General features: G+C 74.5%; 42 protein-coding genes. 25 read left to right on the top strand and 17 right to left on the bottom strand.

Annotation, left to right across the window (positions count from 1 at the left end):
• The coding region (locus F9B16_RS20650) for an SbcC/MukB-like Walker B domain-containing protein (protein WP_192808899.1) at positions 1-682 on the top strand (682 nt) is incomplete at its 5' end.
• 60 nt (positions 683-742) lie between these two features.
• On the opposite strand, the gene F9B16_RS20655 is transcribed toward F9B16_RS20650, so the two are convergent.
• Complete coding sequence (locus F9B16_RS20655; protein ID WP_192808900.1) at positions 743-1,534, bottom strand: SAM-dependent methyltransferase; 792 nt, start codon at positions 1,532-1,534, stop codon at positions 743-745.
• A gap of 166 nt (positions 1,535-1,700) precedes the next feature.
• Complete coding sequence (locus F9B16_RS20660; protein ID WP_151541748.1) at positions 1,701-2,069, bottom strand: PH domain-containing protein; 369 nt, start codon at positions 2,067-2,069, stop codon at positions 1,701-1,703.
• Between the two features lie 228 nt (positions 2,070-2,297).
• Between F9B16_RS20660 and F9B16_RS20665 the strand changes: the two genes are divergently transcribed.
• Both F9B16_RS20665 and F9B16_RS20670 read left to right on the top strand, forming a co-directional pair.
• Positions 2,298-2,495, top strand: a complete 198-nt coding sequence (locus F9B16_RS20665) for a hypothetical protein (RefSeq protein WP_225991807.1) — start codon at positions 2,298-2,300, stop codon at positions 2,493-2,495.
• 87 nt (positions 2,496-2,582) lie between these two features.
• On the top strand, positions 2,583-3,335 hold the full coding sequence (locus F9B16_RS20670) for a hypothetical protein (protein WP_151541750.1): 753 nt from the start codon (positions 2,583-2,585) through the stop codon (positions 3,333-3,335).
• A 5-nt stretch (positions 3,336-3,340) separates the two neighbouring features.
• Here F9B16_RS20670 and F9B16_RS20675 read toward each other — a convergent pair whose 3' ends face one another.
• The gene (locus tag F9B16_RS20675; protein ID WP_151541751.1) at positions 3,341-4,372 is read right to left on the bottom strand and encodes an Lrp/AsnC family transcriptional regulator; all 1,032 of its coding nucleotides are present in this window, start codon (positions 4,370-4,372) and stop codon (positions 3,341-3,343) included.
• Positions 4,373-4,498: 126 nt separating this feature from the next.
• Here F9B16_RS20675 and F9B16_RS20680 point away from each other — a divergent pair, with 126 nt between their 5' ends.
• The 10 genes from F9B16_RS20680 to F9B16_RS20725 all read left to right on the top strand — a co-directional run bounded on the left by F9B16_RS20680 (position 4,499) and on the right by F9B16_RS20725 (position 17,583).
• On the top strand, positions 4,499-6,058 hold the full coding sequence (locus F9B16_RS20680) for an ABC transporter substrate-binding protein (protein WP_151541752.1): 1,560 nt from the start codon (positions 4,499-4,501) through the stop codon (positions 6,056-6,058).
• Entirely contained in the window at positions 6,058-7,071 is a 1,014-nt protein-coding gene (locus F9B16_RS20685) for an ABC transporter permease (RefSeq protein WP_151541753.1), read from the top strand. The genes F9B16_RS20680 and F9B16_RS20685 overlap by 1 nt, the downstream gene beginning before the upstream one ends.
• Complete coding sequence (locus F9B16_RS20690) at positions 7,068-8,903, top strand: dipeptide/oligopeptide/nickel ABC transporter permease/ATP-binding protein (RefSeq protein ID WP_151541754.1); 1,836 nt, start codon at positions 7,068-7,070, stop codon at positions 8,901-8,903. The genes F9B16_RS20685 and F9B16_RS20690 overlap by 4 nt, the downstream gene beginning before the upstream one ends.
• Positions 8,900-9,709 carry an ABC transporter ATP-binding protein gene (locus F9B16_RS20695; protein WP_151541755.1) on the top strand — a complete coding sequence of 270 codons (810 nt, stop codon included), beginning with the start codon at positions 8,900-8,902 and terminating at the stop codon, positions 9,707-9,709. Before F9B16_RS20690 ends, F9B16_RS20695 begins: the two co-directional genes overlap by 4 nt.
• Positions 9,706-10,968, top strand: a complete 1,263-nt coding sequence (locus F9B16_RS20700) for an amidohydrolase (protein ID WP_225991808.1) — start codon at positions 9,706-9,708, stop codon at positions 10,966-10,968. The genes F9B16_RS20695 and F9B16_RS20700 overlap by 4 nt, the downstream gene beginning before the upstream one ends.
• Positions 10,965-12,566 carry an amidohydrolase gene (locus F9B16_RS20705; protein WP_225991809.1) on the top strand — a complete coding sequence of 534 codons (1,602 nt, stop codon included), beginning with the start codon at positions 10,965-10,967 and terminating at the stop codon, positions 12,564-12,566. The genes F9B16_RS20700 and F9B16_RS20705 overlap by 4 nt, the downstream gene beginning before the upstream one ends.
• Positions 12,567-12,591: 25 nt before the next feature.
• Positions 12,592-13,449 (top strand): alpha/beta fold hydrolase, encoded by an 858-nt coding sequence (locus F9B16_RS20710; protein WP_151541756.1) that lies wholly within the window; start codon positions 12,592-12,594, stop codon positions 13,447-13,449.
• A gap of 71 nt (positions 13,450-13,520) precedes the next feature.
• A complete protein-coding gene (locus tag F9B16_RS20715) occupies positions 13,521-14,936 on the top strand; it encodes an amidase (RefSeq protein WP_151541757.1) in 1,416 nt (471 codons plus the stop codon).
• Between the two features lie 122 nt (positions 14,937-15,058).
• Complete coding sequence (locus tag F9B16_RS20720; protein ID WP_151541758.1) at positions 15,059-15,832, top strand: hypothetical protein; 774 nt, start codon at positions 15,059-15,061, stop codon at positions 15,830-15,832.
• A complete protein-coding gene (locus F9B16_RS20725; protein WP_151541759.1) occupies positions 15,829-17,583 on the top strand; it encodes a GMC family oxidoreductase N-terminal domain-containing protein in 1,755 nt (584 codons plus the stop codon). The genes F9B16_RS20720 and F9B16_RS20725 overlap by 4 nt, the downstream gene beginning before the upstream one ends.
• A gap of 32 nt (positions 17,584-17,615) precedes the next feature.
• Here F9B16_RS20725 and F9B16_RS20730 read toward each other — a convergent pair whose 3' ends face one another.
• Entirely contained in the window at positions 17,616-18,803 is a 1,188-nt protein-coding gene (locus tag F9B16_RS20730) for an ROK family transcriptional regulator (protein ID WP_151541760.1), read from the bottom strand.
• 118 nt (positions 18,804-18,921) lie between these two features.
• On the opposite strand from F9B16_RS20730, the gene F9B16_RS20735 reads away from it, so the two are divergent.
• Positions 18,922-22,503 carry an alpha-N-acetylglucosaminidase TIM-barrel domain-containing protein gene (locus F9B16_RS20735; protein WP_151541761.1) on the top strand — a complete coding sequence of 1,194 codons (3,582 nt, stop codon included), beginning with the start codon at positions 18,922-18,924 and terminating at the stop codon, positions 22,501-22,503.
• Positions 22,504-22,551: 48 nt separating this feature from the next.
• Here the strand turns inward: F9B16_RS20735 and F9B16_RS20740 are convergent, their stop codons facing one another.
• The 6 genes from F9B16_RS20740 to F9B16_RS20765 all read right to left on the bottom strand — a co-directional run bounded on the left by F9B16_RS20740 (position 22,552) and on the right by F9B16_RS20765 (position 28,030).
• A complete protein-coding gene (locus F9B16_RS20740) occupies positions 22,552-22,872 on the bottom strand; it encodes a GroES family chaperonin (protein ID WP_151541762.1) in 321 nt (106 codons plus the stop codon).
• 10 nt (positions 22,873-22,882) lie between these two features.
• Positions 22,883-23,791, bottom strand: coding sequence for an NAD-dependent epimerase/dehydratase family protein (locus F9B16_RS20745; RefSeq protein ID WP_151541763.1), 909 nt, complete (start codon positions 23,789-23,791; stop codon positions 22,883-22,885).
• Between the two features lie 66 nt (positions 23,792-23,857).
• The gene (locus F9B16_RS20750) at positions 23,858-24,685 is read right to left on the bottom strand and encodes a serine protease (protein WP_151541764.1); all 828 of its coding nucleotides are present in this window, start codon (positions 24,683-24,685) and stop codon (positions 23,858-23,860) included.
• 17 nt (positions 24,686-24,702) lie between these two features.
• Positions 24,703-25,659 carry a DMT family transporter gene (locus F9B16_RS20755; protein WP_151541765.1) on the bottom strand — a complete coding sequence of 319 codons (957 nt, stop codon included), beginning with the start codon at positions 25,657-25,659 and terminating at the stop codon, positions 24,703-24,705.
• Positions 25,660-25,782: 123 nt separating this feature from the next.
• A complete protein-coding gene (locus F9B16_RS20760) occupies positions 25,783-26,550 on the bottom strand; it encodes an SDR family NAD(P)-dependent oxidoreductase (RefSeq protein ID WP_151541766.1) in 768 nt (255 codons plus the stop codon).
• A gap of 22 nt (positions 26,551-26,572) precedes the next feature.
• The gene (locus tag F9B16_RS20765; protein WP_151541767.1) at positions 26,573-28,030 is read right to left on the bottom strand and encodes a flavin-containing monooxygenase; all 1,458 of its coding nucleotides are present in this window, start codon (positions 28,028-28,030) and stop codon (positions 26,573-26,575) included.
• A 113-nt stretch (positions 28,031-28,143) separates the two neighbouring features.
• Here F9B16_RS20765 and F9B16_RS20770 point away from each other — a divergent pair, with 113 nt between their 5' ends.
• From F9B16_RS20770 to F9B16_RS20785, 4 genes are read left to right on the top strand one after another with little or no spacing between them, the layout of a single operon-like run.
• A complete protein-coding gene (locus tag F9B16_RS20770; protein WP_151541768.1) occupies positions 28,144-30,636 on the top strand; it encodes a DUF4132 domain-containing protein in 2,493 nt (830 codons plus the stop codon).
• Between the two features lie 50 nt (positions 30,637-30,686).
• A complete protein-coding gene (locus tag F9B16_RS20775; protein ID WP_192808901.1) occupies positions 30,687-32,165 on the top strand; it encodes a DUF4132 domain-containing protein in 1,479 nt (492 codons plus the stop codon).
• Positions 32,165-34,495: a DUF4132 domain-containing protein gene (locus tag F9B16_RS20780; protein ID WP_192808902.1), complete on the top strand. Its 2,331-nt coding sequence runs from the start codon at positions 32,165-32,167 to the stop codon at positions 34,493-34,495. The genes F9B16_RS20775 and F9B16_RS20780 overlap by 1 nt, the downstream gene beginning before the upstream one ends.
• Entirely contained in the window at positions 34,492-34,884 is a 393-nt protein-coding gene (locus tag F9B16_RS20785) for a hypothetical protein (RefSeq protein WP_151541771.1), read from the top strand. The genes F9B16_RS20780 and F9B16_RS20785 overlap by 4 nt, the downstream gene beginning before the upstream one ends.
• Before the next feature lie 11 nt (positions 34,885-34,895).
• On the opposite strand, the gene F9B16_RS20790 is transcribed toward F9B16_RS20785, so the two are convergent.
• The gene (locus F9B16_RS20790; RefSeq protein ID WP_151541772.1) at positions 34,896-35,561 is read right to left on the bottom strand and encodes a helix-turn-helix transcriptional regulator; all 666 of its coding nucleotides are present in this window, start codon (positions 35,559-35,561) and stop codon (positions 34,896-34,898) included.
• Positions 35,562-35,651: 90 nt separating this feature from the next.
• Between F9B16_RS20790 and F9B16_RS20795 the strand changes: the two genes are divergently transcribed.
• Complete coding sequence (locus tag F9B16_RS20795) at positions 35,652-36,524, top strand: aldo/keto reductase (RefSeq protein ID WP_151541773.1); 873 nt, start codon at positions 35,652-35,654, stop codon at positions 36,522-36,524.
• Between the two features lie 6 nt (positions 36,525-36,530).
• Here F9B16_RS20795 and F9B16_RS20800 read toward each other — a convergent pair whose 3' ends face one another.
• Complete coding sequence (locus F9B16_RS20800) at positions 36,531-36,962, bottom strand: hypothetical protein (RefSeq protein ID WP_151541774.1); 432 nt, start codon at positions 36,960-36,962, stop codon at positions 36,531-36,533.
• A gap of 140 nt (positions 36,963-37,102) precedes the next feature.
• Between F9B16_RS20800 and F9B16_RS20805 the strand changes: the two genes are divergently transcribed.
• Positions 37,103-37,660, top strand: a complete 558-nt coding sequence (locus tag F9B16_RS20805) for a PadR family transcriptional regulator (RefSeq protein WP_225991810.1) — start codon at positions 37,103-37,105, stop codon at positions 37,658-37,660.
• On the opposite strand, the gene F9B16_RS20810 is transcribed toward F9B16_RS20805, so the two are convergent.
• Positions 37,657-39,063 carry an APC family permease gene (locus F9B16_RS20810; RefSeq protein WP_151541775.1) on the bottom strand — a complete coding sequence of 469 codons (1,407 nt, stop codon included), beginning with the start codon at positions 39,061-39,063 and terminating at the stop codon, positions 37,657-37,659. The two genes, F9B16_RS20805 and F9B16_RS20810, sit on opposite strands and share 4 nt — an antisense overlap.
• Before the next feature lie 148 nt (positions 39,064-39,211).
• Here F9B16_RS20810 and F9B16_RS20815 point away from each other — a divergent pair, with 148 nt between their 5' ends.
• Both F9B16_RS20815 and F9B16_RS20820 read left to right on the top strand, forming a co-directional pair.
• The gene (locus F9B16_RS20815) at positions 39,212-39,853 is read left to right on the top strand and encodes a TetR/AcrR family transcriptional regulator (RefSeq protein ID WP_151541776.1); all 642 of its coding nucleotides are present in this window, start codon (positions 39,212-39,214) and stop codon (positions 39,851-39,853) included.
• Positions 39,850-40,959, top strand: coding sequence for a DmpA family aminopeptidase (locus F9B16_RS20820; RefSeq protein WP_151541777.1), 1,110 nt, complete (start codon positions 39,850-39,852; stop codon positions 40,957-40,959). Before F9B16_RS20815 ends, F9B16_RS20820 begins: the two co-directional genes overlap by 4 nt.
• A gap of 34 nt (positions 40,960-40,993) precedes the next feature.
• On the opposite strand, the gene F9B16_RS20825 is transcribed toward F9B16_RS20820, so the two are convergent.
• Positions 40,994-41,980: a diacylglycerol/lipid kinase family protein gene (locus tag F9B16_RS20825; RefSeq protein WP_151541778.1), complete on the bottom strand. Its 987-nt coding sequence runs from the start codon at positions 41,978-41,980 to the stop codon at positions 40,994-40,996.
• Positions 41,981-42,144: 164 nt separating this feature from the next.
• On the opposite strand from F9B16_RS20825, the gene F9B16_RS20830 reads away from it, so the two are divergent.
• Both F9B16_RS20830 and F9B16_RS20835 read left to right on the top strand, forming a co-directional pair.
• Positions 42,145-43,074, top strand: a complete 930-nt coding sequence (locus F9B16_RS20830; protein ID WP_192808903.1) for an alpha/beta hydrolase — start codon at positions 42,145-42,147, stop codon at positions 43,072-43,074.
• A gap of 40 nt (positions 43,075-43,114) precedes the next feature.
• Positions 43,115-44,002: an amidohydrolase family protein gene (locus tag F9B16_RS20835; RefSeq protein WP_151541780.1), complete on the top strand. Its 888-nt coding sequence runs from the start codon at positions 43,115-43,117 to the stop codon at positions 44,000-44,002.
• Positions 44,003-44,017: 15 nt separating this feature from the next.
• On the opposite strand, the gene F9B16_RS20840 is transcribed toward F9B16_RS20835, so the two are convergent.
• The 3 genes from F9B16_RS20840 to F9B16_RS20850 are packed head-to-tail and all read right to left on the bottom strand — an operon-like array spanning position 44,018 to position 46,616.
• A complete protein-coding gene (locus F9B16_RS20840; RefSeq protein ID WP_151541781.1) occupies positions 44,018-45,064 on the bottom strand; it encodes a cation diffusion facilitator family transporter in 1,047 nt (348 codons plus the stop codon).
• Positions 45,061-45,450, bottom strand: coding sequence for an ArsR/SmtB family transcription factor (locus F9B16_RS20845; RefSeq protein ID WP_151541782.1), 390 nt, complete (start codon positions 45,448-45,450; stop codon positions 45,061-45,063). Before F9B16_RS20845 ends, F9B16_RS20840 begins: the two co-directional genes overlap by 4 nt.
• A 23-nt stretch (positions 45,451-45,473) precedes the next feature.
• The gene (locus F9B16_RS20850) at positions 45,474-46,616 is read right to left on the bottom strand and encodes a DUF6777 domain-containing protein (RefSeq protein WP_151541783.1); all 1,143 of its coding nucleotides are present in this window, start codon (positions 46,614-46,616) and stop codon (positions 45,474-45,476) included.
• 133 nt (positions 46,617-46,749) lie between these two features.
• Between F9B16_RS20850 and F9B16_RS20855 the strand changes: the two genes are divergently transcribed.
• Positions 46,750-47,751: serine/threonine-protein kinase (locus F9B16_RS20855; RefSeq protein WP_151541784.1), on the top strand; the 1,002-nt coding region annotated here is incomplete at its 3' end.

A 47,751-nucleotide genomic window follows, 5' to 3' on the forward strand; every position in this document is an offset into this window, starting at 1 on the left:
GAGGCCGCCGCCGGACCGGCCCCCGACCTGGACGCGCTGGAGGCGGCGCTCGCGGAGGCGGCGGACGCGGCTGCGCGCGGACCTCGCCGCCGCCGTCCGCGCCTGGCGCCCGGCGGCGGAGCGGTACCGGGTCGCCGAGCGGCTCGCCGGGCTCACCTCGGGCAAGCACGCCGCGAACCGGCGCTCGATGTCGCTGTCGGCGTACGTGCTGGCCGCGCGGCTGGAGCAGGTCGTGGCCGCCGCGAACGAGCGGCTCGGCCGGATGTCGGGCGGCCGCTACGCGCTCGTCCACACCACCGACAAGGCGGCGGGCGACCGCAGTCACGGCGCGGGCGGGCTCGGGCTGCGCGTCGCCGACGCGTGGACGGGCCTGGAGCGCGACCCGGTGACGCTGTCGGGCGGCGAGTCGTTCATCAGCTCGCTGTCGCTGGCACTCGGCCTCGCCGACGTCGTCACGGCGGAGGCGGGTGGCGCGGAGATCGGCACGCTGTTCGTCGACGAGGGCTTCGGCACCCTCGACGAGGACACCCTCGACGAGGTGATGGACGTGCTGGACGGCCTGCGCGACGGCGGCCGCGCCGTCGGCATCGTCAGCCACGTCGCGGAGCTGCGGGCCCGGATCCCGGCGCAGCTCCGCGTCACCAAGGAGCGCACCGGGTCCACCGCGCGCATCGTCGTCTGAGCGGCCCCCCGGCGGTTCCGCCCGCCGCCGGGGCAGGGCTAGCGCCCAGAGGCGCCGGCGTCAGGGTTTGCGGCCGACGCCCGCGACTAGCCAGCCCGTCGCGGGCTCGTGCGGCCGGTCGGGACGCCATTCGGGCGCGGGCACGAGGCCGGGCTCGACCAGGTCGAGGCCGTCGAAGAACGCGGCGATCCGGGACCGGGAGCGGGAGGTGAACACCAGCCCGGCGTCGGTGATGATCCGGTCCTGCAGGGCGCGCTCGCAGGACGTCATCGCGTCGTCGGTGAAGTCGCAGATCGCCAGGTGGGAGCCGGGAGCCATCGCGTCGGTGAACGCGCGGACGATGCCCTCCGGGTCCTCCTCGTCGAGGATCGCGTCGAGCGTCGCGGTCATCAGCACGCCGACCGGGCGGCGCAGGTCGATGAGCGCGGTGACCTCCGGGTCGGCGAGGATCGCGTGCGGCTTGCGGGCGTCGCCGTGCACCGCCGCCGCGTTCGGCACGGCGTGCAGCAGTGCCTGGTAGTGGACGACGGCGACGCGGTCGATGTCGACGTACACGACCCGGCCGGCGGCGTCGCGGGCGTGCACGACCTCGTGCACGTTGCCTTTGCCGGGCAGGCCGCAGCCCACGTCGAGGAACTGCCGGACGCCCTCGTCGAGCATGTGGCGGACGGCGCGGCGCAGGAACTTGCGGTTCTCGCGGGGCAGCAGCCGGGCGGCCTGGAAGGAGCCGAACGCCTCGATGGCGACGGCGCGGTCGGCGCCGTAGTTGTCCTTGCCGCCGAGCGAGTAGTCGTAGATGCGGTTGAGGGCGGCGCCGGGGAGGCCGGGGCCGGGGGGCTGGCGGTCTGTCATTCGTGTCCCCTCGACTGGGAGCGGGGGTGGGTCGAGGAGCCTCCAGTCTAGTGGATCGCGATCACCGTGCGCAGGTCCGGCGTCGCGGAAAGCCACCATGCGTCGGGGCGCCGGGAGCCCGCGCCCGGCCTTCCGGGGGCCGGGCACGGATCCGGCGCGCGCGGGGTCAGCGGGAGATGAAGTCCAGGATCACGTTGTGGACGTGGTGGCTCTTGTCGGCGCCGCGGAACTCGACCTCGTAGGAGATGGTGCCGACGTTGATCGCGATGGAGCCGGAGGAGAAGTAGGGCCCCGCCCACGACTTGTTGCTGACCACGCTGACCGAGGTGATCTTGGAGTAGGGGATGCTGGTGATCGCGTACTTCTTGCCCGCGAAGCTCTTGTCCTGGATGATCACCCGCCGGTCGGTGAGGCCGACGAACCCGGTGCCGGTGCCGATCGCGTCGTAGACCGCGATGACCTGCTCGCCGGGCAGCAGCCCGCTCTCGATCTGCTTGAGCTGGCCCGACCTGTCGTGCTCGACGCCGTCGCCCATGTCCGTCCTCCGGTGCTCGTGGGTGGTGCAGTGCTCGTGGGTGGTCCGAGTGCTCGTGGGTGGTCCGACACGTTTCGACGAGCGTAGACCGCCTCCCGTTCCCGGAACCCGGGCTCATTCCGGCCGGGGGCGTTAGGTCCGGTCCATGGCGGGCACACCCACGACACCCCCAGGCCGCCGATCATGAAACGACCAGGCGACGGCGGCCACGTCCCCCCGGAGGCTGCCGTGCGCGTCGGAACGGCCATCGTCCTGATCTGGCTGGTCATCGGTGCCATCGCCGCCGGCCAGCGGCACTACTACGACGACCGGAAGGCCAGCTGCGCCAAGGTCGGCACGGTCGTCGTCACGATCGTGGCCGGCCCGCTCAACTACGTGGGCGCGAACCCGAAGGTCCACTGCAAGACGCCGCAGCCCAGCAAGTGACCCGGCGCGGCGGGCGGGGGCCCGCCGCGACCGCGCCTTCACCTGCGGCGTTCCCTGCCTTTGCGCGGGACGGGGAACGTGCCGGGCATGGGCGCGTGGTTCACCCGGGAGATCGCCGACACCGGACGGCTCCGGCTGTTCTGCTTCTTCGTGGCGTTCATCGCGGCGTTCCTGTTCATCCGCTTCAGCGTCCGGATGATCCGCAAGCGGGTGCGGTGGTGGCCGGGGAACGTCACGCCCGGCGGCCGGCACATCCACCATGTCGTGTTCGGCCTGGTGTTCATGTGCGTCGGCGGGATCGGCGGGCTGGCGGTGACCGACGACTCGTCCGGCTGGGCGGCGGCGTCCGCGGCCCTGTTCGGCGCGGGGATGGCGCTGGTCCTGGACGAGTTCGCGCTGGTCTTCCACCTGAAGGACGTCTACTGGACCGAGCAGGGGCGGCTGTCGGTCGAGGTCGTGTTCGTGACGGTGGCGCTGTGCGGGCTGCTGCTGCTCGGGCTGCGCCCGCTCGGCGCGGACGCCTTCGCCAGCTCCAAGGATGCGGGCGGCGGATGGGGGCTCGCGGTGGTGCTGCTCATCGATCTCGGCCTCGCCGTCGTCGCGCTGCTCAAGGGCAAGACGTGGACGGGGCTGATCGGCCTGTTCATCGGGCTCGTGGCGCTCGTCGGGGCGATCCGGCTGGCCCGTCCCGGGTCGCCGTGGGCGCGGCGCCGCTACAAGCCGGGCTCGCGCAAGGAGCGGCGCGCGGTGGCCCGTGAGCGCCGGTACCGGCGCCCCGTCCAGCGGCTCGCCACCGCGGTGGGCGACCTGATCGCGGGCCGCCCCTCCATCCGGGGCTGAGCCCGCTAGCTGTTCTGTCCCGTGAGGTCGGCGGGCGAGGTCTTGCGGGGGTCCAGCGGGACGCAGCCGACGCCGCGGCCCTGCTCGTCCAGCAGCCGGCCGACCCGCTTGATCCATTTCAGCGTGACGGACTGGTCGACGATCTGGATCTCCGGGTACAGCGAGACGAGCCGGGCCTGGTAGGCGGCCAGCTCGCCCATGCCGTGCACCCAGACGTTGACCATGAGGTTGGCGCGGCCGACGACCGAGCACACCATGCGGGCCTCGCGCATCGTCGCGATCCGGTCGGCGACGGCCCGCAGCCGCGGCGGCGGGACCTGCAGCCACAGCATCCCGGTCACCCGCCAGCCGGCCAGCCAGTGCGCGGCCTCGCAGCGCAGCACGGCCCGCCCGCTGGACAGCATGCCGGTGAGCGCGCGCCGCACCCGCGTCTCCGGCATGCCGAGCTCGGCGGCGAGCGCGGCGTGCGAGCGGCGGCCGTCCGGGGCGAGCGCCAGCAGCACGGCCACCTCGTCGTCGCGCAGCGGCCCGGGCTCCTGCCCGGTCCCGGAGCCGGCACCGCGCTCCAGGTCGCGGCGCTGGTCGTGGCTGAGCGAGTCCAGCCGCCACCGGCTCGCCTCGCGGTGCAGGCGGTGGCTGAGATGGGTGCGGGTGAAGGTGATCCCGTCGAGCGCGCCGAGCCGGTCGAGGACGTACCCGCTGACGGCGGCGACGCTCGTGGCGCTGACGGTCAGCAGCAGGTCGCGGCCGCCGGTGGTGTGCTCCACGCTGCCGGTACACGGGTCGGCGGCGATCGCGGCGGCGATGCGCTGGTTCGCGCCGGGCAGGCAGCCGACCTCCACCAGCGCGAACGCGCCGAAGTCGAGCTGCGAGGGACCCGGGTAGCAGGTCACCCACGCCTCGCCGGACGCGCCGAGCCGCGCCCAGCGGCGCGACAGCGTGGCGGCGTCGACGCCGAGCGGGCGGGCGAGCCGCGCCCAGGACGCGCGCGGGTCGTGCTGCAGCGCGTTCACCAGCGCCAGGTCGAGCTCATCCATGCGCCGGTTCCGTGCATGCGAGGGGGTGTTCACGCGGCATTCGTGCAATCTACTCGAGTTTTCACGCCGGACCCGATCCTGGTCTGCACCGCTCCCACCGTCCTTCTCGTCCCCCGGGAGAAGCCCATGGCCCGTTTCCGCTCCGCCGTCCCGGCCGCCGCGTTGGCGGCCGCCGCGGTCCTGATCTCCTCCGGCTGCACCACCTCCTCGGAACCGTCCGCGGGCGGCGGCGGCCCGTTCCGGTACGCGGTGACGTCCGACGCCAACACCTTCGACCCGGCACTCGGCACCGCGGCCACCGACTACTCCTTCGCCCGGATGCAGTTCGGCACCCTCGTCTACCGCGACGCCGACCAGTCGGTCGTCCCCGGCCTCGCGGAGAAGTGGACCGCCGCGCCCGACTCGGCCACCTTCACCCTCCGCGCGGGCCTGACCTGCTCGGACGGCAAGCCGCTGACCGCCGGCGACGTCGCCGCGTCGCTGCGCCGGTGGGCCGACCCGAAGACCGGCGCCGCCGGGACCGGGCTGGCGTTCGGGCCGGGCGCGAAGGTCACCGTGTCGTCCGACGACGCGGCCCGCACGGTCACCCTCAAGCTGGCCAGGCCGTGGTCGGACCTGGTGCCCGCCATGTCGATGACCAACGCGGGCATCGTCTGCCCGCCCGGGCTCAAGGACCCCAAGGCCCTCGGCCAGGGACCGGTCGCGGGCGCGGGCACCGGCCCCTACACGCTGACCGACGCGCAGCGCGGACGGCAGTACACCTTCAAGCTCCGCGACGGCTACAACGCGTTCCCCGCCTACACGAAGGCGAAGGTGCCCGCGGGCGAGCGCCCGTCCACGGTGCGGCTGTCGATCGTGTCGAACGAGAGCACCGCGGCCAACCAGCTGAGCACCGGTGAGCTGGACTACGCCGCGTTCACCGGCCCCGACGCGGCCCGGTTCGCCGGCGGCGGCTACCACGTCCACGTCCAGCCGCTGCTGCGGATGTTCGTCGTGTTCAACGAGCGCAAGGGGCACCCCGGCGCCGATCCGGGGTTCCGCAAGGCGGTGGCGCAGGCCCTCGACCCCGCCGCCTTCAACAAGGTCTACGGCGGCAAGGGCGAGGTGATGAAGAGCTGGAGCGACAGCACCGGCCAGTGCGCGAACACCGACGCCTCGATCGTCACCAAGACCGACCCGGCGGCGGCGAAGAAGGCGCTGGACGGCGTCTCGATCAAGCTCAGCGGGACGAACGGGGTCGCCGGCGGGTCCGGCAACACCTACGTGCAGGAGGCCCTGCGCGCCGCCGGCGCCAAGGTCGCGCTGCGCAACGTCGACAACGCCACCTGGGCGTCCGACGTCCTCGCCAACAAGGGCGACTGGGACGTCACCGTGATGGCGCACCTGAACTTCCAGGGGACGCTCACCGCCGGCGCGATCCTGCTCACCGGCCCGAACCCGCCCGAGGGCCGCAACTTCGGCGGGATCCGCAACGGCGGCTTCGACGCGGGGTTCGGCAAGGCGATGGCGACCACCGACGAGGCCGGCAAGTGCGCCGCGTGGGGCGCGGCGCAGAAGGCGCTGCTGCAGCGTGACGACGTGGTGCCGCTGTCGACCGTGCCGGTCGCGTTCGTGCTCGGCAAGAACGCGGACGCCGTCGTCACCGCCGGTGCCGTCGACCCGACCTCGTTCCGGGTGCAGGGCTGATGACGGCCGCCGTGCAGGAGGCCCCGGCGCCCGGGCCGGTGAAGGCGGGCGGGCGCGTCCGGAATCCGTGGATCGGGTTCCTGCTGCGCCGGCTCGCCGGGCTGGCGGGCGTGCTCGTCGCCCTCGTCGCGGTCACGTTCCTGATGGTGCAGCTGATCCCGGGCGACCCGGCGCGGGCCCTGGCCGGGACGGACGCGACCGGCGCGCAGGTGGCGCGGTTCCGGCACGAGCTGGGCCTCGACCGTCCGCTGCCCGCGCAGTTCGGGTCGTACGTCTCCGGGCTCCTGCACGGCGACCTCGGCACGTCGTTCCAGACCCGCGAGCCGGTCGCGGACGTGATCGCCGGGCGGCTGCCGTTCACCGCGGAGCTGGCGCTGCTGGCGATCCTGCTGGTCCTCGCCGTCGCGGTGCCGCTCGGGATGGCGGTGGCCGTCGCGACCCGCGGCGGGAGGCGGCGCCGGCTGGACGCGGCGTTCACCTTCGCGACCGGGCTGCTCGGCGCCACCCCCGAGTACGTGCTCGGGACGCTGCTCGTCCTCGTCTTCGCGATCACGCTGCGGCTGCTGCCCGCCGCCGGCGCGTCCAGCCTGTCGGCGCTGGTCCTGCCGGTGGTGGCGGTGGCGCTGCCGTCGACGTGCGTGCTGGCGAGGATCGTGCGGCGGGAGACCGCGGTGGTGCTGAACCAGGACTACATGCGGACGGCGCGGGGCCGCCGCCTGCCGCCGCTCGCCCTGTACGCGCGGCACGCGCTGCCGAACCTGCTGACCAGCACGCTCACCATGGGCGGGCTGATGCTCACCGCGATGCTCGGCGGCACGATCATCGTGGAGAGCGTGTTCGCCTGGCCCGGCCTCGGCGGCCGCGTCGTGCAGGCGATCACCAACCGCGACTACCCGGTCATCCAGGGCACGGTGCTGGTCCTCGGCATCCTCGCCGCCCTGCTCAACCTGCTCATCGACGTGCTGCTCGGGCTGCTCGACCCGCGCACGCTGACCGCGAGGAGCCGCTCATGATCCGCTCGTCCCGGGGCCTCGCCGCCGGGCTGGCCGGGCTCGGCCTGATCGCCGTCCTCGCCGTCGCGGCGCCGCTGGTCTGGGGCGGGGACGCGGCGCACCTGTCCGGCGCCGCCCGCGAGGGCGTGTCCGGCGAGCACTGGCTCGGCACCGACGCGCTCGGCCGCGACGTGCTGGCCCGCACCCTCGTCGCCACCCGCCTCACCCTCGTCATGACGGTGATCGCCACCGCGATCGCCGGGACGATCGGGGTCCTGCTCGGCACCGCCGTGTGGGTCGCCGGCCCGCGCGTTCGGGAGATCGGGCTGCGGCTCATCGACGTGATGGTGTCCTACCCGGCCATCATCCTCGCGCTGGCGGTCGCGGCGATCCTCGGCGCGGGGACCGTCGCGGCCGTCGTCGCGATCGGCGTCGCGTGGAGCCCGGCGTTCGCGCGGCTCACCGCCAACCTCGCCGCGTCCGTCGCCGGCCGCGACTTCGTCTCCGCCGCGCGGCTGCTCGGCGTCCCGCCGCACCGGATCCTCGTCCGGCACCTGCTGCCGAACATCGCCGAGCCGCTGCTGGTGCTGCTGTCGGTCGCGTTCGCCGGGACGCTGACGGCGCTGTCGGGCCTGTCGTTCATCGGCCTCGGCGTGCAGGCGCCGTCCTACGACTGGGGCGCGCTGCTGAACACGGGCCTGGACGCGCTCTACACCAACCCGGCGGAGGCGCTCGGCCCGGCGGTCGCGATCACGCTGACCGGCGTGCTGGCGGGCTTCGTCGGCGACGGCCTCGCGGCGGGCGCCGATCCGCACCGGGTCGGGATCCCGGGGCGGGTGAAGAAGGTGCCCCTCCCGGCGGCGCCACCGGAGGACGACGGGGCGCTGCTCACCGTGGACGGCCTGTGCGTGTCCGCCGGGGACGTCGATCTGGTGGACGGCGTGTCGTTCACGGTCCGTCCCGGCGAGATCGTCGGCGTGGTCGGGGAGTCGGGATCGGGCAAGAGCCTCACCGCGATGGCCGTCGCGCGGCTGCTGCCCGACACCGTCACCGCCGATGCCCGCGCCCTCCGGCTGGACGACCTGGACCTGCTCGCGGGGGCCGCGCCCGACCGCCTCGCCACCGAGATCGGCGTCGTCTACCAGGACCCGGCCGCGTCGTTCAACCCGGCGCTGCGGATCGGCGGGCAGCTCACCGAGGTGCTGCGCCGGCACCGCGGGCTCGGCCGCCGCGCCGCCCGCGAGCGCGCCGCCGAGGCGCTGGACGCCGTCCGGATCACCCGTCCGGAGGCGCGGCTGCGGCAGCACCCGCACGAGCTGTCCGGCGGGATGCGCCAGCGCGCGATGATCGCGTCGGCGTTGCTCACCGGCCCCCGGCTGCTGATCGCCGACGAGCCGACCACCGCGCTCGACGTCACCGTCCAGGCCGAGATCCTCGAGCTGCTCCGCGAGGCCAACCGCCGCGACGGCACCGCGATGCTGTTCATCTCGCACGACATCGGCGTCATCGCGTCGCTGTGCCACCGGGTCCTGGTCATGTACGCGGGACGGATCGTCGAGGAGCTGCCGGTCGCCGACCTCGCCGCCGGGCGCGCCCGGCACCCGTACACGCGCGCGCTGCTGGACGCCACGCCCCGCCTCGACACCGACGGCGACGGGGGCGCGGAGCTGACCACGATCCCCGGCCGTCCGCCCGCGCCCGCCGACCGCCCGGCCGGGTGCGCGTTCGCGTCCCGCTGCGCGCTCGTCATGCCGCGGTGCACCGAGGAGCGGCCCGCCGCGGTCGCCGTCGGGACGGACCACCGCGCCGCCTGCCACGCCGTCGCGCTCACCGTGGAGGAGACCGCATCATGACGCTGCCCGCCGAGAAGGCGCCCGCCGCCGGACCGGCCGCCGGGAAGCTCGTCGCCGAGCACGTCACCGTCGTGTTCGGGCACGGGCGCCGCGCCCACACCGTCCTGGACGACGTCGGCCTCACGGTCCCGGAGGGCACCACGGTCGGGCTCGTCGGCGAGTCAGGGTCGGGGAAGTCGACGCTGGCCAAGGCCATGGTCGGGCTCGTCCGGCCCCGGTCGGGCCGGATCCTGCTGGACGGCGCGGAGGTCTCCGGCCTGCGCGGCGCCCGCCTCACCGCCGCGCGCCGCCGCATCCAGCTGATCTCGCAGGACCCGAACTCCTCCCTCGACCCCCGGATGCGGATCGGCCGCGCGCTCGCCGAGGCGATCGACCCGCGCCGCGCCGACCCCCGCGCGCACGCCGACCAGATCGCCGCCGGGCTGGAGATGGTCGCGCTCGAACCCGACGCCGCCCGCCGCCACCCGCACGAGTTCTCCGGCGGGCAGCGGCAGCGGATCGCGATCGCCCGCGCCCTCGTCGCCCGCCCCGAGGTCGTCGTCGCCGACGAGATCACCTCCGCGCTGGACTGCTCCGTCCAGGCCGAGGTGCTGAACCTGCTCGCCCGGCTGCGCGCCGAGCTCCGGCTGACGATGCTGTTCATCTCCCACGACCTCGCCGTCGTCCGGCACGTCAGCGACTCCGTGGCGGTCATGCACCGCGGAGCGATCGTCGAGCGGGGCGACATCTACGCCGCCCCGTCCCACCCCTACACCCGACGGCTGCTCGCGAGCGCGCCGTCACTGCCGCCGAAGGAGACCAGGTGACCAGCCGCGCCGCGGAGCGGACCCGCGAGATCCTCAGCGACTTCGGCGAGCACGCCGCCGGCCTGGGGGAGCTGTACCGCGACCTGCACGCCCATCCCGAACCCTCCTGGCAGGAGCACCGCACCGCCGGGATCGCCGCCGCGCGGCTGCACGCCGCCGGATACAAGGTCACCGAGGGCGTCGGCGGCACCGGCCTCGCCGGCGTGCTGCGCAACGGGGACGGCCCGGTCGTGCTGGTCCGCGCCGACATGGACGCGCTGCCCGTCGCCGAGCGGACCGGCCTGCCCTACGCCAGCACCGTGCCCGGCGTCATGCACGCCTGCGGGCACGACGTCCACGTCACCTGCCTGATCGCCGCCGCCGAGGCGCTCGCCCGGCGGACCGCGCTCTGGTCGGGGACGCTGCTGGTCGTCGCGCAGCCCGCCGAGGAGCTCGGCGAGGGCGCGCTGGCGATGGTCCGGGACGCGGCGTGGCGGGGGCTGCCGCGTCCGGACGCGGTGCTCGGCCAGCACGTCGGCGCGTTCCCGGCGGGCGCGATCGTGCACCGCCCCGGCCTCATCATGTCCGCGGCGACCACGGTGGACGTGCGGATCTTCGGCCGCGGCGGGCACGGCTCGGCGCCCGAGACCTGCGTCGACCCGGTCGTCACCGCCGCGCACCTGGTGACGCGGCTGCAGACGATCGTGTCGCGGGAGGTGTCGCCGCGCGACTCCGTCGTCGTCACCGCCGGCATGATCCGCGCCGGCACGAAGGCCAACGTGATCCCGGACGAGGCGCACGTGGCGCTGAACTTCCGCAGCCAGTCCGCGCGGGTCCGCGACGAGGTGCTCGCCGCGATCCACCGGATCGCCGAGGCCGAGTGCGCCGCGTCCGGCTGCCCCCGGCCGCCGGAGCTGGCCGTGTCCGGCGACTTCCCGCTGACCGTGAACGACGCCGCCGCCGACGCCCGGGTGTCCGCCGTGCACGCCGAGCTGTTCGGCGCGGAGGCCGTCATCGAGCACGGCCCGCTCATGGGCAGCGAGGACTTCTCCGTCTTCGGGTTCGCCGAGCACAACGGCGGCACCGCCGTCCCGTCCGACTTCTGGTTCTTCGGCGGCACGCCGCTGCGGGCGTGGATGGACGCGCCGGGGGAGAGTCCCGAGGAGAAGCTGGCGACGATCCCGGGCAACCACAGCTCCCTGTTCGCGCCCGACCCCGAGGCGTCCGTCCAGGCGGGCACGACGGCCCTCACCGGCGCGGCGCTGGCGTACCTGTCATGACGGCCGACCCTGTCATGACGGCCGACGCTGTCAGGACGGCCGACCTCATCCTGCGCGGCCGGGTCGTCACCATGGACGACGCCCGTCCGTCCGCCGGGGCCCTGGCGGTGCGGGGCGACCGCGTCCTCGCGGTCGGCGACGACCTCGACGACCTCGACGGCCTGCGCGGTCGTCATACGCGCGTCGTGGACGTCGACGGCTGCGTCCTGCCCGGATTCGTCGAGGCCCACGGCCATTTCCTCGGCGACGCGACCGTGCAGAGCCCCGCGCTGGTCGACATCCGGCCGGTCGTCCTGGCCACAGCGGACGAGGTGCTCGCCGCCGTTCGCGAAGCCGTCGCCACGCGTCCGATGACGGTGTGCAACGGCTGGGAGCCGCTGCTGCAGAAAGGGCTGCCGGAGCCGGCCCTTTCCTGGCTGGACGAGCTGGCCCCCGCCACTCCGCTGATCATCATGCACAATTCCGGCCACGCGGTGTTCTTCAATTCCGTGGCCATGCGCCAGGCCGGCCTGACCCCCACCACACCGGACCCGCCCGGCGGGCGGTTCAGCCGCGACGCCGCAGGTGAACTGGCCGGCGCCGCCTACGAGCCCGCCGCGATATCCATGGTCACCGGGCATCTCCGCGACGGCATCACCGACGCCGCTCCGGCCCTGCTGGCGGAGAGCGCGCGGGTGAACGCGCGCGGCGTGACGATGATGAGCGAAATGGCGTTCGACCCCCGCGCCCGGCCGCTGCTGGAGAACGTCCCGCTCACCACCCGGCTCCGCCTCTACGAGGTGTCGACGCCCGCCTTGGAAAGCGACGTCGAGCCCGGCGCGGGCGACGACATGATCCGCCAGATCGGCATCAAGACCTGGGCGGACGGATCGCCGTGGACGGGCAATCTCGCCGCGTCGTTCCCGTATCTCTCCAGCGGCGAACGCCACGCTCCGAATTACAGCGCCGCCGAACTCCTGGAGATCTCGCGGGCCTATTACGCGCAGGGCTGGCAGCTCGCCTGCCACGCCAACGGCGACGAGGCCGTCCAGCAGGTCCTGGACGTCTGGGAGGAGATGCTCGGCGGCCGCCCCGACGACCGGCGCCTGCGCATCGAGCACGCCAGCTCGATGCGGCCCGAGCAGTTCCGGCGCGCGCACGCGCTCGGCGTCACGTGCAGCCTGTTCCCCGACCACATCTACTACTGGGGCGAGGTGCTGGACGAGCTGTTCGGCGCGGACGTCGCCGGACGATGGGCGCCGATCGGCACCGCCCTGAGCACCGGGATGCGGGTGTCCCTGCACAACGACTCGCCCGTCACCCCGGCGAACCCGCTGCACAACGTCGCGGTCGCCGCGACCCGCACGTCCCGCCTGGGCCGGTCGTTCGGGACCGGCGAGCGGATCGGCGTGCTGCAGGCGCTGCGCGCGCAGACGATCGACGCGGCCTGGCAGCTGCACGCCGACGACGTCACTGGGTCCCTCGCGCCCGGCAAGTACGCCGACATCGCCGTGGTCTCCGCCGACCCGACGCGCGTCCCGCCGGAGGAGATCGAGGACCTGACGGTGGACGCGACGTTCCTCGCGGGCCGGCAGGTCCACGGCGACCCTCTCGGGTGAGGGCGGCCGGAGTAGATTGCGCGGCATGAGCGGGTATCGCACGACGACCGTCGCCGTCCCCGGCGGGGACCTCACCGTAGGGCTCTGGGGAGAGGGGACGCCGTCGGTGCTCGCCGTCCACGGCATCACCGGGTCGCATCTGTCGTGGGGAGCGGTGGCCGCCCGGTTCGCCGCCACCGGCGGGAGCCTCGCCGCCGTCGACCTGCGCGGCCGCGGCCGCAGCGGCGAGCTGCCCGGGCCGTACGGCATGGCCGCGCACGCACGCGACTGCGCCGCCGTCCTCGACGCGCTCGGCATGGACCGGGCCGTCGTCGCCGGGCACTCGATGGGCGCGTTCGTCTCCCTCGTCCTCGGCGACCTGTACCCGGGCAAGGTGGAGCGGATCCTGCTGGTCGACGGCGGGCCGCCGCTGCCCGTCGCGCCGGGCCGGACGCCCGACGAGCAGGTCGCGGACGCGATCGGCCCGGCCGCCGCGCGGCTGCGCATGCGGTTCGCCGACCGGGAGGCCAACCGCGACTTCTGGCGCGCGCACCCCGCGTTCAAGGTCTGGACGCCCGCGATCGAGGCCTACGTCGACTACGACATGACCGGCGAGGAGCCGGAGCTTCGCAGCCGGGTCTCGCTGGACGCGGTGTCCGCGGACTCCGCCGACCTGCTCACCGGGGACGCGCTCGCGGGCGCGTGGCGGCGGCTGCGCGGGCCCACCGAGATGCTGCGGGCCGGGCGCGGCATGCTCGACGAGCCGGTGCCGCTGTACCCCGATCCCGCGCCGATCGCCGCGCGCATCCCGGTCCGCACCCTCCCGGACGCCAACCACTACACGATCCTGCTGGGCGACGCCCCGTCCGCCGAGGTCGCCGCCGCCCTCTCCCGGATGGCCTGATCCGGGCCGAGTCCGGTGCCCGCGGGAATCGCCTCCTGACATACCGACCGGTCGGTATTAGGGTGGGGCGAATGACGGAGCTGCACGAACTCACCGCGCTCGAACAGGCCGCGGCGGTGCGCGCGGGCGAGGTCGCCCCCGCCGACCTGGTCCGCCACTACCTGGCCCGCATCGAGCGCCTGAACGATCGCTACGGCGCCTTCGTCACCGTCACGGCGGACCAGGCGATCGCGCAGGCCGAGGCGATGACCGGCGCCACGGCGGCGGATGAAGCCCCCACGCCGCTGTCCGGAGTGCCGACCGCGATCAAGGATCTGACGCCGACCGCCGGCGTGCCCACCAGCTATGGTTCCCGGGCCTACGCGGGCCACGTCCCCGACCGCGACGCGCACGTCGTCACCCTGCTGCGCCGCGGCGGCATGATCAGCCTCGGCAAGACCAACACCCCCGAGTTCGGGCTCTGCTGCTACACCGACAACGACGTGGCCGGCCCGGCGCGCAACCCGTGGGACCGCGCCCGCGGGGCCGGCGGCTCCAGCGGCGGCGCGGCCGCCGCCGTGGCGCTCGGGCTCGCGCCCGTCGCGCACGGCAGCGACGGCGGCGGCTCCATCCGGATCCCCGCGAGCTCCTGCGGCCTCTTCGGGCTCAAGACGTCCCGGGGCCGGATCAGCCCCGGCCCGGACGCCGCCGACGTGAGCGGCCTCGCCGTCCAGGGCCCGCTCGCGCGCACCGTCCGGGACGCCGCCGCGATGCTCGACCTGATGGCCGTCCCGATGCCCGGCGACCCGCACTGGGCGCCGCCCCTCCCGGCCGGCGAGACCTTCCTCGGCCACGCCGGCCGCGAGCCGGGACGGCTGCGCATCGGCCGCTACGCCGTGCCCGCCGCACCCGGCATCGACGTCGACCCGGCGTGCGTCGAGGCGTGGGAGCACGCCTCCCGCGTGCTCGAAGGCCTCGGGCACGAGGTCGAGGACATCCCGACGCCCTTCGGTCCCGAGGTCTCCGACTTCTTCGTCACCGTGTGGGGCGTGCAGTCGCTCGGCCACGCCGTCGATGCGGAGGAGTCGCTGCGGCCCGTGACCCGCGCCTGGCGCGCGTACGGCCGCCGGATCGACGGCGCCTCCTTCGCCGCCGCGGTCGGCGGGATGCAGCGCGCCGCCCGCGCGTCCATCGAGGCGACGGCCCGCTACGACGCCGTCCTGACGCCGACGCTGGCGGCACTGCCGCAGCCGGTCGAGTACTTCGACGAGAAGCACGCCGACCCGCTCGACAACCTCCGGCGGCAGAGCGCGTTCAGCGCGTTCACCAGCGTCTACAACATGACCGGCCAGCCCGTCGCCAACCTCCCGCTGCACCGCGCCGAGGGCGGGCTGCCGGTCGGCGTGAGCCTGGTCGGGCGGCCCGCGGGGGAGGCCGGCCTCCTCGCGCTCTGCGCCCAGGTCGAGGCGGCCGACCCGTGGGACGGCCACCGCCCTCCCGAGTGGTGACGCCGCGCCGCTGATCCGCCGATGTGCGGCCGAGTGCCGAAAACGGTCCCCGAACCTGTCAACGAGGTGCGGAGAACGGCGCGGCGGGCCGGGTTAGCTTGGCCGTCCGGAGGAGGGATCACGTGCCGGACGAACCACGCCCCGAACGCCGGACGCTGCTGGGCGCCGCGGGACTCCTCGCGGCGGCGGCGTCCCTGCCCGACCTCACCGGGGCCCCGGACGCGCGCGCCGCGGGCGACCCGCTCGGCGACTGGACGCTCGACACGATGAAGGGCCTCGCCGTCTTCGTCATGCCGGGCCCGGACGCCTACTCGCGCGCCCAGGGCACGCCGCGCGGGGAACCCGGAGGGATCGAGGCGCGGCTGCCCGAGTTCCTCGTCCACCACCTGAACCGGTACCTGCCGTTCCCCGACCTGCCGGTCACGGCTCTGGCCGCCGCGCTGGGGCCGCCGGCCGGCGCGGTCCTGCCGCGCAGTGACGCGGTGATCCCGCTGGCGCCGGCGGCCGCCCTGATCCTCAACGCCGAGGCCGTCCGCGTCGATCCGCGCGCGCTCGGCGGGCCCTTCCTCGCGCCGTTCCCCCGCCTGTCCTACCGCGCGAAGGCGAAGGTGTTCGAGCTGCTGGAGGGCCCCGACCCGCGCCTGGTCGAGGCGCTGGACGCCCAGCTGCCGGAGCCGCTGAAGAGGTCGGCGTCGGGACTGCTGAAGTACGCCGCCGGAGCGCTGCTGGAACTGGCGGCGCTCGGCGGCTACTCCGAATGGGGCGTCCTCGACCCGGCGACGCGGCGGCTGCGTGACCGCCCGGTCGGCTGGCGGGTCAGCGGGTACACGCCCGCCTCCGAGGGGCGGCCCGAGTTCCGGGGCTACTACCAGGGACGCAGGAAGGCGGCCGGATGAGCCGGGACGTGATCGTGGTCGGCGCGGGGGCGGGCGGCCCCGTCGTGGCCAAGGAACTCGCCGCCCGCGGCCTGGACGTCCTGCTGCTGGAGGCCGGCGCCCGGCACGCCCACCCGCGCCGGGAATGGACGCACTACGAGAACGACGCCAACAACCCCATCACGGGCTTCCTGCGGGTGGGGCCGTCGGACCGCGCCGCGCCGGAATGGCTCCGGGAGGAGCCGCAGAACTCCTTCCTGCTCCAGGTGGCGGGCGTCGGCGGCACGACCCTGCACTACTACGGCAATTCGCCGCGCGCCTACCCGGGAATGTTCAAGGGATATGACGGGCCCGACCGCGCGAGCTACGACACCGCTCACGCCTTTCCCTTCACCTACCGGGAACTCGTCCCCTACTACGAGTGGGTGGAGGCGACCCTGCCCGTCCAGACCGCGGCGATGGGCGTCAAGGAGACGGTGTTCTTCCGCGGCGCCGAAAAGCTCGGCATTCCCGTCCAGACGGCGAAGGACACGGAGAGGTGGTCGTACCGGCCGCAGGAGAACGCGATCCTGCAGCCCGGCGGCACCGCCGGGTTGACCGGAGACCCCGCCCGGCTCCGCTATCCGCAGGCCACCGGTTGTACTTTCTGCGGCTACTGCCTCGAAGGGTGCATGGAACCGGCCGGGGCCCCGCGCAACCAGGCCGCGAAACGCTCCACGGACAACAGTTACGTCCCGATGGCGCTGACCGCGCACGCGTGGTCGCCGCACGGGCGCGCCGTCACGCTCCTGGCCGATTCGGCCGCCGTGAAGGTCCACACCGAACGCAGGAACGGTGAGCTCGTCGCGACGGGCGTGACCTGGCGGAACACCAGGACCGGCGACGTACACCGGGAGGACGCGGCGGTCGTCGTCCTGGCCGGCGGCACCACCGAGACGCCGCGGCTCTGGCTGAACAGCGGGCTGCCGAATCCCAACGGCTGGGTGGGGCGCGGTTACACCGACCATTTCCTCGACGGGGTCACCGGCCTGTTCGACGAGGACACCGGGTCATCGCGCGGCCCGAGTTCCGCGGCCCGCTGCGATTTCCCCGGTTACGGCGCGCTCGAGAACATCGGCCTGCCGCCGGCGATGCAGGCGTTCACGATGGCGCTGTCCGACAGCGGGATCCGCGGCCAGTACCGCAACGGCCGGGGTCTCACCGGCCCCTGGGACGGGCGCACCGGCCGCGTCATCGGCCCGGAACTCAAAGAGGCCCTCGGCAGCGGCGTCGACCGGCTGCTGAACATCCTGGTCCTCACCGGCGACAGCGTCGAAGCCCACAACCGGGTCACCCTTTCGGCGTTCCCGCCCGACGAGCAGGGGCCGATCCCGAAAGTGGAGTTCCGGTCCCGGCAGCGGACCCGGCACACGCTCGCCGCCCGCGAATTCCTCGCGCGCAAGGCCACCGAACTGCTCCGCAAGGCCGGCGCGAAACGCGTCTACCGGTTCGACTGGGCGCCGTTGCTGCTGCACGTCCATTCGTCGATGCGGATGGGGCTGTCGGCGGACGACTCGGTGCTGGACGCCGACGCCCGCAGCCGCTGGGTGGGGCGCCTCTACGTGGCCGACAACTCCGCGCTCGCCAACAGCCTCGGCGGCCCGAACCCGACCCTCACCACGCAGGCGCTCGCCACCCGCACCGCCGAGACGATCTTCGTCCGGCATTTCGGCGGGCACCGGTGGGTCGGCCGCGAGGACCCCGTCGTCTCCACCGATCCCCGCTGCGCCTGACCGCCGCGCGGCGGGAACCTCGAAGCGCCGCGTCAGACCGGCAGCCGTCCCCAGACCTCGTCGAGGGCCAGCCGCAGGGCGCCGGTGAGGACGGTGTCCTCGGCCAGGCCGGAGAACTCCACCACGGGCGGGGTGAGCGTCAGCCTGCCCAGATGCCGGGTGATGGCGGTCAGCAGGACGGATCCGGCGCGGGCGACGCCGCCGCCGATCACGACGGCGTCCGGGGCCAGCACCAGCACGGCCGGGGCGATGGCCTGCGCGAACGACGCGGCCACCTCGTCGACGACCCGGACGGCCGCCTCGTCGCCGGCGGCGGCAGCGGCGAAGACGGCCGCCGCGTCGAGCCCGCCGGCCTGTAGCGCGGTGCCGGGACGGTCCCGGGCGGCCCGGCGGGCCCGCTCGGTGATCGCCTCCGCGCCGATGGCCCGTTCGAGGGGGCCGCGGCCGTCGCCGGTGTCGGGGACGTCGCCGGGCGGCCGGATGAAGCCGATCTCGCCGGCGGACCCGGTGCCGCGGTGCAGCCGGCCGCCGATCACGACGCCGGCGCCGAGCCGCTCGCCCCACTGCACGGCGAGCAGGGTGCCCGCGCCGCTCCGCTCCCCGGCGACGGCCAGGGCCGCGAGGTTCGCGTCGTTCTCCACCTGGACCGGGCAGCCGAACCGGCCCCGGAGGTGCTCGGACAGGTTCACCGACGTCCAGCCCGGGACGCTCGGCGCGAGCAGGATCCGGCCGGACGCGGGGTCGACGATGCCCGGGGTCGCGACGACGACCGCGGCGATCTCGTCCGCGCCGAGCCCGGCCTCGGCGAGGGCGCGCCCGACCGCCTCGTCGACAACGCCGAGCAGCCGGCCGGCGCCGGTGCGGCCGACGGGGAGGCGGACCGCGGCGAGGCGGTGGGCGGCGAGGTCGTCGATCCCAGCGCTGACGGTGTGCGGGCCGACGTCCAGGCCGAGCACGGGCGCGGCGCGTCCGCGCAGCGAGACCCGGACCGCGGGACGGCCGCCCTGCGGGGACGCCGCGGCGGGGTCGTGCTGCTGCAGCCACCCGGCCTCGACCAGGCCGTCCACCGCCTGGCCCACGGTTGGGCGGGTGAGTCCCGTCAGCCTGACCAGCTCGGCGAGCCGCACGGGCTCGGGCGCGCAGTCGCGCACCGCGCGCAGCACGGCGGCGGTGTTGAGGCGGCGCAGCACCGGGGTGCCGACCGCGCGTTCCTCTGCCATCGCCCCTCCGAGAAAGATCGTCCGGCCCCCTTGACCGGACGGTCCCGCGCACTGATTATGAACTTCGTCCTGGTATTTCAAGGACTTTAACAAACCCTCGCGCGGTGGAGGTTCCGCCATGGTGTCGAGCCGGCGACCGGACAGAAGACGCACACGACCACGGGGAAGGCGGCGCGGCGCCGGGACGCGGTTCCGGGCGCTCGCCATCGCGACGGCGGCGGCACTGGTGGTGCCGTTCGCCGCGACGGCGCCACCGGCCGCCGCCCGGACCGCTCCCGCACCCACACCGGCCGCCACGAGCCAGGCCGGACCCGCGGCCCAGGCACTCGAACGGATCCTCGGCAAGCCGCGGGCGGCCCAGGTCACCCTCCAGACGATCGGCAAGGGCACCGGCGCCGACCGGTTCCGCATCTCCGCCGCCGGCGGCCGGCTGGTGATCGCCGGGACGTCCCCGGCCGTCCAGCTCACCGGCTTCGGCTGGTACCTGCGCAAGGTCGCGCACGCCGACTACGCGATCGGCGGCGCGCAGCTCGACCTGCCCGCGCGGCTGCCGCTGCCGTCCGCGCCGATCGAGGAGGACGCCTCCGTCGCGCACAGGTTCGCGCTCAACGACACCAACGAGGGGTACGCGGGCGCGTACCTGAGCTGGGACGAGTGGCAGCGCCGCATCGACGCGCTCGCCCTGCACGGCGTCAACGAGGTGCTGGTGTACGAGGGCCAGGAGGCCGTCTACCAGCGCGCCTTCCAGCAGTTCGGCTACAGCGCCGAGGACATGCGCAAGTGGATCCCGCAGCCCGCGCACCAGGCGTGGTGGCTGCTGCAGAACATGTGCTGCACCGGCTCGCCGATCTCCCAGCAGCTGATCGACCGGCGCGCGGCGCTCGCCCGGCGCATCGTCGACCGGCTCCGCGACCTCGGCATCACGCCGGTCCTGCCCGGCTACTACGGCACGGTTCCGACCGACTTCGAGACCCGCAACCCGGGCGCGAACACCGTCCCGCAGGGTACGTGGAACGGTCTGGAGCGCCCGGACTGGCTCGACCCGACCGGCCCCGAGTTCGGCAAGGTCGCGGCGGCGTTCTACCAGGCGCAGACCCAGCTGTACGGCCAGAGCACCATGTACAAGATGGACCTCCTGCACGAGGGCGGCCGGGCCGGATCGGTGCCGGTGGGCCCCGCGTCGAAGGCCGTCCAGGACGCGCTCGAAGCCGCCCACCCGGGCGCCCTCTGGGTGATCCTCGGCTGGCAGAGCAACCCCCGCAAGGAGACCCTCGAGGCCGTCGACCGGTCGCGGATGTTCATCGTCGACGGCATCACCGAGCAGCCGAGCGTCACCGACCGCGAGAAGGACTTCCTCGGCACCCAGTACGCGTTCGGCACGATCTGGAACTTCGGCGGCCACCAGAACCTCGGCGCCGGACTCACCGTCTGGAACGCCAAGTTCCATGCCATGCGCACCAAACCCGGCAGCGCCCTGAACGGCATCGCGCTGATGCCCGAGGCCATCGACAACAACCCCGCCGCCGTCGCGTTCTTCACCGACATGCCCTGGGAGGACGGGCCCGTCGACATGGACGCCTGGCTCTCCGAGTACGCCGCCGCCCGCTACGGCGCCGCCGACCCGCACGCCGTCGCGGCCTGGAAGATCATCGGCCGCACCGCCTACGCCTGGCCGGAGGGCAAGGACACCCGGCACGTGACCGCCCTGTTCGACGACCAGCCGAGCCTGACCGACACCGGGACGCCCCTCCAGTATGACCCGGCCGAGTTCGAGCAGGCCCTGCGCGAGCTGCTGCAGGTCGACCCGCGGCTGCGGCGCTCCGGCGCCTACCGCTACGACCTCGTCGACGTCGCCCGCCAGGTCCTCGCCAACCGCAGCCGGACGCTCCTGCCGAAGATCCGCGCCGCCTACGAGGACGGTGACAAGGCAGCGTTCGAGCAGCTCACCGACCGGTGGTCGGCCGAGATGAAGCTGATGGACGAGGTCCTCGGCACCGACCCGAACTTCCTGCTCGGCACCTGGCAGAGCGAGGCCGCCCGCCAGGCCGCCGACCGGACGGAGGCCGCGGCCCTCGACTACGACCTCAAGTCGCTCGTCACCCTCTGGCAGACCGAGAGCCCCGGCCTCCAGGACTACGCGCGCCGCGAGGTCAACGGCCTGGTCGGCGGCTACTACGCGAAGCGCTGGGCGATGTTCTTCGACGAGCTGAAGCGCGCGATGAGGACCGGCGCCGAACCGCGGCAGATCGACTGGCGCGCCGTCGCCGAGAGCTGGGCCCACGCGGGCACCCGCTACGCCGACGACCCGCACGGCGACGCCTACCGGCTGGCGGCCCGGGTCGCCGGGGAACCCGCCGGCGCGCTCGCCCTCGCCTCCGACCGGAAGGGGATCACCCCGGGCGGCACCGTCCGCGTCACCGCCACGTTCACGAACGAGTCGACGCTGACCGCCGCGGGCGGCGTCCGGTTCGCGCTGTCGGCGCCGCGCGGCTACACCGTCCGCGAGTCGGCCGGCTCCGCCGGGCGCGACGTCGGCCCCGGAGGCACCGCCACCTCGACGTGGACGGTGACCGCGCCCGCCGACGCGGAGGCGGGCGCCCTGCCCGCCCTGGACGGAACCGTCTCCTGGCGCAGCGGCAAGGGCGAGTCCGAGCAGGCGAGCGCGCACTCCCTGCTGATGGTCGGCGGGAGCACGATCGGCGCGCCCTACAAGACGGCCGCCTCGGCGCCCGCCGAGTACGCGCAGGACGGCGGCACGATCGGGATCGCCGCAGGTGGAGAGGACATCTGGGGCGCCACCAACGAGTTCGCCACCGTCTACAGCGGCGGCGGCCTCACCGCGGGGCACGCCGTCGCCACGAAGGTGACGAAGCTGGACGGCGGGTCGCCGTACTCCCGCGCCGGCCTGGTCGCCGCGAACGACCTCACCAAGTCCGGGTCGGGCGGGTACGCCGACATCGCCGTCACGCCCGAGCACGGCTGCGTCTTCTCCTACGACGCCGACGGCGACGGGCGCCTCGACCACGTCAGCGAGGTCGGCGGGTTCACCGCCGGCGACGTCCGCGTGCGGCTGGGCAGGGACGGCGACCGCATGACCGGCTCGTGCAGCACCGACGGCGAGAACTGGACGGTCGTCGGCTCCGGCCGGGTGGCGGGCGCGGGCGACGCCGAGGACGTCGGCATGTTCGTCAGCGCGGTGAACCGGCACACCGGGCAGGAGGCGATCGCCCGCTTCGACGGCGGCGTCACCGCCGCGCCCGCCACCGCGCGCGACGGGTCCGGCGACAAGATCCAGAGCCTGCGCAAGCCGGTGACGGCGCTGTCGTCGGAGCCGGGACGCCCGCCGGAGGCCGCGAACGACGGCAGCCGCGCCAACTCGCCGTACTGGGGCGGGCCGCTGACCTACGGCGAGACCTGGTGGCGCGTCGACCTCGGCGTCGTCAACGCGGTGTCCCGCGTCAACGTCCGCAACTACGTCGACGGCACCCGCTACTACACCTACCGGCTGGAGGGCAGCGTCGACGGCGAGCACTGGTTCACCCTCGGCGGCCGCAATGGCCCCGACCCCGCCACCGACGCGGGCGACACCATGAACACCGAGGCGAAGGCCCGCTACATCCGCGTCGTCGGCCTCGGCAACACCGCCAACTTCACCTTCCACCTCACCGAGGTCAGCGTCTACGGCACCCCGGTGGCCTAGCCCGGCCCGGCGGGGGCACGGGACGTCCCGTGCCCCCGCCGTCCGGGTTCACAGGTAGAGGCCGGTGCCGTGCTCGGGGCGCTCGTTGGCGACGGCGTGCAGGTCGCGTTCCCGCATCACCAGGTAGTTCTCGCCCTGGATCTCGACCTCGTACTGGTCACCGGGGTGGAACAGGACGCGGTCGCCGACCTTGACCGTGCGGACGTGGTGGCCGACCCCGCACACCTCGCCCCAGACGAGGCGGTTGGCCTGCTCGACGGTCGCCGGGATCACGATGCCGGAGGTGCTGCGGCGCTCGCCGGCGTCCTTCTCCACCTTGATCATGACACGGTCGTGGAGCATCTGGACTTCGAACTTCGGGTCGGACACGCTGGAGAGTTTATCCGTCCCCGCGCGTCAGGGCGGCCCACGAGTCCCGGATGATCTCCGGGAGCGCGGACCGCTGCGGCCGCCAGCCGAGCTCGGCGCGGATCGCGGCGGCGTCGCAGAGCAGCACGGGCGGCTCCGGCTGCGGCGGGCGGCGCAGCGTCGGGACGGGCCGCCCGGTCGCCTTCTCGACCGCCGACACGACCTCGTGGACGGCGGTCCCGGTGCCGCTGCCGACGTTGTAGACCCGGTCCTCGCCGAGTTCCACCGCCTCCAGCGCGGCGACGTAGGCGGCGGCGAGATCGTCGACGTGCAGGAACTCGCGGACCGCCAGCCCGTCGCCGTTGATCTCCAGCTGGGGCGCGCGGCCCGCGGCGACCGCGAGCGCCTTGGGGATCAGCCGGGTCTCGTCCGGGTCGACCCGGCCGTCCACCGACCCCGCGACGTTGAACGTCCGCAGCACGACCGCGCCGATCGCGCCGGTCCGGGCGTGGTACCGGACGGCCTGCTCGGCGGCCAGCTTCGACGCCCCGTACGGGTTGGACGGCGCGGTCGCCTCGGTCTCGGGGATCGGCTGCCGCTCGGGCGTCCCGTACACCGCGGCGGTCGACCCGAACACCACGCGCGCCCCCGCGGCGGCGTGCAGCACGTTGACCGTGCCCTGCACGTTGGCGGTGAAGAAGCGCAGCGGCTCCTGGAACGACTCGCGGACACGGGTGAGCGCCGCGAGATGGCACACGCCCTCGTACTGCCCGGACGGCAGCGAGGCCGGGTGCAGGACGTCGCCGCGGACGGGCCGCACCCCGTCCGGCAGCTCGGCGTCGCGCCGTATCAGCCCGTCGACGTCGTGCCCGGCCATCACCAGCCGCCGCGCCACCGCGTAGCCGATGTAACCCGCCGCCCCCGTCACCAATACGCGCATAGGTCACAGCATTGCCGGAGGCGGGGTCGCGGCGCCAATCGCTGCCCGCTTCCGGCCGGGCGGCGGCTAGGGGAGGTCGGTGACGCGCGTGTAGACGCCGGGATAGCCGGGCTTGGCGCAGCCGTACGCCCAGGAGGTGAGGGCGACGACGCGGCCGCCCGCCAGCAGCGGCCCGCCGCTGTCGAACTGGCAGGTGTCGGCCTTCGGCGACCCGGCGCACGCCATGTCGGACGCGTCGTAGGAGCCGCCGTAGGCCTTCTCGCAGGCGGCGTCGCCGGGCAGCGGCACCTGCGCGGCGCGCAGCCGCGTGTTGAACCAGTCGGACTCGGACGTGGTGCCCCAGCCGGCCACCACGCCGGTCGCGGCGGACCCGGGGGAGCCGAGCGGGACGGTCGGCCGGTCCACCCGCCGCGCCAGGGTGAGGACGGCGAGGTCGTGGTGGCTGACCGTCTCGCCCTTGAAGGACGTCTCGCTGTACTCCGGGTGCAGCTTCACGGACTTGACGGACACGCTCTCGCCGCCGCCGCCGGACAGGTCGTCGCGGCCGAAGGTGACCTGGAGCAGGCCGGGCACGCCGCGCAGCACCGACACGCAGTGCCCGGCGGTGAGCAGCTGGTCCGGCTCGATGAGGACGCCGCCGCAGAACTGGCCGGCCGGGCGGACGAAGAAGACCGGCGAGCCGACCGCGGCGAGCCACGGGTAGGAGGCGGCGGACGCGGGAGCGCCGCCGACCACGGCGGACGCGGGGGACGCGGCGAGGGGCACGAGGGCGGCGCCGAGCACGGCCGCGGCGAGCGCGGCCGTGCCGAGGGCCCGGCCTGGCGTCGCTCTGCGGGCGCGCGCCCGGCCGGACCGGGGCGCCGCCCCCCGAAGCGATCGGGAGAAGGGGGCCATTCCGGCAATGTATGGGATCAAGGGAGGGCGCGCACGCCCTTCCGGCGGGCGGCCCGCGCGGGCAGCGCCGCGGTGGCGCCCGGCTCCTCGTACCGCGGGAAGGTCACCAGCGCGACCAGCGCCAGCACGAAGCCGCCGGCGCGCAGCAGGAACGGCAGCGCGTCCCGGGGCCACTCCTCGCCGAACAGGACGGTGCTGCTGACGATGAGGTAGCTGCGGCCGATGACGGTCAGCACGACCGCGACGATCGCGACGCGGCAGCGCTGCAGGGCGATCTGCAACTGCCCGAGCGCGATCGCGGCCAGCCCGAGCGTCAGGTACGGGTAGGCGGACTCCAGGACGGCGCGCAGGCTGCCGGTGTCGGCGTAGACGAGCGAGATGCCGCGGATGCCGGCCTCGGCGAGCCCCGCGCAGGCGCCCGCGCCGATGCCGTAGGCGACCCCGGCGAGCTTGCGGGCGTGCCGGCCGCCGGCGCGCCGGTCGCCGACCAGCCACACCAGCCCGGCGATGATCACGGCGGGCGCGCAGATCGCGAGCATCGTCCAGGGGGACTCGAGCGTGCCGGCGAGCGTGGCATGCGCCGCCGGGGTGCCGTCACCGGTCGCCGACAGCCCGATCAGCACGGTGGCCAGCACGAACAGCGCGACGCTCGCCCACTCCCGGAGGCTCAGCCGCTCGCCGAGGAACCACACGGCGTACCCGACGAGGAACACCAGGCTGACGGCGAAGATCGGCTGCGCGACGGCGAGCGGCATCTGCTGGAACGCCACCACCTCGTAGCCGAGGCCGAGGAACAGCAGCAGCCCGCCGCCCAGCCACACCGGGTCGGTGAGCATGAGCCGGGCGACCCGGAACGGGCGGCTTCCCCTGAGCGGCTCCATCCGGCGCGCGGAGACACGGAAGACGAGGAAGGCGATGTAGTAGACGGTGGTCGCGATCAGAGCGAGGGCGGCGTAACCCAGGTCGTGACCCATCAGGGGACCTCTCGGCGGATCGGGGGCGGGCGGAACCGGGGTTCCGCGCGCCTGAGAACCGCCGGAAGTCCAACATGCCGTGTCGGACTCCGTGTGACAAGACCGTGACGCTTGACTGATTGATCAATCGTAGTGACGGCCCGTGTCGGACGACAGCCGCGCGACCAGCCCGCGCGGCACCAGGCGGGTGAGCGCCACGATCGCCTTGTACTGCGCGCCGGGCACGCTGATCTGCGCGCCGCGCCGCAGGTCGCGCAGGGCCGCGTCCACGACGTCGGCGTCCTTCAGCCACATGAACTCCGGCAGGCCGGACATGTCCATGCTCGCCCGCTGGTGGAACTCGGTGTGCGTGTAACCGGGGCACAGCGCCATCACCCGGACGCGCCCGCGCGAGCGGCGCCGAATGTCGGCGGCCACGCCCTGGCTGAAGTTGACCACCCACGCCTTCGACGCGCCGTAGGTGCCGCGCGTCGCGAACGCCGCGACCGACGCGACGTTGACGATCCCGCCCCGGCCGCGCTCCAGCATCCCGGGCAGCGCCGCGTGGGTGAGCCGCAGGACGGCCTCGCAGTGCACCTTCAGCATCGTGATCTCGTCCGCGACCGGCACGTCGAGGAACACGCCGTTGTGCCCGAACCCCGCGTTGTTGACCAGCAGGTCGACGTCCTTGCGGACGCGTTCCTCGGCGGCGGCGAGGCCCGCCTCGGTGGCGAGGTCGGCGGTCAGCGTCTCGGCGCGCACCCCGTACCGGTCGCGGAGCTCGCCGGCGGCCCGCTCCAGCCGTTCGGTGTCGCGGGCCAGCAGCACCAGGTCGAACCCGTCGGAGGCGAGGCGGCGGGCGAACGCGGCGCCGATGCCCGCGGTCGCGCCCGTGATGAAGGCGGTCGGCATGCCTCCGAGCCTAACCCGGCGGCTACCGGGCGGTAGCGCGCCGCACCGTGAAATGCCGCGGGTCGGGGCGGCGGGTCGCGTTGCGGTAGGCGAAGGTGAAGCCGGGCCAGTTGTTGACGACCTTGCCGTCCTCGGTCATGTACCAGCTCTGGCAGCCCGCCTCCCACACCGTCGCCCGCATCCGCTCCCGCATCTCGCGGGTGAACGCGTCCTGCACGTCGGGCTTCACGTCGATCCAGTCCAGGCCGTGCCGGCGCAGCGCCTCCACGCAGCCCAGCACGTACCGGAACTGCGACTCCAGCATGTAGATGATCGAGTTGTGGCCCAGGTTCGTGTACGGCCCGTACAGCAGGAACAGGTTCGGGAAGCCGCTGACGGTGATGCCGAGGTGCGCCTGCGCGCCGTCCCGCCACGCCTCGTTCAGCTCCCGCCCGTCCCGTCCGACGATCTTCATCGGGGACAGGAAGTCGGTGGACTGGAACCCGGTCGCGTAGACGATCACGTCCACGTCGTAGTGCTCGCGCGCGGTCGCGATGCCCGACGGCGTGACGCGCTCGATCGGATCGGTGATCAGGTCGACGTTCGGCCTGCCCAGCGCCGGATAGTAGGTGTCGGACAGCAGGATCCGCTTGCATCCCATCCGGTACCCGGGGACGAGCTGGCCGCGCAGCGCCGGGTCGGCGACCTGCTCCTCCAGGTGCTTGCGGAAGCCCTTCTCCATGAGCCCCATCAGCTTCGGGTACTTGACGAAGCCGAGGGCCCGCGACTCGAACATCGCGTAGATCCGGGCGCGGCTCAGCGCGTACGCGCCCGGCACCGTCCGCAGGACGGCCTTCTCCCACGCGCGGTACGGCCGGTCCGGCTTGTCGATCACGTACGGCGCGGACCGCTGGAACAGCCGCAGCTCCGCGGCCTCCTTCGCGATCTCCGGCACGATCTGGATCGCGCTCGCGCCCGTCCCGACCAGCGCGACCCGCTTGCCGCGCAGGTCGGTGCCGTGGTCCCAGCGGGAGGAGTGGAAGCTCGTCCCGGCGAACGACTCGCGGCCCTCGATCGGCGGGAGCGCGGGCCGGTTCAGCTGCCCGCAGGCCGACACCAGCACCCGCGCGTCCAGCTCGCCGGTCGTCGTGGACACCCGCCACAGCGCCGCGTCCTCGTCGAACCGCGCCTCGGTGACCTCGGTACCGAACCTGATCTTGTCGAGGACGCCGTACTTGCGGGCGCAGTGCCACAGGTAGTCGAGGATCTCCGGCTGCGGCGGGAACCGGCGCGTCCAGTCCGTCTTGCGCTCGAACGAGAACGAGTACAGATGGGAGGGGACGTCGCAGGCGGCGCCGGGGTAGGTGTTGTCGCGCCAGGTGCCGCCGAGGCCCCCGGCCTTCTCCAGGACCACCACGTCGTGGACGCCGGCCTCCCGCAGCCGGATCGCCATCCCGATGCCGCCGAACCCGCTTCCGATGATCACCACGCTGTGCGCCATGGGCCGTCCCGAATCTCGTTCTGTACGGTATCCCCGAGCGTAGGTGACCGGAAGGTCACTGACCAGACACCCGGATCGCCGGTTTTGTCGGTCGCCCCTGCCACCTCACGGCCATGCTCTACGACACCCTCGTGGCGGCGGCGCGCAAGGGCGACGCCCTCGACGACGTCCGCCTGGCCGCCCTCGACCGCGGTCGCGGGCTCGTCGCCCTGCTCGACCGGGCGCGGAGGAACACCTGGGACGCGGCGAAGGCCCCGGAGGACTACGCCGCGTTCGCCGCCGAGGACACGGCCGTCCGGGGGGACCTGAACCGGTGGCTGGAAGGCTGCGCGGGGGCCGACGCCAGGGCCGCGCTGCTGGTCCTCATGCTGGCCGGCTGCCACGACGACGCGCCGCTGTGGCGCCACCAGCGGGACATGTCCCACCTGGCGGCGCGGACGGGCGGCTGGACGCCCGCCGAGGCCGAGGTCCTGCTGGAGTGCGCCGCCGCCCACCGCGATGGTTCCTGGTTCGGGGACACCCTGCTGATCGCGCTCACCGCCGCCGGAGCGCTCGACGCCGACGGGCGCCGGGCCGTGGGGCCCGCGCTCCGCCTCGCCCATCAGGCGTTCATGGAGGGCCACATCGGCTCGTACGAGCGTCCGATGATCGCGAAGCGGCTGCGCGCGCTCCTGGCCGACGTCGGCGACTCCCTCCCGGCAGGGCTGGTCCCGGTCCACGACGCGTGGGCGGCGCCGCTGCGCGAGCGCGCGCGGGAGGCGCCGGAGGTGGACGTGGCGTCGTTCATCCGGCACCTGGACGGCCTGTCGTCGCCGCGCCCGTCGCAGAAGTGGCGGCGGACGTGCGTGTCGCTCGCGGACGCCGCGGACGCGCGCGGCGCGGTGGCCGAGTGCCTGCGGATCCTGGCCGAGGGCGAGCCCCTGTGCAGCCGGGAGCACGGCGGCCACGCCGGGTGGGTCGGCGAGCAGTACCACTACCATTACCTCGTCCACCAGAACCACGGGGACCTGGCACGCGGCGTCGTCTGGGCGGCGACGCTGACCGGCGGCGCGGAGACGGTGCCGCTGCTCGGGGCGCTGGCGTTGCGGGCGGGGGCGCCCGGCGGCGACGCCGCGCAGGACCTCAAGCTCGCGGGCGCGGCGATCAACGCGCTGGGCGCCGTCGAGGACGCCTCGGCGCTGGCGGAGCTCGGACGGCTCCAGATGAAGATCAAGGACCGGGCGCTGCGCAAGCAGATCGGCACCGCCCTGCAGGCCGCCGCGCAACGGCAGGGGATCACGCCCGAGCAGCTGGTGGAGCGCGGCGTCCCCGCCCACGGGCTCGGCCCGGACGGGACGCTGGAGCGCACGCTCGGCGCGCACGTCGCGCGGATCGCGGTCGAGGACGCGGCGACCGTCCGGCTCACGTTCGCCGGCGCGGACGGCCGCGCGTCCCGGACGGCCCCGGCGGCGGTGAAGGACGGGTTCGCGGACGAGCTGAAGGCGCTGAAGGCGCTCGCCAAGGAGATCCGCGGGACGCTGTCGGGGGAGCGGGCGCGCATCGAGGCGATCATGTCGGACGGCGCGCGGGCCTGGCCGTACGGCGAGTGGCGCGAGTACTACCGGGACCATCCGGTCACCGGTGCCGTCGCGCGCGGGCTGATCTGGGAGTTCCAGGGCGAGGACGGCGCCTGGCGCGCCGCGATGGACGCGCCGGACGGCGAGCCGGTGAACGTCCGGCTGTGGCATCCGGCCCGGGCCGCGCTGGACGAGGTCCGCGCCTGGCGGGAGCGCGTCATGGACGGCCGGGTCCGGCAGCCGTTCAAGCAGGCGTTCCGGGAGATCTACCTGCTCACCCCGGCGGAGGAGGAGACGGGGACGTACTCCAACCGGTTCGCGGCGCACATCGTGTACTACCGGCGCCTGTACGCGCTGTTCAAAGAGCGCGGCTGGCAGAGCAACTTCCTGGGCTCCTACGACGGCGGTTACAACGGCGAGGCGCGCGGCGAGTTCGGCGGCGGCGCGTGGCGGGCGTGCTTCTACCACGAGCCGGTGGAGGAGGGGTTCGACTACACGCCCGAGTACGCCGCGACCGACCAGGTGCGGTTCGAGCGCAGAGACGGCCGCCGCTGGCGGGAGGCACCGCTGGCGGACGTGCCGCCGCTGGTGTTCAGTGAGGCGATGCGGGACGTGGACCTGTTCGTCGGCGTCACGTCGATCGCGGCCGATCCGTCCTGGGCGGACCGGGGCGAGGACCGGTACACCGCGTACTGGCGGGCGGCGACGTTCGGCGAGCTGACCGCGAGCGCGGAGGTGCGGCGGGCGGCGCTGGAGCGGATCCTGCCCCGCACGAAGATCGCGGGCCGGTGCGCGCTGGACGGGCGGTACCTGGTCGTCCGCGGCGACCTGCGCACCTACAAGATCCATCTGGGCTCGGGGAACATCCTGATGGAGCCGGACGGCGCGTACCTGTGCATCGTGCGGGGCGGCCGCACGGGCGGCGGCACGGTGTTCCTGCCGTTCGAGGACGAGCGGCTCTCGCTGATCCTCAGCAAGGCGTTCCTGCTGGCCGCCGACGCGAGGATCACCGACGAGGCGATCCTGCGCCAGCTGTCACCGGCACGATGATCCTTACCGAACGGCCCGGCCGGGGCGGCGGGATCTGCCAAGATCGCGACATGTTCGACGACCTCCGGGCGCACCTCACCGCGCTCGACGGCCCGTGGCCCACGAAGAAGTGGCCCACCAGGAAGCGGCCCGCAGCGGCGTGGGCCGGACCCGCGGCGCCCCCGGCCCCGCCGCCGCCCTCCGACGACGGCGTGCCCGACGTGCCCGCGCACGGTCTCGGCGGGGACGGGTCCCTCGCCCGCGACGTCGGCGGCTACCAGGCCGTCCTCGCGATCGAGGACCCGCTGACCGTGCGGCTGACCTATGTCGGGTCGGACGGGTACCCGCTGCCGACCGTCCCCGGTGCGCTGAAGGTCCCGCACGCCGCCGAGATCAGGGAGCTGAAGGCGCTCGCGAAGGGCGTGCGCGGCACCCTCGCGGACGAGCGGGACCGCGCCGAGGCGCTGATGGCGGGGGACGGCCGGTCCTGGGGGCACGGCGCGTGGCGGCGCGAGTGGCTCGACCACCCGGTGAGCGGCGCCGTCGCCCGCGGCCTGATCTGGGAGTTCCAGGACCCGGACGGGATCTGGCACGCGGCGACGCCCGGCGAGGACGTGCTCGTGACGGTGGACGGCCGGGCGCTGCCCGTCCCGGCGGACGGCGCGCGGGTACGGCTGTGGCATCCGGCGCGGGCACGGCCCGCCGTGGTGCGGGCCTGGCGCGACTTCGTGATCGACAACCGGATGGTGCAGGCGTTCCGGCAGGCGTTCCGGGAGGTCTGCGTGCTTGGCCCCGACGAGGCGGGCGCGGCCCGCTCGGACCGGTTCGCGGGGCACATCGTCCGGTACGCGCGGCTGCGGGAGCTGTTCCGGGAGCGCGGCTGGCGGCCCGACCACCGCGGCAGGCTGCACGGCGGCGCCCCGGCGGCGGCGCGGCGCGTCCTCGACGGCGGGTGGCGCGTGGTCCTGCGCTACGACCCGGCGGAGGCGGCGGGGCAGGGGGACCACGTCGTCACCGGGCACGTGCGGTTCGAGCGGCGGGACCGCCGGCACTGGAGCCGGGCGGGGCTCGCCGACGCGCCGCCGCTGGTGTTCAGCGAGGCGATGCGCGACGTCGGCCTGTTCGTGGACGCCGCGTCGATCGCCGCGGACCCGGACTGGCCGGACGGCGAGGACCGCCACCACCTGCACTACCGGCGGGAGGCGGCGTTCGGCCGGCCGGGCGCGGCGGCGGAGGTGCGGCGGGCGGCGCTGGAGCGGATCCTGCCCCGCACGAAGATCGCCGACCGGTGCGCGCTGGACGACCGCTTCCTCGCCGTGCGGGGCGAGCTGCGCACCTACCGGATCCATCTCGGCACGGGGCACGTGCGGATGGAGCCGGAGGGGGCGCTGCTGCGGATCGTGCCGGCGCGCCGCAAGGGGCAGTCGGGGCTGTTCCTGCCGTTCGAGGACGAGCGGCTGTCGCTGATCCTCACCAAGGCGGTGCTGCTCGCCGCCGACCACAAGATCGCGGACGAGTCGCTGCTGCGGCGGATCAGGACGGGGGTCTGATGGACGGCCCCGCGGCGCGGATGCTGCGCGCCATGACCGGCCCGGCCCCGGAGGACGAGGAGTTCCTGAGCGCGTACCCCGACCTGTCCCTGGTCTCCGACGAGGACCTCGGCACGCTCCTGCCCGCCGCGTACGCGGCGCCGGCGGAGCCGTTCGTCTCGACGCGCGTCCGTTTCCCGGTCGAGGACGCGGCGAAGGAGCGGCAGCCGCGCTACACGCCGGAAGCGTGCCGCCGGATGTTCGACGCGCTGGTCCAGGGCCTGGAGAAGCGCAAGTGGGCGGACGTGCGGCTCGGCGCCGGGGCGCTGCTGCGCTGCACCGGGCCGTGGCCGGACGTCGCAGACCAGGGACGCACGCTCGTCCGTTTCCTGCTGGACGAAGGGCGGCTCGGCCAGCCGTACGCGCTGCTGGCGGTCGCCGGTATCGCGGACGCCGGTCTCCTGCGCGAGGTCGCGGAACGGCTCGCGGACGGCGGCGGCCCGATCGCGAGGGACGAGATCGACGTCATCGCCGCGCTCACCGCGCGGGAGCGCGTGGTCGTGGCCGAGTTCGCCGCCGACGACTCCTACACTTCCCCGCCGACCGCACCGGACGCCGGCGGGAAGGCCGCGGACATCCCGGCCTACGCCGCGTTCGCACGCCGTGCCCTGGAGACGGCGGCCGAGCGGGCCCGCGCGATCCAGGACGGGACCGTCCCCTACCGCGCAGACAAGGCGTTCGCGTCCACCGAGGTGACCGCGCTCGGGCACGCCGCGAGGATCGCGCTGCTGCGGGACGAGCCGTGGCTGCCCGCGCTGCTCGCCCGCCTGCTGCCGGACGTGTCCGTCGCGCCGGCGCAGGCGAAGACGCTGCCGTCGCAGGCGCTGCTGTACGAGATCGTCCGCGCGGCGCAGGACTTCCCGATCCCCGAGCTGGTCACCACGATCCGGACGGTCCGCGGCTCCGTCCGGCACGCCGGGGTCCCCAAGCAGCTCGACAAGATGCTGAAGAAGGTCGAGGCGGCGCTCGCGGAACGGGCGGAGGTCGCGCTTCGCCTCCCGGACCTCGGCTTCGGCCCGGACGGCGCACACCGCCGCGTCCTCGGCGCGTACACGGCCGCCGTCACCGCCGGTGAGAAGGCCGAGCTGGCCTTCGAGAAGGACGGCACGGCGCTGAAGGGCGTGCCCGCGGCCGTCCGCCGCGACCACAAGGCCGAGGTCAAGGAGCTGCGGGAACTCGTCAAGCGGGTCGACGCCCACCTGACGACCCTCGTCCGGGCGCTGGAGGGCGGGTACACGGCCGGGGCCGTCCACCGGTTCGGCCCGTGGCGGGACGGCCTGGCCCGGCACCCGGTCGCGGGCCCGACCGTCCGGCGGCTGATCTGGGAGGTCGAGGAGGCGCCGGGGGAGTGGCGGGCGGTGCTCCCCGAGACCGGCGGCGTCCCCGAGGCGCCGGACGCGGCGGGCGTCCGGCTGTGGCATCCGATCCGCTCGTCCCCGGACGAGGTGCGCGCCTGGCGCGACCTGCTCATCGAGCGGCGGATCCGGCAGCCGTTCAAGCAGGCCTTCCGCGAGGTGTACCTGCTGACGCCCGCCGAGGAGCGGACCGGGACGTACTCGAACCGGTTCGCGGCGCATCTCGTCCACTACCGGAAGATGTTCGCGCTGTTCCGGGCGCGCGGCTGGACGAGCCGGCTGCTCGGCCCGTGGGACGGCGGCGGCGAGGACGAGGCGTCGCGGGTGCTGGCCGCGGGGGAGTGGCGGGTGCGGTTCGCGCACGTCCTCGCCGACTGGCAGGACGAGCTGACGCTCGCCGGGACCGACCGGGTCGCGTTCGCGCGCCGCGACGGCGGCGCGTGGCGGGACGCGCCGCTCGCCGACGTCCCGCCGCTGGTGTTCAGCGAGGCGATGCGGGACGTGGACCTGTTCGTCGGCGTCACCTCGATCGCCGCCGACCCGGAGTGGCGCGGCGACGGCGAGCCGCGCCGGTACTGGGAGCGGTCCGGGTTCGCGGAGCTGACCGAGAGCGCCGCGTCCCGCCGCGACGCGCTCGAGCGGATCCTGCCGCGCACGAAGATCGCCGGGCGCTGCTCGCTGGACGGCCGGTTCCTGGTCGTCCGCGGCGACCTGCGCACCTACAAGATCCATCTGGGGTCGGCGAACATCCTCATGGAGCCGGACGACGCCTACCTGTGCGTCGTCCCGGCCGGTCGCGCCCCCGGCGGAACGGTGTTCCTGCCGTTCGAGGACGGCCGGCTGTCGCTGATCCTCAGCAAGGCGTTCCTGCTCGCCGCCGACGGCCGGATCACCGACGAGTCCATCCTCGCCCAGCTCAAGGGAGGCGCCCGATGACCGCCGTGACGTTCCGCGACGAGACCGCGACCGGCACGCCCGTCGCCGCGTTCGAGGTCGGCGGGCTGCCCTCGCGGATGACCGTCCGCGCGCTGATCCGGCTGCGGGTCCGCGAGGAGGTCGCCCGCTACAACGCCCGCCCGTCCACCCGGTTCAACGGCCTGGTCCGCCCGGACGACGCCGAGACCGAGCTGAACGGCTACCGGATGCGCGACCGCCGCCCCATCGACTGGGAGCGGCAGGCGGAGATCGCCGAGCGGGCGTTCCTCGGCAACGGCTTCTTCGTGCTGGCCGGGGACCGCCAGGTCGAGGACCTGGACGAGGAGATCGACCTCACCGGCGACCCGGACCTGGTGTTCGTCAAGCTGGTCCCGCTGGTCGGCGGCTGACCTCCCGGCGGTCAGCCGAGCAGGCCGAACTCCTGGGCGCGCAGCCCCGCCTGGAACCGGGACCCGGCGTCCAGCAGGGTGAGGATCTCGGCGACGCGGCGCCGGTAGGTGCGCAGCGACAGGCCGAGCTGCCGGGCGGCGGCCTCGTCCTTCAGCCCGCCGGCGAGCAGCCGCAGGATGCGCCGGCTCTCCTCGCTCAGCGCGGGCGGCCGCTCGCGCCGGTAGTCGGCGAGGTCGGTGGAGGTCTCCCAGGTCGCCCAGAACAGCGACACCACGCCCTTCACCACGCTCGGCGAGCGGACGACGGTGTACTCGCGCACCCCGTTCTCGGGCGGCCCGGCGAGGATCGCGGTCCGCCGGTCCACGATGATCGTCTCGTGCGGCAGCGGCGTCGTGCAGATCCGCACGCGCGCGCCGCCCTTGGCGATCTCCACGAGCCGCCGCTCGGACTCCTCGTCGGCGAGCGCCGCCGGGTTGTGCAGCTTGTACGCGGCGGGCCGCGGCACGAGCCTGCGCCGGTGGGCGGCGATCCGCTCGCGGATCTCCGGCATGGCCCAGGTGTTCATGTCCGTCGCGGCGCACGCGAACTCCTCGCGTGCGAGGAACAGCCGCCATGCGCGCTCGATCAGTTCCCGCTCGCCGCGCAGGATCACGTTCTGGTCCACGTCCACTGTCATCACCGGCCAGTCTGCCACGCGGGCGGGACGGGGTGGCAGCAAGATGCCAGCGGCTCGTCCGGGCGGGACCGGCGCAGCACAGTGGGACGCATGACGACACCGACCACGCGCAACGACCATTTCGACCTCGGCGGCGACCTGCGGGTCTCCCGGATGGGCTTCGGCGCGATGCGGCTGCCCGCGAGCACCCGCGGCGGCGCCCCCAACGACCGGGACACCTCCCTCCGGGTGCTGCGCCGCGCCGTCGAGCTGGGCGCCGACCACATCGACACCGCCGCGTTCTACTTCCACCCGTCCGGCCCCGCCGCGAACGAGATGATCCGCAGCGCCCTCGCGCCCTACCCGGACGGCCTGGTCATCGCCACGAAGGTCGGCCCGTACCGGGCGCCGGGCGACCCGTACCCGAGCGGCCAGCTCCCCGCGTCCGGGCTGCGCGCCGAGGTCGAGCGCAACCTGCGCGAGCTGGGCCGCGACAGCCTCGACCTCGTCTACCTGCGTCCCGGCGGGTTGGAGACGCCGCTGGACGAGCCGATCGGCGAGCGGTTCGAGATCCTCGCCGGGCTCCGCGAGGAGGGGCTCATCCGGCATCTCGGGCTCAGCCACGTCAGCGCGGCCCAGCTCGCCGAGGCCCGGACGATCGCGCCCGTGGCCGCCGTCCAGAACCGGTTCGACATCACCCAGCCCGCGGACACCGAGATGCTGGCGATCTGCGAGCGCGACGGCATCGGCTACGCGCCGTACTTCCCGCTCGGCGGCTTCGGCATCCCCGACGACGACCGCGTGAAGGCCGTCGCCGCCCGGCACGGCGCCACCGTCCCGCAGGTGCTGCTCGCGGGCCTGCTCGCGCTGTCCCCGGTGATGCTGGCGATCCCCGGCACCGGCTCCCCGGCGCACCTGGAGGAGAACATGGCCGCCGCGGATCTGGCGCTCACCGCCGCGGACCTCGCCGAGCTGCGCGCCTAGACGCGCCTAGCCGGGGCTCGGGAGGACCGATCCCCGCGGGCCGCGGCTCGCCGGCTCGGCGGCGGCGAGGTCGATGATCGGCTCGGGCTCGGGCGGCTCGGCCTCGAGCGCCGCCGCGCCCGGCGCGGGCACCGGCCGCCGGGGGACCGGGGCCCCGGACGACCCGCCGCGGCCCCGGTACACCACCAGGCCGTTCACCGGGTCGGGCACGGCGTCCAGGGCCGCGCGCACGACGGGCAGGGCCCGCCACGCCTCCCACTGCTCCTCGTCCTCGAAGAACACCTCGAAGACGACGCCCCAGCTGTGCGCGTGCCACTCCCACTGAACCGCGCCGTAGGTCAGCGCGGTCTCCGCGAGCGTCTCCTGCCACGACCGTTGCCAGGCGGACGCGGGCAGGGACGCGTCGAACACCTCGATGGACCACCATTCCGCAGCCATGGCACGACGCTAGGCCGGGACCCGTCCCGGGACCAGTGCCCGCCCGGGAAGGACCCCCTGGCGGGCGGCCGCCGAGGGGGCGTGCCACCGGCGCCCGCCGCAGGCTCTACCCTGAACGTCGGCTCGATCAGGGAAGGGTGATGATGTCGGCGACGCGGCTGCTGGTCCTCGGCGGGGTGCGGCGGTTCGGCTGCGCCCACGGGTACGAGGTCCGCCGGGAGCTGATCTCCTGGGGCTCGGACGAGTGGGCCCACGTGAACCCGGGTTCGATCTACCACGCGCTGCGGCAGCTGGCCAAGGAGGGCCTGCTCCTCGCGCACGACGTGGAGGAGAGCGACGCCGGGCCGCCGCACACCGACTACGAGATCACCGACGCCGGCCGGGAGGAGTTCTTCCGGCTGCTGCGCTGCGCGATCTCGACGGTGGACATCCGGCACCCGGAGATGCTGACGGCCGGGCTCGCCTTCCTGGCCGAGCTGACCCGCCCGGAGGCGATCGAGCTGCTCCGGCAGCGGCTGGACGGCCTGGCCGCCCGGCGCGCCAACGTGATGCCGCTGTACGAGGCGCCGGCGGACCCCGCGCACCTGCACGAGCTGCTCGGCTGGTGGGTCCACTCCGCCGACTCGGCGATGCGGTGGGCGCGCGGCCTCATCGAGCGCCTGGAGGCCGGCGACTACGTGATGGCCGACGAGCGCTAGTCCTCCTGGTCACCCGTCAGCTCCCAGCCGCCGCGGCGGCGCAGGACGAGCGCGAAGTACCCCGCGGACACCGCCATCACCACGACCGTGACGATCAGGCTGGGCCGCCCGACCTCGGGGTCCTTGGCGTTCTGGTAGATCACGTAGCCGAGGGCGGCGAGCGCGGCGACCGGCGCGACCGGGAACAGCGGCATCCGGTACTTCGCGTGCGCGGTCGTCCCGTTGCGGCGCCCGGCGATCACCGCCAGGCAGAGCGCCGCGTACACCGCCACCAGGGACGTGCCGGTGACGACGAGCAGGAACTTCTCGTCCAGGAAGCAGGCGGCGGCGCTGAGCACGCCGGTGACGACCGTGGCGATCCACGGGGTGCCGAACCGGGGGTGGATCGCGGTGAGCGCCCCGTCGATCCGCGGCGTCCAGGTGCCGTCCCGGCCGGAGCTGAAGATCAGCCGGGCGGTCAGCAGCATGATCGCGATCACCGCGTTCAGGATGGCGAGCGCGATCGCCAGGCTGATCACCGTGTTGAGGGCGTGGCCGCCGCGAGCGGTGACAAAGTACTCCATCATCGCGTCCGAGCCCAGCAGCTCCTTCAGGTCGGGCGCGCCGAGCAGGACGGCGGTGACCGGGACCAGCTCGGCCGCGACGGTGATGCCGAGCGCCCACAGGATCGTGCGGGCCACGGCGCGCTGGGCGTCGTGGGTCTCCTCGCCGAAGTACACCGCGGAGCCGTAGCCGTTGTAGGCGAAGATCGCGACGGCGGTCGCGGCGGCGATCAGCCCGGCGGACGTGGCGGCGAGGCCCCCGCCGTCCGCCGCCGCGACAGGGTGCGCGAGCAGGTCGGTGAACGGCCGCTCGACGTGCAGGAACCCGAGGCCGGACAGCACCAGCAGCGCGCCCATCTCGATCGCCAGGAAGACCCCGGTGACCAGGGCGTTGACCTTGATGTCGAAGATCGCGACGACGGTGGCGACGGCGACCGCGAGCGCGGCGACGACCGGGCCGTCCAGGCCGTGGACGAGCACGCCGAGGTAGGTGCCGACGCCGAGCGCGATCACCGCGAGGATCAGCAGCTGGGTGATGAGGATCAGCCCGAGCACGACGAAGCCGGGCAGCCGGCCGAGGGTGCGGCCGACGATGGCGTACTCGCCGCCGGTCAGCGGGTACGCCGACGACAGCTCGGCGTACACGAAGGCCATGAGCACCCCGACGGCGCCCGCCGCCGCGAAGCTCCAGAACGCGCCGGTGCCGGCCTGCGCGATCACCCCCGGGGCGATGATGAAGACCGACGACGCGGGCGTGACGGCGGACAGCACGATGAGGAGCGCGCCGAGGGTGCGCAGCCCCCGGTGCAGGGCCGGGGGCCGGCCGGCGGCGGCCGGCGGGCGGACTTCGGATGCGGCCATGGGGCACCTCCCGACGGAGTTCTTTGAACGAGTATCAAAGAACCCCCGGGCATCGGGTCAAGCGAGATGCCTGTAACATCTCGGTCTCGGATGCGTGCGCGCCCGTCCTGACTTGAATTGTCTGAATGATCTTCGGAGAATGTCGACCATGGCACGACCCAGCAGGGCCGCCGAGAAGCGCACCGAGCTCGTCGCCGCCGCGCGCCGCGCGGTCGCCGAGCGCGGCATGCTCGGCCTGCGGCTGCGCGACGTGGCGGACCAGGCGGAGATGTCGCCCGGCTCCGTCCTGTACTACTTCCCCACGCTCGCCGACCTGCTCCGCGAGGTGCAGCGCGAGGCCGTCGACCGGTTCTGCGCCGCCCGCGAGGACGCCGTCCGCGCCGAGCCCGACCCGCGCCGCCGGCTGGCCGCGATGATCGCCAGCGGGCTGCCGTCCGGGCCCGGCGACGAGCTGTGCGTGCTGCTGTACGAGCTCGGCACCGTCTCCCGCCGCGACCCGGCGTACGCCGCCGAGCACATCCGGCTGTTCGAGCGGCAGGCCGGCGTCTACGCGGGGATCCTGGAGTCCGGCGCCGCCACCGGCGCGTTCCGGCTGACCCGCGACGCCGCCGACATCGCGCGCACCCTCGTCGCGCTGGAGGACGGGTACGGCCTGCACATCGTCAACGCCGTGCCCGCCGTGGACGCGGCGCACGCCGCGCGGCTGCTGCGCGCCTACGCCGCCGACGCCACCGGCCGCGACCCCGGCGACTTCGACCTCGACCGCCGCGACCTGGAAGGTGACACATGACCCGCGCCCGCGCCCTCGGCCTGCCGCTGCCCGGCGACACCGGCCCGCTCAACGCGATCACCGACGTGCCGGGCGTCGAGGTCGGCACCGTCACGCTGGTGTCCGGGGACGGCCCGCTGCGCCCCGGCGAGGGTCCCGTCCGCACCGGCGTCACCGCGCTGCTCCCGCGCGGCCGCACGGGTCTCGCCGACGCGTGCGCGGCCGGGGCGTACTCGCTGAACGGCAACGGCGAGATGACCGGCACGCACTGGATCGCGGAGACCGGCGCCCTCAACACCCCGGTGCTGATCACCAACACGCACGCCGTCGGGCCCTGCCACCGCGGCGCCATCGACTGGATGCTCCGCGAGAGCCCCGGCTCGGAGGACTGGATGCTGCCCGTCGTCGCCGAGACCTGGGACGGCTACCTCAACGACATCGGCGGCGCCCACGTGCGGCCCGAGCACGCCGTCCAGGCGCTGGACGCGGCGCGCGGCGGCCCCGTCGAGGAGGGCAACGCCGGCGGCGGCACCGGCATGAACTGCTACGGCTTCAAGGGCGGCAACGGGACGTCGTCGCGGGTCGTGCGGTACGGCGGCGACGCGTACACGGTCGGCGCGTTCGTCCAGGCGAACTTCGGCTCCCGCAAGGACCTCACCGTCTGCGGCGTCCCGGCCGGCGCGGCCCTCGCCGACGACAACCCGATGGAGGACACCGACTGGCTCGGCCTCGCCGGCGCCGGCTCCGTCATCGCGGTCGTCGCGACGGACGCGCCGCTGATCCCCGGGCAGTGCACCGCCCTCGCCCGCCGCGTCCCGCTCGGCCTGGCCCGCACCGGCACCTACGGGCAGCACTCGTCCGGCGACATCTTCCTCGCCTTCTCCACCGCCAACGCGGGCGCGCTCACGGGCGGCTTCCCGGTGGGGGAGGAGGGCTACGAGACGCTGCGGTTCGTCCCGTGGAACCGGATCGACCCGTTCTACGAGGCCGTCGTCCAGGCCGTCGAGGAGGCCGTGCTGAACGCGCTGCTCGCGGCCCGCACCATGATCGGCCGGGACGGGCACCGGTCGCCGGCCCTCCCGCACGACCGGCTGCGGGACCTGCTCGCGGCGCGCGGCGTGCTCTGACCGGCGGCGTGCTCCGACCGGCGGCTCCGCGGGATCAGGTGTCGTCGAACGTCTGCGGGACGATCACGCGCAGCGCGTTGCCGCGCAGCCGGATCGTCACCGGCGTCCGGCCGCGGACCTCGCCGTCCACGTCCACCCGCATCGGCGGATCCGTCTCGATCTCCACGTGCCCGGTGGTGAGGAACGCGTCCTCGTCCAGCGTCCGCCACGGGCCGGTCAGCACGTGCCGGGCCGTCGCGGACGCCAGCCGCAGCCGCCGCTCGTCGCCCAGCCGGTAGACGGCCAGCAGCCGGTCGTCGGGGCTCGCGTCCCGCGCGATCCGCTGCCCGCTGTGGTGCGCGCCGTTCGCGACGTTCAGCTGGTGCGTCTGGAGGGTGGTCGTCTCGCCGTCGATCGTGATGCGGGCGGTGAACGCCGCGTGCCGGGGCAGCAGCCCCGCCGCCGTCAGCGCGTACGCGGGACGGCCCAGGTACCGCTTGAGCAGGTGCGGGACCTTCCCCGCGACCTGCACCGACAGGCCGAGGCTGACCATGTTCGCGAAGATGTGCTCGCGGTCGGCGCCCGGCCCCTCGCCCTGCGGGTCGCCGGTGCTCTCGAACCAGCCGACGTCCACGTCGGCGACCTTCCCGCCGCCCGGACCGCCCACCGCGACGGTCCGGACCGCGCCCGGCAGGTCCAGCGGCAGCTCCAGGCTGCGCGCGAAGTTGTTGGTGGTGCCGAGCGGCAGCACGCCGAGCGCGATGTCGCGGTGCGCGAGGTGCCCGACGGCCTCGGCGACCGTCCCGTCCCCGCCGCCGACCACGACCAGGTCGGGCTCCAGCGCCAGCACGTCGCCGAACAGCTCGCGCAGCCGGGTCGGATCGGTCACCGGGAAGACCTGGTCGAAGGCGATCCCCGCCTCGTCCAGCAGGCGGCGCGCCCGGCCGTACAGCCGGCGGCCCCGCCGCGACCGCGAGTTGATCACCAGCACCGCGCGGCCGCCCTTGCCGATCGCCGACTCCAGCTCCGCTTTGCTCCGCATCTCGACTCGGTCGCCCTCCACTCGTTCGCGCCACCCTACCCGGCCGCCGTCCGGGAACCCCGGTCCGCTGCTTTATAAACCCATTACTTCGCGTTGAAACATGGCGGGAAGTGGGGACATTACCGGTGAACCACAGCTGAATGACCGGGACGGAAAATATGTCCATGGCCACCGGGGGCGCCGCCCCGTCCGCAGCACCCGCCGACGACGGCGCGACCGTCGTCGGCGAGCACCGGCCCCGCGGCCGCGTCCTGGACCTCGCGGTCCGCTCGCCCGTCCTCCCCGGCGTCGCGCACGCCCGGCTCCTGCTGCCTCCCGGCTGGTCACGGGACGCGCACCGGACCTGGCCCGTGCTGTGGCTGCTGCACGGATCCGGCGCGGAGCACACCGCCTGGACCGACCACGGCGGCGTCGAGGAACTGATCGGGGACCGCGATGTGATCGTCGCCATGCCGGACGGCGGCCGCTGCGGGAATTACACCGACTGGTGGAATCGCGGCGACGGCGGGGCGCCGAAGTGGGAGACGTTCCATCTGGCGGAGCTGCGGCAGATACTCGAACGCGGATACCGCGCCGGAACGCGGCGCGCGGTCGCCGGGAATGGGACCGGCGGGATGGGCGCGCTCGCCTACGCGGCCCGGCACCGCGGCCTGTTCCGCGCCGCCGCGTCGTTCAGCGGGCCCGTGCACACCCTGCACCGCGACCCGCACGGCCTCGACGTCGCCGACCTGGTCGAGCTGACCGTCGCGATCGCCGAGCCCGCCCGCGACTGGACCGACGTGTGGGGCGACCCCGACGAGCAGCGCGTCGTGTGGCGGCAGCACAACCCGTTCGACCTCGCCGACCGCCTCGCCGGCGTGCACCTGCACGTCAGCGCGGGGGACGGGCGGCCCGGCCCCTACGACCCGGAGCCCGGCACCGGCCACGACGTGGTCGAGGCGCTCGCCGGCGCCGTCAGCCGCGAGTTCGCGGGCAAGCTGAAGAAGCTCGGCATCCCGATCTCCACGCACTTCTACCGGGGCACCCACTCCTGGCCCTACTGGCGGCGCGAGCTGCGCGCCGCGCTGCCCGCGCTGCTGGCCGCGATCGGCTAGCGGCTGCGGCGGGCCGGGGGCGTCCGGCTAGGGTCGGGGCGTGACTGAACCTCGTTCGGATTCCGCCGTCCCCGCGTTCTGGCAGGCGCTCGGGCTGCCCGGCATCGTCGACGCGCACGTCCACTTCATGCCGCCGCGGCTGATGAGCGCGGTCTGGGCGTACTTCGACGACGCCGGCCCGCTGATCGGCACCGAATGGCCGATCCGCTACCGGGACTCGGAGGAGGAGCGGCTGGCGTTCCTGCGGGGCCTCGGCGTCCGCGCGTTCACCGCGCTCGTGTACCCGCACCGGCCCGGCATGGCCGAGCCGCTGAACGAGTGGGGCGCCGAGTTCGCCGCCCGCGTCCCCGAATGCCTGCAGACCGCGACGTTCTACCCCGAGCCGGGCGCCGCCGCCTACGTGCGGCGCGCCCTGGAGTCCGGGGCCCGCGTGTTCAAGGTCCACCTGCAGGTCGGCGGGTTCGACCCCCGGGACAAGGAGCTGGACGAGGCGTGGGGGATCCTCGCCGACGCCGGAGTGCCCGCCCTGGTCCACGCCGGATCCGGCCCGGTCGCCAACGGGTTCACCGGCCCCGGGCCGTTCGCCGGCGTCCTCGCCCGCCACCCCCGCCTCACCGCGATCATCGCGCACCTCGGCGCGCCCGAGTTCGACGGCTTCTTCGCCCTCGCCGAGCGGTACGGCGGCGTCCACCTGGACACCACGATGACCTTCACCCGGTTCGCCGGCGGGCTCGGCACCTTCCCCGAGGCGCTCCTGCCGCGGCTCCGCGACCTCGGCCTGGACGGCCGGATCCTGCTCGGCACCGACTTCCCCAACATCCCCTACGAGTACGCCCACCAGCTGGAGGCGCTGGCCGCCCTCGGCCTCGGCGACGACTGGCTCCGCGCCGTCTGCTGGAACGCCGCCGCCGGGCTCTTCGACCTCTGACGCCGTCGCGGGCCGTCAGTGGTCGCAGGGGGCCGAGCCCGCGTGCTCGTGCGGCTGGTCGGCCTCGCCGACGTGGCGGGGGCCGTGCGAGTCCTCGCAGTGCCCGTGCCGGGACGGGCCGTCCACGTGATCGACCTCCAGCGTCGTGTGGGTGATCCCGTACGAGTCGCGCAGCACGTCCTGCATGTCGCGGCGGACGGCGTGGCAGTCGCCCTCCACGTCCACCAGCACGTGCGCCGACAGCGCCGGATAGCCGGACCCGACCTCCCACACGTGCAGGTCGTGCACCTCCTCGACGCACGGCCGCTCCGCCAGCCGGGCGCCCAGCTCGGACGGGTCGATGCCCGCCGGGGCCGCCTCCATCAGCACCCGCCCCGCGTCCCGCAGCAGCCCGTACCCGGCCTTCAGCATCAGCGCCGCCACCACCAGCGACGCGATCGCGTCCGCCCGGGCGAACCCGGTCGTCCAGACCACCAGGCCCGCGATGGCGGTGCAGACGAACGCGAACAGGTCGTTCAGGATGTGCTGGAACGCGCCTTCCACGTTCAGGCTCGTCCGGTTCGCGCGGCTCAGCAGCCAGGTCGCGGCGAGGTTGACCACGATGCCGGCCAGGGCGGTCCAGAACACGAACTGCCCGTGCACGTCCGGCGGGCTGATCAGCCGGTGGACGCCCTCGTAGACGAAGAACGCCGCCAGCAGGATCAGCGTCAGCCCGTTCAGCTGCGCCGAGAGGATCTCCGCGCGGCGCATCCCGAACGTGAAGCCGCCCTGCGGCGGGCGCGCCGCGATCCGCATCGCGACCAGCGCCAGCGCGATCGCGAACGCGTCGGTCAGCATGTGCGCGGCGTCGGAGAGCAGGGCCAGCGACCCGGCGATCAGGCCGATCGCGACCTCGCCCGCCATGTAGGCGACGATCAGCGCGAGGGCGCCGCCGAGCAGCCTCCGGTCGGCGCCGGCGGAGATGCCGTGCCCGTGCCCGTGTCCATGCCCGGGGCCGTGGCCGTGGCCATGCCCGTGCCCGGGGCCGTGCCGTTCCGGCTCGTTCTCCGGCTTCGCGGTCATGCGCCTTCCTCCCCGTGGCCGACGTGGGCGAGGGCGAGATCGAGCAGCATCCGGACGTGCGAGTCGTCGAGCCGGTAGTAGGCCATCCGGCCGGCCCGGCGGACCCGGACGACGCGGTTGGCGCGCAGCAGGCGCAGCGCGTGCGACACCGACGACTCCGACTGCCCGCAGGACGCCGCGATGTCGCACACGCACATCTCTCCCCCCTCGAGCAGCGCGGTGATCACCCGGAGCCGGCCCGGGTCGGACAGCAGCCCGAACACCTGCGCGAGCTCCCCGACCGTCTCCGCGCCCGGCATCGAGGCGGAGACGAGGGCGACCTTCTCGGCGTCGACCACGCGGACGGCGCACGCCTCCGCGGGGACGACGTCTGAAGCACTGCTCATATGTGCAAATGTAGCACCACAGGTCAGAACGCCGCGGGCGACCCCGCCGGGGACCCCTCCGACGGGCCGGGCGGCGCCATCGAGATCACCGGGCTCTGCGGCTCGTCACCGGGCGTCCCGGCCCCGCCGGTGGCACCGCCCGTGCCGCCGTCGCCGGTGCCGTCGCCCGTCCCGGTCCCGGTGCCGGTCGTGGTGCCCGTGCCCGGTTCGCCGCCGGGCGACACCCCCGGCTGCGAGATTTCCGGCCCGGGCGACCCGGCGCCGGGCGACCCCGGCCCGGAGGTCCCCGGCTCCGGCGACCCGGGCTCCGGCGACCCGGGATCCGGCGACCCGTCGCCCGGGACGGGGGAGCCGGAGGACCCGTCGCCCGAGTCGACCGGCGCGGGGGAGTCGCTCGGCGGCGCCGTCTCGGTCGGCGGCAGCGGCTGCGGCGGCCCGTCGTCGCCGCCCGCCGTCGCGCGCGGCCGCTCGAAGCCCATCGTGGCGCCCGGGTCGACGAGCACGAAGACCGTGATCGTGCCCTTCCGGGAATCCCGCGGCCGGATCCGGGTCACATTCCGCTTCTCGAATCCCGGCCACTTTCGGCCACTGTACCGCGCGTTCGACGTTTTGATCTTGCCTTCCGGCGCGGTCAGCGGATTACCGCAATTGCACTTCACCGCCGGCATGCCGTAGCCATTGACCAGGACCCCCATTCCGGCCTGGAGGACGGCGGCGGCGCTCGTCGCCCTCCCGTCCCGGTAACCGTGGTTGGTCACCAGGGTGTCGGTGCGCAGCAGCACCGGCGTCAGCCGCGACACGTACCGCGCGATGTCGCTCACCGGGATGCCCTGCACCCTCGCCCACGCGCGCGCCTTGTCCGGGTTGGCCTGCAGGAACGTGACGAGCCTGCGCTGGTCGCAGCTCGAGATCCGGCGCGTCCCGCCGTACAGGCCGGGCGCGTCGCCGTCCTTCGTCCCGCCCCGCGCCGGGCGCGTCGTGACCTTCGCCTGGTCGGTGTTCGCCGCCAGCGTGTACGGGTCGGGGCCCGGCGAGCCCACGGTCAGCCGGGTGATCGCGGCCCCCGCGTCCCCGCAGCCCGCCAGCGTCCCGGCCGCGAGCACCAGCGCGCCGGCCGCCGTGATCACGAGCCGGCCCCGCGCCATTCGTGAATTGATCTCGAGCATGCGTCGTCTCCCGCTCCGGGTGGTGCGAACCTATACTCTTGGATGCCGGGCGGCGCCGATTTGTGCCCGGGAAATCACGGAATTCTCGGGGCCGGCCGGCGGCCGGTATTACGGGAACCTGACGGGGGTCACAATGGCGAGCCCGCTTCCCCTCACCGCCGCGGATCCCACCCGCCTCGGCGGCTACGAGATCCTCGGGCGCCTCGGCACCGGCGGCCAGGGCGTGGTCTACCTCGGCCGCCCCGCGGGCCCCGCCGCCGGTGGCGCGCCGCCGCGGGTCGCCGTCAAGCTGCTGCACGCGCAGCTGCTCGGCAACGCCGCCGCGCGCGGCCGGTTCGTCCGCGAGCTGGCGCTGCTGGAGCGGGTCGCCGGGTTCTGCACCGCGCAGGTGCTCGCCGCCGACATGGACGGCGACCGCCCCTACATCGTCAGCGAGTACGTGCCGGGCCGGTCGCTGCGCGAGCTCGTGCACGAGCGCGGCCCGCGGGCCGGCGCCGACCTGGACCGGCTGGCGATCAGCACGGTCACCGCGCTCACCGCGATCCACCGCGCGGGCGTCGTGCACCGCGACTTCAAGCCGCAGAACGTGCTCATGGGCCTGGACGGCCCGCGCGTGATCGACTTCGGCATCGCCCGCGCGTTCGACGCCGGCGCGACGATGACCAGCCAGGTCGTCGGAACCCCCGCGTACATGGCGCCCGAGCAGTTCGCGGGCCGGGTGTCGCCCGCCACCGACCTGTTCGCGTGGGCGGCCACGCTGCTGTTCGCCGCCACCGGCCGCGACCCGTTCGCGGGCGGCGCGCTGCCCGCCGTGATGTACCGGATCATGCACGAGGCGCCCGACCTCGGCGCGCTGCCGGGGCCGATCGCCGAGGTCGCCGCCGCCTGCCTCGCCAAGGACCCGAAGGCCCGCCCGACCTCCGAGGACGTCCTGCTCCGGCTCCTCGGCGACCGTCCGGGGCCGCCCCATCCGCGCCTCGAACCGTCCGCCGCCCGGGGCACGGAGCCCCTGCCCGAGCCGACGGCCGCGACCTGGACCGGCGCCGCCCAGCCCGGCGTCGCGCAGCCCGGCGTCGCGCAGCCCGGCGTCGCGCAGCCCGGCGTCGCGCAGCCCGGCGTCGCGCAGCCCGGCGTC

The sequence above is a fragment of the Actinomadura montaniterrae genome (assembly GCF_008923365.1).
GTDB classification, from domain to species: Bacteria; Actinomycetota; Actinomycetes; order Streptosporangiales; family Streptosporangiaceae; genus Spirillospora; species Spirillospora montaniterrae.

What these genes read in the sequence shown, in the direction of transcription:
- F9B16_RS20655 (WP_192808900.1), bottom strand. Translation starts at nt 1,534, where the DNA reads ATGACAGACCGCCAGCCCCCCGGCCCCGGCCTCCCCGGCGCCGCCCTC.
- F9B16_RS20660 (WP_151541748.1), bottom strand. Translation starts at nt 2,069, where the DNA reads ATGGGCGACGGCGTCGAGCACGACAGGTCGGGCCAGCTCAAGCAGATC.
- F9B16_RS20670 (WP_151541750.1), top strand. Translation starts at nt 2,583, where the DNA reads ATGGGCGCGTGGTTCACCCGGGAGATCGCCGACACCGGACGGCTCCGG.
- F9B16_RS20675 (WP_151541751.1), bottom strand. Translation starts at nt 4,372, where the DNA reads ATGGATGAGCTCGACCTGGCGCTGGTGAACGCGCTGCAGCACGACCCG.
- F9B16_RS20680 (WP_151541752.1), top strand. Translation starts at nt 4,499, where the DNA reads ATGGCCCGTTTCCGCTCCGCCGTCCCGGCCGCCGCGTTGGCGGCCGCC.
- F9B16_RS20685 (WP_151541753.1), top strand. Translation starts at nt 6,058, where the DNA reads ATGACGGCCGCCGTGCAGGAGGCCCCGGCGCCCGGGCCGGTGAAGGCG.
- F9B16_RS20690 (WP_151541754.1), top strand. Translation starts at nt 7,068, where the DNA reads ATGATCCGCTCGTCCCGGGGCCTCGCCGCCGGGCTGGCCGGGCTCGGC.
- F9B16_RS20695 (WP_151541755.1), top strand. Translation starts at nt 8,900, where the DNA reads ATGACGCTGCCCGCCGAGAAGGCGCCCGCCGCCGGACCGGCCGCCGGG.
- F9B16_RS20705 (WP_225991809.1), top strand. Translation starts at nt 10,965, where the DNA reads ATGACGGCCGACCCTGTCATGACGGCCGACGCTGTCAGGACGGCCGAC.
- F9B16_RS20710 (WP_151541756.1), top strand. Translation starts at nt 12,592, where the DNA reads ATGAGCGGGTATCGCACGACGACCGTCGCCGTCCCCGGCGGGGACCTC.
- F9B16_RS20715 (WP_151541757.1), top strand. Translation starts at nt 13,521, where the DNA reads ATGACGGAGCTGCACGAACTCACCGCGCTCGAACAGGCCGCGGCGGTG.
- F9B16_RS20725 (WP_151541759.1), top strand. Translation starts at nt 15,829, where the DNA reads ATGAGCCGGGACGTGATCGTGGTCGGCGCGGGGGCGGGCGGCCCCGTC.
- F9B16_RS20730 (WP_151541760.1), bottom strand. Translation starts at nt 18,803, where the DNA reads ATGGCAGAGGAACGCGCGGTCGGCACCCCGGTGCTGCGCCGCCTCAAC.
- F9B16_RS20735 (WP_151541761.1), top strand. Translation starts at nt 18,922, where the DNA reads ATGGTGTCGAGCCGGCGACCGGACAGAAGACGCACACGACCACGGGGA.
- F9B16_RS20745 (WP_151541763.1), bottom strand. Translation starts at nt 23,791, where the DNA reads ATGCGCGTATTGGTGACGGGGGCGGCGGGTTACATCGGCTACGCGGTG.
- F9B16_RS20750 (WP_151541764.1), bottom strand. Translation starts at nt 24,685, where the DNA reads ATGGCCCCCTTCTCCCGATCGCTTCGGGGGGCGGCGCCCCGGTCCGGC.
- F9B16_RS20755 (WP_151541765.1), bottom strand. Translation starts at nt 25,659, where the DNA reads ATGGGTCACGACCTGGGTTACGCCGCCCTCGCTCTGATCGCGACCACC.
- F9B16_RS20760 (WP_151541766.1), bottom strand. Translation starts at nt 26,550, where the DNA reads ATGCCGACCGCCTTCATCACGGGCGCGACCGCGGGCATCGGCGCCGCG.
- F9B16_RS20765 (WP_151541767.1), bottom strand. Translation starts at nt 28,030, where the DNA reads ATGGCGCACAGCGTGGTGATCATCGGAAGCGGGTTCGGCGGCATCGGG.
- F9B16_RS20770 (WP_151541768.1), top strand. Translation starts at nt 28,144, where the DNA reads ATGCTCTACGACACCCTCGTGGCGGCGGCGCGCAAGGGCGACGCCCTC.
- F9B16_RS20775 (WP_192808901.1), top strand. Translation starts at nt 30,687, where the DNA reads ATGTTCGACGACCTCCGGGCGCACCTCACCGCGCTCGACGGCCCGTGG.
- F9B16_RS20780 (WP_192808902.1), top strand. Translation starts at nt 32,165, where the DNA reads ATGGACGGCCCCGCGGCGCGGATGCTGCGCGCCATGACCGGCCCGGCC.
- F9B16_RS20785 (WP_151541771.1), top strand. Translation starts at nt 34,492, where the DNA reads ATGACCGCCGTGACGTTCCGCGACGAGACCGCGACCGGCACGCCCGTC.
- F9B16_RS20790 (WP_151541772.1), bottom strand. Translation starts at nt 35,561, where the DNA reads ATGACAGTGGACGTGGACCAGAACGTGATCCTGCGCGGCGAGCGGGAA.
- F9B16_RS20795 (WP_151541773.1), top strand. Translation starts at nt 35,652, where the DNA reads ATGACGACACCGACCACGCGCAACGACCATTTCGACCTCGGCGGCGAC.
- F9B16_RS20800 (WP_151541774.1), bottom strand. Translation starts at nt 36,962, where the DNA reads ATGGCTGCGGAATGGTGGTCCATCGAGGTGTTCGACGCGTCCCTGCCC.
- F9B16_RS20805 (WP_225991810.1), top strand. Translation starts at nt 37,103, where the DNA reads ATGATGTCGGCGACGCGGCTGCTGGTCCTCGGCGGGGTGCGGCGGTTC.
- F9B16_RS20810 (WP_151541775.1), bottom strand. Translation starts at nt 39,063, where the DNA reads ATGGCCGCATCCGAAGTCCGCCCGCCGGCCGCCGCCGGCCGGCCCCCG.
- F9B16_RS20815 (WP_151541776.1), top strand. Translation starts at nt 39,212, where the DNA reads ATGGCACGACCCAGCAGGGCCGCCGAGAAGCGCACCGAGCTCGTCGCC.
- F9B16_RS20820 (WP_151541777.1), top strand. Translation starts at nt 39,850, where the DNA reads ATGACCCGCGCCCGCGCCCTCGGCCTGCCGCTGCCCGGCGACACCGGC.
- F9B16_RS20825 (WP_151541778.1), bottom strand. Translation starts at nt 41,980, where the DNA reads ATGCGGAGCAAAGCGGAGCTGGAGTCGGCGATCGGCAAGGGCGGCCGC.
- F9B16_RS20830 (WP_192808903.1), top strand. Translation starts at nt 42,145, where the DNA reads ATGGCCACCGGGGGCGCCGCCCCGTCCGCAGCACCCGCCGACGACGGC.
- F9B16_RS20840 (WP_151541781.1), bottom strand. Translation starts at nt 45,064, where the DNA reads ATGACCGCGAAGCCGGAGAACGAGCCGGAACGGCACGGCCCCGGGCAC.
- F9B16_RS20845 (WP_151541782.1), bottom strand. Translation starts at nt 45,450, where the DNA reads ATGAGCAGTGCTTCAGACGTCGTCCCCGCGGAGGCGTGCGCCGTCCGC.
- F9B16_RS20850 (WP_151541783.1), bottom strand. Translation starts at nt 46,616, where the DNA reads ATGCTCGAGATCAATTCACGAATGGCGCGGGGCCGGCTCGTGATCACG.